Source organism: Geobacter anodireducens (assembly GCA_001628815.1).
GTDB lineage: Bacteria > Desulfobacterota > Desulfuromonadia > Geobacterales > Geobacteraceae > Geobacter > Geobacter anodireducens.
The window spans coordinates 519,044-576,714 of the sequence record CP014963.1; the positions used below are offsets into that span (position 1 = coordinate 519,044).

Here is a 57,671-nt window from a genome sequence, read left to right on the forward strand (position 1 = left end):
CCTGAACCTCCTGGGGATCAATACCTGCGGCCAGTTGGGAAGATTCCCTGTGGACATCCTGAAGCGGAAGTTCGGCGTCGTGGGAGAGAGGCTCCACTTCATGGGGCTCGGTGTTGACGAGTCGCCGGTTGTCCCGGCGGAGGATGCCGACGAGGTGAAATCGGTCGGGCACTCCATGACGTTGAGAGAAGACATTACCACCAGGGCCGACATCCTTCGTTTCTTGCTGCAGCTGTCGGAGATGGTCGGGCGGAGGGCGAGGCGCTACAGGGTTGCCGGCAAGACGATTCACCTCACGATTCGCTATGTGGACTTCACCACCTTCGGAAAGCAGGAGACCCTCTCCCGTCCCGTGAACCAGAGTGAGGATATCTACCGGGGAGCCATCCAGATCCTGGACTCCATCGAACTGGAACAACCAGTCCGCCTGCTCGGGGTGCGGCTGACGAACCTCTCCTACCGGCAGGATCAACTGCCCTTGTTTGAGGATGAGCGAAGGAAGGCGTTCATGGTGCATGCCATGGATGTTGTGAACGACCGGTTTGGCGACTTCACAGTGACGTTCGGCAGCTTGCTGGCGGGGAAAGAAAAGAAAGGCTCATTCGTTATCTCCCCGGCCTGGCGGCCGGATGGGATCAGAAATGTCGCCGTGAAGTAAGAAGGCCGAGAGCCGTTTAGCTCAAGTGATCGAATATCGTAATTTCAAGGGGAACATATTCCCACCTGGCCCAAGGAAACTTATGCAGTAGAGGTGATATTCTCCAAACACCCGGTGTCCATTCGCCGTTAATTGCGCGCCCCACGACCAACATTATTGGCCGGTCAATATAGTTGTCCGGAAACCGGGCGATGTTCCGTAAGGCTCGTTTGTCGAGCAAGCTCAGGTATGACGAAGCGGTGGGATGGGAATGCCAATCACCCAAGTATGTATGCATCCCCCCACTCTCATCAAAGATTCTACTGATCTCTTCCCGGTGAAAACTGTAATCCGGTCTAAACGTCCATTTCCGATGCTTGGCATTGGCGCCTGGTCCGACCATGGCGGTGACCACGACATGTTCATCATCCGCTGAACGATACCCAATCAAAAGCCCCCCTGTCTCCAGAGAGGCTTTGCACTCCGCTTCATGCTTAATCCGGTCAAGCACTTCCCGCAATATCCAAACTTGCTTCATCGGTTGCACAGCCCACATTTGGGATGCTTTTGGAGATGGAAACTCTGCCATTCAGGAAAAGTTGAGAACCCGTCTTTCCGCAGAGAGAGAATGCCTACATCGTGGACAATAGGAGGGTATCCCCCCTGCGATCCTTCGCAGAGTGTTGATACGGCCATTCTCACACCGGCGAGAGCAATTTCTTCAACATCAAATCCAGCGGCCCTAAAGGTTACATCTCCGCATCCAACCGGCTGCAGGCCATCACCATGAGGATCGTGTGGTGGCTGCGCGATCTGTCCATCCTGAAGAGCATGCAGGTAACAGAGATAGCATCCCCTTCCACTGCCCGGCCTAACCCTCACCACATTACCGCCCCACCCGCCGGTACGCGACGAGACGCTAACGTAAGGAACATTCCTGGCAATAGCAAGATCGTTGGCCAGCAAGTTGATTCCTTGTTCCGCCGTGGCATCGTAAACGAGATCGACCCCTTCGAGCAGTTTGTCAAGGCAGTCCCATTGATCATGATCGTTAGTGGAAGCTCCGATCGTGAGCATGCAGTCTTCTTTACTTCCGTGGGGGTAATGACCAGTCCCGATTCTTGTGAAAGGGTAATTATTGGAAATGTACCGTGCCAGTTCCCGGACTTTTCCCGCGCCCACGGCGGTCAAACCGAGAGGCCAACGGCATGTCGTTCCAGCGCTAACACTGTCCCCATCCAACAACCTCAGCTCTCCGACTCCGGCGCGTGCAAATGCCAGGGCGCTCGGTGCGCCGACGCAGCCAAGCCCGATGACCGCTACAGTTTTGCCACGCAGTGGATGTAGTTCCGGGATCCTCTCGAACAGGTCTTTTTCTCCGGCATAATCTGGCCTTATGACCCACCAAGATGGCTCCGGCGCCGTTCCTTTTTTTCGTTTTGTCTTACGATCACAATGATAGGCCAGAAACAGCCACCCGTCCCGCTTCCCACCGCCCGGGGCTTCCTCTGGAAAGCAGAAGCCATAAAGTCCACTTCTACTTGCGGCTATTTCATGATTAATGTGGGTTCTGACCTTAGGATCTAACGATATCAGCATGCCCGCCAGTTCGAGCACCGTCCTGCCTGACGGTGGGGCCTCAAGTCTTATCCACGGATATTTACACTCCTCATAATTCTGCGCCTCGACCCACTTGTGAACAGGCTCTGGAAGACTAATTCCATCGATGGATTTCTTGTTGTCATCCTCGATTCCGGTCACCCATGCGGCATAGGACTCTGACGGGGCGATGCTTTTATATCCGTTTGGAAGGACGATTCTTATACGGCCAGACTTGATTCCCATCGGCAGTCGCCATGAGCTGTCCATCACCACCATCTGACTTGATACTGCGGGATAATACACCGTAACCGGTTCTGCTTGGCTATCCTCTATTTCCAGGCGCGATTCACCATAATCGCGGACAGCTGCTTGTTCCCAATGTGGCAGCATCTCTCGTATATGTTCCGCCGCCGTCGCGTTAGGTAGCCAATGTTGTGTACCTCGTTGCAATAGACAGATTTCGCCCGCGCATGGATTGTAATGACGTAGTTCCGTACCCAGACCAGGGACTTGAAGGATGGGTCTGAAGTAAGGATAGAGGTCCGGGTAGATGATAGAAGCTTCTCTCTCCCCACCCAGGACCTCCAGACGGATGGTTATCACAGCTTTACCTGCAGAAAACCACTCCTCATTTTTTCGTGGCTGCATGCCGGCGGCCTCAAGCGCATGGATTTCGCGCTCCAGTTCCCCGGGATACCTGTCCCACCAAGCCATTATCCTACCTGCCTTCCGCCGCCGGGATTAGGAGGATTTGGAGGACGATGCCCCGGGTTAGCCGGCGGTGTCGCTGGAGTTGCCGGGGTGGCGGGTTGACCGGGACCATTGGGGTTTGCCGGCGTTGCAGGTGTGGCGGGGTTACCATGATTTTCCGAGTTCTTCTTGTCTTGTGACATTTTGCTCTCCCTTTTTGTTGTTATTTCTGATCCCTGGGGGGACAAGGATCATGGCCATGGCTGTCTGAATTCGAGATTTTCCCGTCGCGGTTGTGAATGATGAGCTCTGTCCCCTGGTTCTGGCTCATCACTCGCCCACGGTCAATCGCGTCCTGCTTCGTGTCGGTGTGAATCGACACTCTATCTGCCCCGTTCCGCTTCACGTCCCAACCTCCTTCCGGGTTGGGTACCACATGATGCTCTTTTCTTTCCATGTGAGTCTCCTTTTAGGCTTTTTTCATCTATGTGGTATATACGACAACATCAAATCCGAGTCAACATAAATTTAACTATTAGCTATACAAATATTTAACAGTTTGTTATACTGCTGACATCCCGACGGAAAAGAGGGTGGTGCGAAAAAACTTCCGCAACTCATCAAAAATATGTTAGAAAAGCAAATTTAGCCTTGGACTATCGGGGGGAGAATGATGACGATTGGCAAAAGAATAGCCGAAAAAAGGAAAGCCAAGAAAGCAACACAAGCCGCCTTAGCGGATGCTGTGGGGGTGACAACCGCATTTATCAGTCAAATCGAGGGCGGAAGCCGAAAACCATCATATGGACTAATGCTTAAAATCGCTCACGAGTTGGAAGTTTCAATCGAGTCTCTTTTTAGTGAAGAACTGAAGGGGACAGAAGACCCGTTAGACAAATTGGTTTTCTCTATAGTTCCCTTCTTGGACGCAGAAAAGAAGAGGAAAGTCATAGATTATATATTTCTTATCTCTGGCACAAAATATTACAAAGACCTTCCTTTACTGACATCTCCGATTGAGTATGCACAATTTATCATTCAAAACCATAAGATAAAGGATATCCCTGTTGATGTCTTTCAGATTGCTGAAAAACTTGGAGTGAACGTTGTCAGAGCTGAACTCGAAGACAGCGAGGGTATTCTATACAAGAATCCAGAGACCCCTCTTATTATATTAAGTCCAGATTGTAACCACCCAGAGAGGGAAAAATTCACAGTAGCTATACTTCTTGGCCATCTGGTAATGCCTTGGCACTTAAGACATACTTTCAAAAGATATAAGCACAAGAGATCTCTCGATCATGAAGATCAATTAGAAATAGAAGCGAGGCAATTTGCGGGGGAATTAACGCTACCTGGCCAGATAGTCAAGAAGGATTTCAAAAAGATAACCCCCTCTATCGAGATCTTTGAGGAATTCGCTAAGGGAAAATATAATTGCTCCATGACCGCTCTGGCACATAAGTACTCAGAATATTACGGCTCAAAAGCCGTTTATATTACCTCAGACAAGGCAGCGTTTACTAGAGTCTATGAAAAAGGTTTCCCTTACAAGCTTGTAGATAGCGTTAAGGAGGGCTCCCTTGCTTATTCGTTCATAGTCGATCCACCTATTTCAAAAGAAATAAGGAGTGGAATAGTTGACGGGAGCATTTGGTTCAAAGAGACACCCACGGGGATCAAGGTAATTGAAGAGTCTATGCTTGATCCAAAATTTGGGGTAACAGTTACTTTGTTGCAAGTTGCACACGCCTAACCAGGTAGTCTTATTGAGGTATTGCCCCAAAAGACTGCCCCGGCGGTGTGGCCATCGCAGGAAATTTTAATATTGTTGACTCATGTTCAACAATTTGTTATGTTCAATACAAATGAACAAACAAAATATTGAACATAATCCGGCAACCGAGAACGAAGCCGCCATCCTGCGGCAGGCGATGGAAGCGTTGAAGACGCTCGCTCCCCTGGAATACGATGCGGAGCCGGTTCGCGACTTTCGTGACCAGGGATACGACTACATTGTTCGGGCAAGGGTTTTCGGGAAGGAATTCGTTTGGTGCGTCGAGGTCAAGAACCGGCTTACCAAAGCGGCGGAGCTCCAGGCTCTGATCAACAAGGATAAGACGCAGCACCCATTCCTGCTGGCGACAGGGTATGTCCCCCCCGAGGCCGCGGCAAGACTGCACGACGGCGGCATCCAGTTCATCGACACGGTCGGTAACGCCTTCGTCAATCAGCCGCCCCTGTTGATCTTCGTGAAAGGCAACCGACCGGAAAAGGAAGTAACCCCAGTTCCCGCAGCTCGTCTCTTCAAAGGAGTCGGACTGAAGATCGCCTACCTCCTTTTGTGCCGCCCGGAACTGGTCGACAGGCCGTATCGCGATCTCGCCGAGATGACGGATGTCGCCTTGGGGACGGTGAACGGCACCATGACCGAACTGGTCCAGAAAGGCTTCATTCTCGACATGGGAAAAAAGGGGAAGAAGCTCCTGGACAGGAAGACGCTCTTCGAGCGCTGGATCGCGGCGTATCCCGACTACCTCAAGCCGAAGTTGTTGCTGGGGCGCTTCCGGGGTGACGGCGACTGGTGGAAGGATATCCAGTTGGACCCCGCCCTCGCCCAGTGGGGGGGAGAGGTTGCCGCGGCGAAACTGACCGGATACTTGAAGCCGGGCACGGTCACGCTGTATGCGGACAAGAACCGTCTGGCCGATCTGGTGATCGCCAACAGGCTGAAAAAGGACCCGCAGGCAACGTGGAGATTCTCGAACGGTTCTGGCCGCCGGGAAACGGCTTCGGTGAAGGCGATGCCGTGCATCCGATCCTCATTTACGCAGACCTGGCCGAGATAGGCGAACAACGAACCATGGAAACCGCAAGGATGATCTATGAACAACATCTCGATCGATATTTCGGGGAGGATTGACGCCGGGAGGATATCGGTTCTCGGGAATATCAAGGCAGTCGCCGAGGAGCTCGACATACATTTCTTCGTTGTAGGCGCTTTCGCCCGCGACGTGATCTTCGAGCATATCCACCGGATTCCCGCTCCACGAGTGACGGAAGACATAGATATTGGTGTCGAGGTCGCAAGCTGGGAGGAATTCCAGCGGTTGACCGGCGCCTGATCGACCGCGGACTTCTCACGGCGACGAAATCACCACACCGCTTCATTGCAAGCTCATTTGCCGCCGTTGTCGATATCGTACCCTATGGAGGGATTAGCGGAGAAACGAAACGGATCAGCTGGCCACCTGACCATGACATGATCATGAGCATGCTCGGGTTTGAAGAAGCGTATCAATCGGCATTGAAGGTGCGCCTCAGCAGCGATCCACCCTTGGAGATCCTCGTTCCTTCGGTACCGGCTCTGGCGCTTCTGAAGATCATCTCCTGGGCCGACGCATACCCGAGACGGGAACGCGATGCCCATGATCTTCTCTTCATCCTGGAGAACTACGACGCGACCGGTGTGGAGGCAAAACTGTACGAGTCCCACGTACCCCTGCTCACCGAGGAAGAATTCGACTCCCGGCTCGCTTCCGTTCGGCTGCTCGGGCGGGACATCGCGCAGTTGGGCAGTCCGGAGACGCTAAAGACGGTAGAGGAGATTCTGATCCGCGAAACCGACGAAGAGCAGGGTTTCAGGATGCTCTCCAATATGGTCAAGGGTGCCTCGTTCCAAGGGACCAAGTTCGAAGCCGCTCTGCAATTTCTGAAAAAGCTTCTGCAGGGAATTCAAGAGGAAAAGCCAAGGGAGTGAGCGGCCGTGTGCGGAAGATTTACAATCATACTGCCGCCGGAGGTTCTGGCGGAAATCTTCGGCCTTTCCGAGCTTCCCCGGATCGAAGCACGCTACAACATCGCTCCGACGCAAGAGGTAGTCGTAATTCGACAGAATGCCGAAGGTGCGCGGCAACTGGTTACGATGAAATGGGGATTGATTCCTTCGTGGGCGAAAGACCCCCATATCGGCAACAAGATGATCAACGCCCGATGCGAGTCGGTTCACGAAAAACCGGCCTTTCGTCAGGCGATCCGTACCCGCCGGTGCATTATACCGGCCAGCGGATTCTATGACTGGACACAAACCGACAAGAAGATACCTTTCTACGTGAGCATGGCCGACGGATCGCCGATGGCTTTCGCTGGGATATGGGATTCATGGAAAGCACCGGACGGATCACGGCTGGAATCCTTCACGATTCTCACCACCAATGCCAACAGCTTGATAGCCCCCATCCATGACAGGATGCCGGTCATCCTGCATCCAGCAGAATTCGATCTCTGGCTCGACCGCGACATCACCGAGCCCGAGAAACTCACGCGCCTCTACCATCCGTACCCTTCGGACCTTCTGAGGGCCTGGCCGGTCTCGTCGCTCGTCAATTCCCCCCGCAACGAAACGCCTGCCTGCATTGAGCAGACTGTTTCATGAAGACAGCAACCTCTACCGATACTGCCGTTGAACGGCTTGCCGGCTCTGTGGAACGGGTGACCTTCCACAGCGAGGAATCGGGCTTCTGCGTCCTGCGCGCCAAGGTCAAGGGACAAAGAGATCTGGTTACCGTCGTTGGCTCCGCGGCATCCATCACCCCCGGCGAGTTCATCGAGTGTATTGGCGTCTGGCACAACGACAGGACCCACGGTCTGCAATTCAAGGCCAGACAGTTGAAGGTTGTTCCTCCCAGCACCGTCGAGGGGATCGAGAAGTATCTCGGTTCCGGCATGGTCAAAGGGATCGGACCACATTTTGCCAAGGTACTGGTGAAAGCCTTCGGGGAAAACGTCTTCACCGTCATCGAGAACGACCCGGAGAAAATGCTTTCTCTCCCGGGCATCGGCAAGAAACGTGTGGAGAAGATAACCTCTGCCTGGGCCGAACAGAAAGTTATCCGGGAGATCATGGTGTTTCTCCAGTCGCACGGAGTAGGCACAGCCCGGGCTGTCCGCATCTACAAGACTTACGGCGATGAAGCAATCATCAAGGTTACCGAAAATCCTTACCGTTTAGCCTTGGACATCCACGGCATCGGTTTCAAGACCGCGGACGTCATTGCCGGCCGGCTTGGGATTGCCCCGGACTCTCTGATTCGTGCGCAAGCCGGCGTCCGCCATGTCTTGCAGGAAATCTCCAACGACGGACACTGCGCCGCCCCGGTGGAGACGTTGGTGGCGGAGTCGGGCAAATTGCTGCAAATTCCAGAGGCGATTCTGGAAGAGGCCATCCGCGAAGAGATCACTGCGGAGAACTTGGTCAAGGAGGAAATCGAAGGGCGCGAATGTCTGTTTCTGGCCCCGTTGCATCGGGCAGAGGTCGGGGTGGCGGCAAGCATCAAGAGAATCCTGGAGGGACGGCCTCGCTGGGGTGCAATCGACGCGGACAAGGCCATCCCGTGGGTGGAGGGAAAGACAGGCCTAACTCTTTCGGCTTCTCAAGGAGAGGCGGTGAGACTCGCCTTGTCCAGCAAAGCGGTGGTCATTACTGGTGGCCCAGGTGTCGGTAAGACTACGTTGGTCAACAGCATCCTCCAGATCGTCCGGGCGAAACAGATTAACGTTACCCTCTGTGCCCCCACGGGGCGGGCTGCGAAACGACTTTCCGAATCCACTGGCCTTGAGGCCAAGACCATTCACAGGCTGCTCGAGTTCGATCCAAAGTCGTTTGGATTCAAGCGAGGGCGGGACAACCCCCTTGAAACCGATCTGTTGGTAGTGGACGAATCCTCGATGGTGGACATCGTCTTGATGAACCGACTGCTTGCGGCTGTTCCCGATAAGGCAGCACTGATGATAGTCGGCGATGTAGACCAACTCCCCTCTGTGGGCCCTGGAGCGGTGCTTTCCGACATCATCGATTCCGGCAAAGTCCCAACCGTTCGGCTGACGGAAATTTTCCGGCAGGCGGCGACCTCCCGGATCATAGTCAACGCCCATCGCATTAATAAAGGCGAGATGCCCCTGAAGGCAGAGGGTGCTGAGTTGTCTGATTTCTATTTCATCCCGGCAAACACTCCGGAAGAAATCCACGAGAAACTGCTGCAAGTGGTCACGGAGCGCATCCCCAAGCGGTTCGGCATGCATCCGGTTAAGGACATACAGGTCCTCACCCCGATGAACCGCGGGGGCATCGGTGCCCGGTCTCTGAATGCAGAATTGCAGATGAAGCTAAACGAGAAGGGCGAGCCGAAAATCACTCGCTTCGGGACGACTTTCGCCCCCGGCGACAAGGTGATCCAGACTGTCAACAACTACGACAAGGAAGTTTTCAACGGCGATATTGGACAGATCATGGGGATCGACCAGGAGGAAGGCGCTCTGCAGGTTGACTACGACGGCAGAACCATCGAGTATGATTTCGGTGAGTTGGATGAGGTGTCACTTGCCTATGCGACCAGTATTCACAAGAGCCAGGGTTCCGAATACCCGGCGGTTGTGATCCCCTTGGCTATGCAGCACTATACCCTTTTGGAGCGGAACCTGATCTACACGGCCGTGACACGAGGGAAGAAGCTTGTAATCATTATTGGCCAACCTAAAGCCTTGGCAATGGCTGTGAAGAATAGGAAGTCCACGAGAAGAATGACGAAGTTGGCAGTTCGGCTTGCTGAATGACCGCATGCAGGACCGGTTGAGGTCATCAGGGAGCAGCACATCGCCGAGGCGATCCAGTACCGGAGTCTGGACAGGAAGACGTTTGACCGACCTTTGATGACCTTATTCATATTACTAGAGCGAAAAAATCACCACTTTTGTCCCTCATCAATCTAGTTCTCCCCTCTTGATTTTTCTTATCCCAGTTCTTATCTTTTTTTCGTTCAGCACTTATGGGGTGCTGTACTAATTTCACAACCTCGCAACATCATTCGAGGAAAGGAGACCAAGAGCATGAACCTTAGACCGCTTCACGACCGCATCATTGTCAAGAGACTCGAAGAAGAGAACAAGACCGCTGGCGGCATCTTCATTCCGGAGACAGCCAAGGAGAAGCCGCAGAAGGGGGAAATCATCGCCGTTGGAAAGGGCAAGAAGGCCGAGGATGGGAAGGTTACCCCTATTGATGTCAATGTGGGAGACAAGGTTCTTTTCGGCAAATATGCAGGCACCGAAATAAAGATCGAAGGCCAGGAATATCTCATCATGCGTGAAGACGACATCCTGGGTGTCATGGAGTAACGGCATCACTTGCACGTTGATGGCGATTCCTTATAGCGTTCGTGCCGGGAATTGTCCGCAAAACCATCGATAACAAATGGAGGATACGGAATCATGGCAGCAAAGCTCATCAAATTCGATCAGGAAGGAAGGAAAGCAATTCTCAAAGGTGTGAACACCCTTGCCGACGCAGTGAAAGTGACCTTGGGCCCGAAAGGACGCAACGTCGTCATCGAGAAATCGTTCGGTTCTCCTCTCATCACCAAGGACGGCGTCACTGTCGCCAAGGAAATCGAACTGAAGGATAAATTCGAAAACATGGGCGCCCAACTGGTAAAGGAAGTCGCCTCCAAGACCTCGGATGTGGCTGGTGACGGCACCACCACCGCGACGGTACTCGCACAGGCGATCTACCGGCAGGGCTCCAAGCTGGTCGCTGCCGGCCACAACCCGATGGAAATCAAGCGCGGCATCGACCAGGCAGTGGAGACTATCGTCGACGAGTTGAAGAGCATCTCCAAGCCAATCAAGGACCAAAAGGAAATCGCCCAGGTGGGGACTATTTCGGCCAACAATGACAAGACCATCGGCGACATCATCGCCGAGGCGATGGAGAAGGTCGGTAAGGAAGGTGTGATCACCGTCGAGGAAGCCAAAGCGATGGAGACCACCCTTGAGACCGTCGAAGGGATGCAGTTCGACCGCGGCTACCTTTCCCCCTACTTCGTCACCGATCCGGAGCGGATGGAAGCGAGTCTGGAAAACGCCCAGATCCTCATCCATGACAAGAAGATCACCGTCATGAAGGATCTCCTGCCGCTCCTCGAAAAGACCGCCAAGAGCGGCCGACCGCTCCTCATCATCGCCGAGGATATCGAAGGCGAAGCGCTGGCCACCCTCGTGGTCAACAAGCTGCGGGGCGTTCTCAACGTCTGTGCCGTCAAGGCCCCCGGCTTTGGGGACCGGCGGAAGGCCATGCTCGAAGACATTGCCATTCTTACCGGTGGCAACGTGATATCCGAGGAACTGGGCGTCAAACTGGAGCATGCTACGTTGGAGATGCTCGGTCAGGCAAAGAAAATTACCGTCGATAAGGACAACACAACCATCATCGACGGCGCCGGTTCCGAGGCCGACATCCAGGGACGGGTCAAGCAAATCCGGGCACAGATCGAGGAAACCAAGAGCGACTACGACCGGGAGAAACTTCAGGAGCGTCTTGCCAAGCTGGTGGGTGGCGTGGCCGTGATCAAGGTCGGCGCCGCAACCGAAGTCGAAATGAAAGAGAAAAAGGCGCGGGTTGAAGATGCCCTCCACGCCACCCGCGCTGCCGTCGACGAGGGGATCGTCCCCGGTGGTGGTGTTGCGTACATCAGGCTCTTGCATCTCTCGGCTCCCTCAACCTCGCTCCTGAGCAGCAGTTCGGGGTCAATATCATCAAAGAGGCCCTCGAGGCTCCGATACGCCAGATCGCTCAAAATGCCGGGGTTGACGGCTCCATCGTAGTGGACAAAGTGAGGAACGGCAAAGAAGCGTTCGGCTATGACGCCTCGAAAGACGAGTACGTCGACATGCTCAAGGCAGGCATCATTGACCCGACCAAGGTTTCCCGCTCCGCACTCCAGAACGCCGCGTCGGTCGCCGGCCTCATGCTGACTACCGAAGCGATGATTGCCGAAAAACCGAAAGAGGAAAAGCCGATGCCAGCCATGCCCGGCGGAATGGATGACATGATGTAAACCTTCAGAACGTCCTGACGTAATAAAGGGGATAGCGAATCGGCTGTCCCCTTGTTTTTGTGAGGAGAGTCAACTACGCGTTGAAAGACCGGACTTTACCGGTCCAAATTCATAAAGGAGGTCAACCATGCAACGAACTGCGGTACGCATGTTTTCTTCAGTTATGGTGGCAACGCTACTCGTATCAATCGGTTTCGGGATAACCTGGGCGAAGGAACTGGCCCCGGATTTTGTGGAGTTGGCCAAGAAGCTGAAACCGAGCGTTGTCAATATCAGTACCGCCAAAACGGTAAAGCCGCAAACGCAGTTTCGGCGTCCATTCAACACTCCCTTCGGCAATGACCCCTTCCAGGATTTTTTCGACCGTTTCTTCGACAACATGCAGCCTCGTCAGTACAAGCAGCGGAGTCTCGGTTCCGGATTCATTATTGATGGCGGTTACATCCTTACCAACAATCATGTGGTGAACGGCGCCGACGAGATCAAGATAAAGCTGGCCGACGGCCGTGAGTTCAAGGCCGAGGTCAAGGGGCTTGACGAAAAGCTGGATCTGGCGCTGCTCAAGACCGACGCCAAGGAAGAATTGCCGACAGCGAAAATGGGGGACAGCGACGCCATCGAAGTGGGCGAGTGGGTAATGGCCATCGGCAACCCCTTCGGGCTTGCCGAAACGGTGACCGCGGGCATCGTCAGCGCCAAGGGCCGGGTGATCGGCAGCGGCCCTTACGATGACTTCATCCAGACCGACGCTTCCATCAACCCCGGCAACTCTGGAGGGCCGCTGTTCAATGCCAAAGGGGAGGTAATCGGCATCAACACGGCGATCATTGCCGGCGGCCAGGGTATTGGTTTTGCCATTCCCATAAACATGGCCAAATCCATCATTCCACAACTGAGGGACAAGGGAAAAGTGACCCGCGGCTGGCTTGGAGTCTCCATCCAGCCGGTTACGCCTGATCTGGCGAAATCCTTCGGGCTGAGCAGCGAAAAGGGAGCTTTGGTGAGCGAAGTCCTGCCGGAAAGCCCGGCCGAAAAGGCGGAACTCAAGCCTGGTGACATCATTCTGGAGTTCGATGGAAAAGCAATCCATGAGATGAGCGAACTCCCAAGGGTAGTGGCTGCAACCGATGTAGGCAAGAAGGTCACGATCAAGATAGTACGTGACGGCAAGGAAGAGGAGGTTACTACTGTCATTGATCGTTTGAAGGATGGCGGTGGTGAGGAACGGGGTGAAGCTGCCCAGGATAAGCTGGGCCTCACCGTCAGGGAGTTGAACAAGGAGCTTGCCTCCAGATTTCAACTTAAGGATACAACCGGCGTGGTTGTGACCGAAGTGAAACCGGACGGATTGGCCCAGGAGGCGGGAATTGCCCAGGGAGACGTCATCAAGGAGATCGACGGGAAAAAGGTCACCAATCCGAAGAAATATGAAAAGGCCATAGCCGCCCACAAGAAAGGTCAAATTGTCCGATTTCTTCTGAAGCGGGGTGACAGTTCTCTCTTTGTCGCTGCCAAACTCGATTGATTGGAGGATAGAATGCTCAGAATCATCATTATCACCATGCTCTCCCTGCTCATCGCCAGCCCTTCATTTGCCGCCGAAAGACTCAAAAATGAGGAGGAAAATACCCTGTATGCCATAGGACTTTCGGTTGCACGGTCTCTGTCGGTGTTTGCCCTTTCTCCTGCCGAGCTGGACTATGTCAAACAAGGGATTTCGGATGCGGTCGAAGGAAAGAAACCAGCGGTGGACCTGGCAGCCTACACAGGGAAGGTTCAGGAACTCGCCCGTGCGCGCCGTAAGGCCCAGGGAGAGAAAGCTGCTGCCGCGGGGAAGGAGTTCCTTGAAAAGGCAGCCGGGGAAAAGGGTGCTGTAAAAACCGATTCCGGAATGGTCTACCTGCCGTTGAAGGACGGCAATGGAGTCAGTCCGGTAGCGACCGATACGGTCAAGGTCAATTACCGAGGGACTCTCATCGATGGAAGGGAGTTCGACAGTTCGTACAAGCGCGGCACTCCTGCCGAGTTCCGTCTGGACGGGGTCATAAAATGCTGGACCGAAGGTCTTCAAAAGATGAAGGAAGGTGGAACGGCCCGTTTCGTCTGCCCGGCCACGCTCGCCTACGGCGATGCCGGTGCTGGTGAACTCATTCTTCCGGGATCAACGCTCAATTTCGAGGTAGAACTCCTCGAAGTCAAGAAGAAGTAGGAACAGAGTCTGGCGAACGGCAAGAGATTAAGGCCGAACTCGGACGAATTCACCCTTCCAAACCGAGCATTTCACTGTTGGCGCCTCTATTTTTGGCATAGATAGAGGCACCTCGTAAATAAAGTCCACTGTGGCGCCACATGACGTCGCGCCGGATTCGGAAGTTCTGCGAGCCGGATGCAAGAGGGCATCGTTTGTTGGAAGTGGTGACAGAGAAGCTCGGCTTCTCCGCTCTGGCCTATTCCCATCATTGCAAGTATCGGGAGCCGCACCCATGAAAATCAGGCGTTCTCGTTCTCCAGTAGGAGCTGTTCAGCGGCGGGGAGATCTTCCTCAGCCACTTGCACTTGTAGCGGGCCGATTCCCTTTTCCGGCTCACAAGCCAGGGAATACTCGATCCCAGCCCTCTGCAGCATCTCCTCAATCCTGGCCAGATCGGCTGCGTCCTTAGGATCGTAGAACTTGACCATAGAGCCACCTCCTGTAAAATTCCTTGAGAGCTTTTCATTCAAACATATATCTAAAGTCGTGGGACGGTGCACTATGTGCCGTCCCACTCTTGAGGCATCTAACTGAATATCATCATGTTGCCGACAATAGCATTCAAGGTACCACTTGGACGCATGGCCTTGGCTGTTTTTACCTTGTCGGGGTGATAGTACCCTCCCATGTCAACGGGTTTTCCCTGGGCACCGAGCAGTTCCTCATTAATGAAGGATTCGTAATTTTCAAATTGCCGTGCTACGTTGGTAAAGCGGACCTGAAGCTCCCTGTCCTTGTTCTGTTCTGACAGTGCCTGTGCCCAGTACATGGCGAGGTAGAAATGGCTGCCGCGGTTGTCGATCTGCCCCACCTTGCGGGCAGGCGACTTGTTGGCGTCAAGGAACTTGGCGATGGCCTGATCGAGTGTCTCGGCGAGGACCAGGGCCTTGTCGTTCTTGAAGGTGGTGCCCAGATGTTCCAGGGATGCTGCAAGGGCCGAGAACTCTCCAAGGGAATCCCAACGCAGATAGCCTTCCTTGACAAACTGCTGAACATGCTTAGGGGCAGAACCTCCCGCGCCGGTCTCAAACAGACCGCCGCCCGCCAGCAGTGGCACGATGGAGAGCATCTTGGCGCTGGTCCCCAGCTCGAGGATAGGGAAGAGGTCGGTCAGGTAGTCCCGGAGAACGTTGCCGGTGACCGAGATGGTATCCAGCCCTCTGCGGATCCGCTCCAGCGAATAACGCATGGCCTCAACCGGAGGCAAGATCTTGATTTCAAGGCCGGTTGTGTCGTGATCTTTCAGGTATGTCTCTACCTTGGCAATAACCTGGAGGTCGTGGGCCCGGTTCCTGTCCAGCCAGAAGACGGCCGGAGCGCCGGTGGCCCGGGCGCGGTTTACGGCAAGCTTGACCCAATCCTGGATCGGGATATCCTTCACTCGGGACATGCGCCAGATATCGCCTTCCTCCACCTGGTGCTCCATCAGTATCCTGCCGTTGGCGTCCACCACGCGAACGATTCCGTCGTATGGGATTTCAAAGGTGGTCGGATGGGAGCCGTACTCTTCGGCCTTCTGAGCCATGAGGCCAACGTTGGGGACGGAGCCCATGGTAGCAGGATCGAAGGCGCCATGTTTCTTGCAGTCCTCGATTACCTCCTTGTAAATCGTGGCGTAGCATCGGTCCGGAATCATTGCCTTAGTATCATGGAGTTGACCGTCCGGCCCCCACATCTTGCCCCCGTCACGCACAACTACCGGCATGGAGGCGTCAACGATGACGTCGCTGGGCACATGCAGGTTGGTAATACCCTTGTCGGAATCAACCATGGCCAGCCTCGGGCGCTTGGTGTACTCTGACCGAATGTCGGCTTCGATCTCGGCACGCTTTGCTTCCGGCAGGGTCTGGATTTTTTTGTAGAGGTCGCCGAGCCCCATGTTGGGATTGACGCCAAGTTCCTTGAAGGTTGTAGCATGCTTCTCAAACACGTCTTTGAAAAAGATGGATACGGCATGACCGAATATGATCGGGTCGGAGACCTTCATCATGGTGGCCTTGAGGTGCAGGGAGAGGAGCAGATCCTGTCTTTTGGCATGCTCAATCTGTTCAGTAAAGAACTTGCGAAGCGCCTTTTTGCTCATGAAGGTGCCGTCAAGGATTTCGCCCTTCTCCGCCTTCAACTTGTCCTTCAGTACGGTGGTCTTGCCGTCCTTGCTAACCAACTCGATCCTGAACTCGAATGCGTCGTCGGCGGTTATGGACTTTTCGTTGCCATAAAAGTCGCCTCCGGCCATATGAGCAACATGTGCACTGGAATCAGGGCTCCAGTGTGCAAGTTTGTGCGGATTCTTCTTGGAAAAGTTCTTAACCGACAGCGGAGCTCGACGGTCGGAGTTACCCTCGCGCAGCACAGGGTTGACGGCGCTTCCCAGCACCTTGGCATACCTCTCCTTGATCTTCTTCTCGGCGTCTGTCTTGGGATCCTCGGGGTAATCGGGGACATTGTACCCTTGGTTCTGAAGTTCTTTTATGGCCTCTTTCAATTGAGGAACAGAAGCGCTGATATTGGGGAGCTTGATGATATTAGCTTCCGGGCTCTGGGTAAGCTCACCCAACTGGGCAAGATGATCGGGAATCCTTTGGGCTTCCATCAGGTTCTCGGGAAAATTGGCAATAATCCTGCCAGCAAGTGAGATATTCCTTGTTTCAACCTCCACGCCGGTCCCCTTGGTGAACGCCTGAACGATAGGGAGCAACGAGTATGTTGCCAGTGCGGGTGCTTCATCAATTTCCGTCCATATAATCTTGTGTGTCGCCATGTTGTCAGCCTCCTCTCTTGGGACTATTGGGGCAGTTCGCTAGACTTTTTCAATCCGAATATCATTCTTATTCAACGACTTCACGCTGTACAGGTATCTGTCGGCCAACTGCAGCAACTCGTCAATGCTGAACTGGAAGCTGTTGCATGCCACCGCCCCGATGCTGAAAGTTATCGGCCAATTGTTATCCTGCATCGCGCCAAGCAGCCTGGCTTGCAACTTTTTTAACGCCGACTCCGCCATAAAATGATCGGTTTCGGGTAGCAGCACGACAAACTCGTCGCCTCCGAACCTGGCTACGACATCGGTCTGCCGAAGACTTGATCTAATGATTTCAGCAACGGTCTTAAGCGCTTTATCCCCCTCCAGATGCCCATTGCGGTCATTTACCTGCTTGAAATTATCCAAATCGATAAATGCCAGAGAGAAAGGCCGGCGGTATCTTTTCGCCTCGTGTATTACCTGATCTGCCAACAGGAAAAAACTGTTCCTGTTGCTGACCCCGGTCAAGGAATCGTAAGAAGCCATGAACTCGGCCTGTAGATGACGTTCACGCAGTGCTGAAGTCAAAAGGCTGATAGTCAACAGGACAACAACTTCAAGCACCATATTGACATAGTGAATAGTCGTATTTTCGGCATTGAAATAATGAGATGACAAAACAATGCCAACTCCTGCGACCGCAGTTACCGCCAAACCCTGCAAGCGGCCAGCATACCAGGATGGCAGCAGAATCGCTAAAGCATAAGCCACTTCAAGAGAAAAATCGCCGGTAAAGTAACTCAAGAATGATATCAGGATTACAGCACCTAAAGCTGTCAGTAAAATTAGAATCTTGGTGTTTCGGCTATAGTTTTTCATAGCTCTTCAGATGACAGAGTTACGGCAACTTCCCGTTGGTCTCCGTTGCGGTTAATCATCAGATTCACAGCCTGACCGACCTGAAAGTCATCCAGTCTGGCCAATAATTTTGCTATCGAATCGACCTGTTTCCCTTGTACGGCGGTTATGATATCTCCTGGCGAGTACGAGCGATCCCGATTCACGGTAATCCCTTTAAGACCTGCCCTTGCAGCAGGCGAGTTGGGACGGACCTTGAGTATCGCTACTCCTTTGACCCCAAGCTCTGCTGTAATTATTTCATTAATATCCTGATCAATCTCAATGCCCAAAGATGGGCGTATATACTTGCCACGACCAATCAGTTGCGGAATGACCCGATTAACGGTATCAACCGGCACCGCAAAGCCGACCCCTGCGGACGCTCCCGATGGGCTGTAGATGGCCGTGTTGATGCCGATGAGCCGACCGGCGGAATCGAGCAGCGGCCCGCCGGAGTTGCCGGGATTGATGGCGGCGTCGGTCTGGATCAGATGTTCGATAACGCTGCCGGAGTCCCCTTTCAGGGAGCGGTCCAGGGCCGAGACGATACCGCTGGTCAGAGTCCAGTCGAGGCCGAACGGGTTGCCTATAGCAAAGACCTTTTGCCCCACTTTCAGGTTGTGCGAGGTGCCCAGCGGCAGCGAATGCCCTTTGAAGCCGGTGCCGATCTTAAGCACCGCCAGATCGTGTATGGGGCTGGCGCCGACCAAACTGGCCTTGTACTCCTTGCCGTCCGACAATCTGATCCGCGCTTCCGAAGCCCCTTCGATGACATGGTAATTGGTGACCACATGTCCCTTGTCATCCCAGATGAACCCGGATCCGGTACCACGGGGGATGGTGAAGATATTGCGGCTCCAGAAGTCCATGACCCGTTCCGATGTTGAAATATACACAACCGAATCGCGGGAGCGTTCGAACAGTTCTATGGTCGATTTTTCATCAGCGGCCAGATCGCCCCGGGCGGTTACCGCCCGCGGTGTTGCCGATTCTTTCTGGAACGCCCGGTCCGCCCACGACAGGGCATGCCAGGCGAACAGTACCGTGATGACCGCGATGGTCAGCCAGCGCAGGCGGCGCAGGAACGGGTCACTTGGCGAATACTGAGGCATGTGGTACTCCGATCATGCAACAGGTAAGGCTATCCTTCTTCTTGCCGGCCATGTTCCATGTTCCAGGCGTCCCGTTCCCGCATCAGCCAGTACACGCCCCCCAGAGCAACGAGTGCCAGAGCCAGTGCCGCGATCTTGGCCGCTTCAATGGTATGGATATCCAGGATAATGAATTTACGGGCCAAGGCAAGCATCGACACCAGAATGACGGTTTTAACCTGAATGATGTTCTGCTGCCGCTTGGTAACGACCAAAATGGAGTGCTTGAACTCCATCGCAATAAGCAGTGTCATGATCCCACCGAACACCGTCTGGAAGGTTTCATGTTTCAGCGGATCGAATGCCTTGCTCACCAGCAGGCTGAGAACATCTTCACCCAGCTTGTACAAGGCGACAACCACGATGAACGATATGAGCAGCACCAATATATTGGCGATCAGGTGCTCGAATAGGTTATATGGCTTTGCTTTCCTGAGCCCCTCAGTTGTTCTGTGTAACAATGATTGCAGCCTGTTTCGTTCGGTCAGCACATCCAGCCCCCACGTATTCTTCAGAATCTCCGTTCCAGCTCGTCAATACGGTCCAGCAGTTCCATCACCAGGGCCATGGCATCGAAGTTGAGGCGAAGATCCCGTTTCAGGCGCAGGGCCTTCCTGGCCCTGACTACGGCACTCCGATCGAATAGAGGCGTTGTCCCTGCCGACAGCGGCTCGATGAGACCGATCGAAAAGAGCCGCTTCGCCACCGAAAGGTTGCACTCGCACAGCCGGCTCAATTCATGGATGGTGATGCCCGGCACTGAGACCAGTTCATGCTTTCTGCTGATGATTATTTCATACTGTTGAGCGGCCATAACTGTCCCTCGGTCACGCACGCGGATCGAATCGCGATTCTTTTGCCAATTCCTCGAAGAGATGCCGTTCCCTCGCCGAGAGGTGTTTCGGCACCACAATACGCAGATTCACCAGCAGGTCTCCATGGCGGCCCCGGGCAACCGGCATCCCCTTGCCGCGTACCCGCAAAGCCTGGCCGCTCTGGGTACCGGCCGGCACAGTGAGATTGATCCGGCCATCAATAGTCGGCACCAGAACCTTGGCCCCCAGGGCTGCCTCCCAGGGGGTGATATCGACCGCCGTGGCCAGGTCATGGCCGTTCAGAGTGAAGCGGCTGTCGGGAAGGATACTGACACGCAGGAACAGGTCACCGGAATCCCCGCCGCCGCTACCGCTGCCGCCTTGCCCGGCAAGGCGGATCAGTGAGCCGTCAGTCACGCCGGGAGGAATGGTGACGTCATAGCTGCGCCTGGTCCTGGTCGGTCTGCCGCTGCTATCGGCCTCGACCTTCTCCAGTTCAATGCTTTTCCGGGCACCATGATAGGCATCGGCCAGCGTAATGGTTATGCTGGTCTCATGGTCACGGCCTCGCCGCCTCCTGGTGCCACCGCCCCGGAATTCAGCCTCTTCGCCAAAGCTCCACCTGCCACCAAACAGGTTCTGGAAGAAATCACTGAATTGGCCCGGGTCGGCATTGGAGAAGTGGAACTGGACATTGTCGCCGCCCTGATGCCCCTGATTGGCAAACTGCCCATCCCAGCCGCTGCCGAACTGATCGTACTTGGACCGTTTTTCCGGGTCGCCCAGTACCTCATAGGCTTCGTTGATCTGTTTAAATTTTTCCTCGGCGGTGCTTTCTTTGTTGATGTCGGGATGGTACTTGCGGGCCAGCTTGCGGTAGGCCCGCTGGACCTCTTCCTGGGTTGCCGTTTTGCTCACACCAAGGATGGCATAGTAATCCTGATACGTGGCCATTATTTTCTCTCTCGCCTGAAACCATCATTCTTTGTCATCTTCCGGCCAGCGACGCATACAATAGATGCATTGTTCAACATGGTGAGGGATCGTGTCCCGCAGGACTTCCTTCTGAAACTGTACGCCACAGCGCTTAGGTACAGGATAGCGATGCAGCTTATTGTCTTTGATGAAGTAATGCATGCCGTTTGCTCCTTTCTTGTGTGATGGTGTCATTCCTTACAGGGCTCGTGCTGCTCTGTGTTGCGGATAGAAACTGCCGTACATTCTGAAGGTTCCTGAGTCTCCTCCCCAGGACATCCTTTTGCTGCGGGTCATCAGTGGTTCTGTATTGGCTACGCAACTCGTTCATATACTCCTGAACTATCGAAACGGGGTTGACGCTCATACGCTTCATCTATCCTTCCTCCGTGTCTGCAAGAAAGAATAAGGGACTTTTCCCATAGAACCAGTGAGGGCCGCATCAAGCGGCCCTCAAGACATCCTTCCTGTTTCAGGATACCGGCACCCGGTTGCGGGCATGCCGTCCTTTCTCCGGTTTGGGTAGCCGGATGGTCAGGACCCCGTTCTTGGGTCCGCCGCGATTGACTTCTCACTGATTTCGCACGACACTTGACTTCCCAATCAGACTCCTCTTTCAGCCGACCTGAACGGCGATCCGCTTCGGCTTGGCGGCTTCGGCCTTCGGTATCCGCAGGGTCAGGATGCCGTTCATGTAGTCGGCTTTGGCCTTTTCGTGATCGAGGCTCTCGGGGATAGAAAACTGACGATAGTAGTTTGCCAGTTCAAATTCCCGATAGGACGAGGTTCCGGGCACCGTATGCTGTGCCGGTGCGCTGATGGTCAGAATGCCTTTTTCGACGTTGACATCGAGGGTTTCCTTTGTGGCGCCCGGGATGTCGGCGGTGAGGACCAGACCTTCCTCGTCCTCGATGATGTTCACTGCCGGGCGGATATAGCGTTCGTTGGAGCGGGTCTCTTCACGGGTCTGCACATTCCGTTCGTCGTTTCTTTCCGTAAGACTGTTGACTGCCATGATTGATTACCTCCTTTCCCCGAGAATCCAATGTTACGCCAATTTGATATCGATTTTTTTCGGTTTGGCATGTTCGGCCTTGGCCAAGGTGACCTGCATGATGCCGTCCTTGCACTGGGCCGTGATCTTGTCGGGATCGATGTCGACCGGCAGTTCAAGAGTGCGGGAGAATTTGCCGGAGCCGAGTTCAGAGCGATGAACTATCTGTCCTTCCTTCTCGACGAACGGCTTACGTTCCCCGCTGATAGTGACCGTGTTCCGTAGCACTGTCAGATCGACATCCTTCGGATCAACGCCGGGAACCAGGGCCTCGATATAGACATGCCCCTCATCCTCGCTGAAGTTGACCAGCGGGAAACGACGGCTTGTTACCGGCGAAAGGAATGTCGGTCCAAACGGCCGGTTAAAGCCGACGCCACGGAACGCTTCATCGATTTCCCTTCTCAGATTATCCAGTTCCTTGAAAACGTCCCAACTTGCCATGTGAAATACCTCCTTTCCAAATGAGTCTCTGATTCCGGGAACTCGCGTGTTCACGGACCGGTTTTGGCACATTGACCTGTGTCTATTTCAGGATTTGATGGGAATCCGTTTCGCCTCGGTTCTTGCTGATGCCTTTCGGGGGATGCTCACAGTCAGCACCCCCTTGTTGAACTTCGCCCCTATGTTGTCCTGATCGGCGTCTTCGGGAAGGGAAAGCGTCCGCTGGAACGAGCCGTAGGATCGTTCGACCCGGTAGAAGTCTTTCTCGTTCTCCTCTTTCTCCTGCCTCTTTTCGCCCCGGATTTTCAACGTGTCACCCTCAATCTCAAGCTGGATGTCATTTTCCTCCACACCCGGCAGTTCCACCGACAATGTATACTCCTTGTCGTTAGCGGCGATGTCCATGGTCGGCTTGAGCCATGCCGAGGGTGCCAGGGGCGCTAGAGAACGACCCAGCCCTCTTGAGGAGAAGGGAAAGTCGCGAAAAACGTCGTCGAAGAGCCGGTCGATCTCCCGATGCAATTGCAACAAAGGGCTCCCCTCGAAGCTGGGCGCCACAGACCGTGCTACCGGAAGCGACTTCCCTTCTTGCTCCTGTTCCTTCCTGAACCAGTTCCACGGTGCAAGTTTGTTGATGTCCATAATTCTTCCTCCTTTCTCGGGCTTAAGCCACTGATTGTATTCTCGTTATCAAATTTAATTACGTCATGGTCAATTTTCAAGGGGAGGAGAACGCTCATTTTGCAGCACAGCACCATGGTTGGGTTGTTCAATAAATTTGCTTGTTCAAGATTAGTGAATAGCCAGCTTTCATGAACAGCCTGGACCATCATTCCTCTTTCTCACAGACGCCTCAAGAAACTGCTCTATCTTATCCAAACTCTTCCGGAACGGCTTGTGCCGCCCACTCAACCAGTCTGAGAGCTGTTCCGGATCGCGCCCCATCGCTTCTCCCAACCGTTCAAGACTCATTCCTTGTACCCGCTTGTACCAGGCAAGCCGACCAAGGGTATCGTCCGTGCAGTCAAACGGAACATACCCTAGAAAATTAATGATTTTTGGGTTATATTGCAGTTCCGGTTCGACACCATGCTCCCAGTTCCAGATGGAGGATTCGGTGACTCCGATGATCTCGGCTACCTCTCTCTGGAGTAAGCTGAGATCCATCCGTTTTTTGCGAATGTGTTCGCCGATGGTGAGGGGATGTTCGGGGTAACCGGGAAGTGGTTGTTTTTGCATAGGAATAGCGATTGAGAAGGTATGGCGGCGGGAGAGCGAAAAGTAGGAAAAGGTGCACACACCCCTGCAAGTGCGGTCAGCGCGGCGAAAATTCAACTGGTTGCACCTGTACTCCCCGGGAGGTTCATCAATATCGTTCAAGGATTTCCGGTCCCCTTCTCGACCGGATCGACATCCACATCGAGGTGCCGGCAGTCAGGTATCGCGACCTGGCTGACCGGGCCGAGGGAGAGAGTTCAGCGGAGATCGTCACGAGGGTGGAGCGGGCGCGGGAGATTCAACTGGAGCGCTTCAAGGGGACCAAGGTCCATTGCAACGCCCACATGGCGCCGCGTCAGATCAGGAAGTTCTGCGAGCCGGACGCCGGCGGTCACCGGCTCCTTGAAGTGGTGACGGAAAAGCTCGGCTTCTCCGCCCGGGCTTACACGCGGATTCTTAAGGTGGCGAGAACAATCGCCGACCTAGAAGGGACGGAGTCGATCCGCGAGCAGCACATCGCCGAGGCGATCCAGTACAGGAGCTTGGATCGTAAGACGTTTTGATCTGCGCACGGGTCTGGAGCCCCTCATCTCTTTTCCGGGGCACGGAGGGTGGACATGATGGCTGTCATTCTTTTGAGCCAGATGATTCCCGTAAAAATTGACTTACATCAAAGAAATCCTTTTATTGCTGCACTAGAGTGGCGGTATAAGTGAGTGCTCACTTGCAAGATGGGGAAGGAAACGGCATGGCTGTAAGAAGGAGAGAGAGTACCGAGGTAAGGCAGCAGCAGATAACCGACGCAGCTTTGCAGGTTATCGGGAAAAAGGGAATAGCCGGTTCGACAACGGCGGAGATCGCTTCTGTGGTCGGTATTTCCGAAGGGAACCTTTACCGGCACTTCAAGGGTAAGGAAGATATCATCGGGTCGGTAATCGATAAGATCGGGAGGGACTTGGCGTCAATCCTCGAAGTCGCTGCAACTGTGGATGATCCGGTAAAAAAGCTGGAAGAAATCTTCAGGCGTCATCTCGCGTACATCGAAGAGCACGTCGGCATTCCCCGCACCATCTTTTCTGAAGAGGTCCTGGTGTTGAACGAGGGCCTCAGGACAAAGGTCAGGAACAATCTCATGAATTATTCCCATGGGATCCGCGCCATCATCGAAAGGGGGCAAGAGGCGGGTGCAATCAACAGGGAAATGGATGCGCATGCCGTTGCCAGCATGTTCATTGGCACGATCAATTTTACCGCCATACGATGGGTGATGAATAACTTTTCTCCAAAACTGACTGATGAGGCGGAAAGCCTCTGGGGGACCTTTGCAAAGCTCATAACCCACAGCACGTGAGATCATGTCAGAGTATTTTTTTTGCTCTATAGAAAGTGAGTGCTCACTTTTGCGGAGGGGTGCTGACTGTCCCTCGCCTTTGAAGGTTGTTCAGGGATGTTGTCGAGGAGATGCGCATGAAAAAGATGGCGATTTTGTTCTGGATGATTCTGCTGCCGGCAGGGGCTTTTGCCCAAGGCGGTGCTCCTTCCTATTCCCTTGTCCAGGTGATCGAATTCGCACTGAAGAATGAACCCAGGCTTATTGCTCTGGGCAAGGATGTGGAGGCGGCAAGCTACGGGATCAAGGCAGCAAAAGGAGAGCGGTGGCCAAAGATCGACCTGGGAGCGGGTGTGACCCGTTATCGCTATGCCGCCCCACTACGTCCCATTTCAGGCGCGCCAGTAGCAGGAGGTAGCGGTTTTCCCCCCTTTGACAAAGACGTTTACAACGCGGAAGTAACCCTGAAAATCCCCATCTACCGGGGCGGGCGTCTGGTGAAAAACGTAGAGATCGCCGAGATAAACAGATTGATAGCAGAACGGTCCTGGCACCAGGAGAGGCAGGAGTTGGTTTTCAATCTGACGAGTGTCTATTGCAAGATTCTGGAGCTGGAGGCTCTTCTCAATGCCCTCGGGCAGAATGTGCGGCAACTCGAAGAGCACCGGCGGGTCACTGAGCAGTTTGTCAAGGCAGGCACGGCGGCGCAGGTGGACCTCATGAAGACCGATGTGGAACTCGCCCATGCCCGCCAGCAGGTGCTGGCGACGCAGAACGCCATTGCCGCTGCCCAAGAGCTCATCCGGTCGCTCATGGGGGTGGACGAAACCTTCCCGCAATTCACCGTGACCGCCGACCTTCCGCCCGACAAGGAGTATCCGGGTGAAGACGAGGGGCTCAAGGCCGCCCTGCGGCAGCGTCCCGACTACCTTAAGGTGAAGGCGCGGACGGAGCTCTTCCAGGCACGGCTCGATCAGGTCAAGGGGAAACGCCTCCCCTCCGTGGATGTGGCGGGGGAATACGGGGAAAAGGGAGGGGACGCCTTCTCTTTCAAGGAGAACTGGAACATTGGCCTGCGGCTTTCCTATCCCCTCTTTGACGGCGGAATAACGCGGGCTGAGATCAACAGGGGCACTGTGGAGCTGGAACGGTCCAGCGAAGAGCTCCGCGCTGTGCGACTTCTGATCGTCCGGGAGGTCAAAGAGGCGTATCTCGCCGTAACCGATGCGGAGAAGAGGCTTTCCGTGGCCAAGGAGGCGATCTCCCTGGCAGAGGAGAACCTGCGGGTGGAGCAGTTGAAGTATGAAACCGGCGCCGGGACGACCAGTGACGTGATCGACGCCCAGACTGCGCTGCTGCGGGCCCAGACTGATCGCCACCAGGCCTCTTACGACCTCGTGACGGCAAAGGCAGCTCTGGACAAGGCGCTGGGAAGCGACATAAACGGGGAGGTGGCTTCACGATGAAGAGGAAAGCGATAATCCTTGGCCTGGTGGCCGTCATTGCGGGCATTACCGCATTTCTGACGCTCCGGGGGGAAAAGGACGATGCCGGCTCCCTGGTCAGCTCGGGGAATGTGGAGGTGACCGAGGTGGACCTCGGTTTCAAGGCCCCCGGCAGGGTGGAAAGGCTTCTGACCGACGAGGGAAGGAACGTGGCGGCAGGGGAGACAGTGGCAACCCTGGACCGCTCGGAACTTCTGCGCCAGATGGAAGCGCAACAGGCGGTAATCGACTCCACCAGCGCCAGGCTTCTTGAGCTCAGGCAAGGTTCCCGCCCCCAGGAAAAACGTGGGGCCCGGGCAATGACCGCCTCTGCCTCCGCCGACTTGGAAAAAGCGCAAAAGGACTTCGAGCGGGCCGAGATGCTCTTTGGAAACGGCGCCATCTCCGGCCAGCAGCGGGACGCCGCCAAGCGTGCCTTCGAGGTGGCCACGGCGCAGCACGACCATGCGCTGCAAAACGAGAGCTTGGTGAGGGAAGGGCCGCGCCTGGAGACGATACGGGGTGCAGAAGCCAGGTGCGGCAGGCCAAGGCGCAGCTCGCGGTCTATCGGGAGCAACTGGCGGACATGGAGCTGAAAACGCCGGTGAAAGGGGTTGTCCTCAGGAAAAACGTGGAGGGGGGCGAAACCGTTACCGCCGGGACCCCCATCTTCACCGTTGGCGACCTGGAGCATCCCTGGGTGAAGATCTACGTGAAGGAGGACAAGCTGGGGCTGGTCAAGCTTGGCCAGAAGGCGGAGGTGACGGTCGACACCTATCCGGGGAAGACGTTTGAGGGGGTGGTGACCTACATCTCTCCGGAGGCGGAGTTCACCCCGAAGAATGTGCAGACCCAGGAGGAGCGGGTAAAGCTCGTCTTCGGCATCAAGGTGAACGTGGACAACCCGAACCAGGAGTTGAAGCCGGGGATGCCCGCGGACGTGAGGATCAGGCTGAGGTAGAGGTTGAACAATGGATAACAGTGATGCCTTGGCCATAAAAACGGACGCACTCACCAGGACATTCGGTGAGACTACGGCGGTCGACGGCCTCTCCCTGGAGATCAAAAAGGGGGAGCTTTTCGGACTCGTCGGGCCTGATGGCGCCGGGAAAACGACTACCATGCGCCTCTTGACCGCGATCATGGAACCAACCTCCGGAAATGCATGGGTGGCGGGGCACTCGATCCTGAAGGAAGGGGAACGGATCAAGGAGCGGATCGGCTACATGTCCCAGCGCTTCGGCCTCTACGAAGACCTCACCGTCATGGAGAACATCGTCTTCTACGCCGATCTCTACGATGTGCCCCAGAAGGAGCGGCCCGCGCGGATCGAACGACTTCTGGGATTTTCCAACCTCACCCCCTTCAAGGGAGGCTCGCCGGGAAACTCTCCGGCGGGATGAAGCAGAAGCTGGGGCTCGCCTGCGCCCTCATCCATACCCCGGAAGTCCTCTTCCTCGACGAGCCGACCAACGGGGTCGATCCGGTCTCGCGCCGCGACTTCTGGCGGATTCTCTACGACCTACTCAAGGACGGGATCACCATCTTCGTCTCCACCGCCTACCTGGACGAGGCGGAGCGCTGTACGCGGGTCGGCCTCATGCACCGGGGGAGTATCCTCGTCGATGACGTCCCCGCCAGAATCAAGGGGTCACTCGGCATTCCCATGGTGGAGCTCTGGACCGCCGGGGCGCGGCAGGCGGAGGAGATCGTAAGGGGGGTCGACGGGGTGCGAAGCGTGAGCATCTACGGTGACAGGCTCCACGTCGCCCTGGAGCGGAGCGAAGTCGCGGGGCGGGTCCTTGGGAAGCTGAAGGGCGAAGGGATCGAGGTGCGGGAGCAGCGGGCAATCCTTCCTTCCCTGGAGGACGTCTTCATCGCCATGGTGGAGGGGAAATGAACGAAAGCGGCACCGCAGTGGCGTTCGAGGGGTTGACCCGTGTTTTCGGCGACTTTACCGCAGTGGACCGGATAAGCCTCAGCATCGCGAAGGGGGAAATCTTCGGCTTTCTGGGCCCCAACGGGGCAGGCAAGTCCACCACCATCAAGATGCTTTGCGGTCTTCTCGCCCCCTCCGCCGGGAAAGGGCGGGTTGGCGGCTTTGACATCATGACCGAGGCGGAGGAGATCAAGAAGACCATTGGCTACATGTCGCAAAAGTTTTCCCTTTACGAAGACCTCACCGTGGAGGAGAACATCAACTTCTTCAGCGGCATCTACCGTGTGCCGAGAGAGAAGAAGCAGGAGCGGAAGGAGTGGGTCCTGGAGATGGCGGGGATCGCCGATAAGCGGGGCGCCCTGACGCGGACCCTCTCCGGCGGGTTCAAGCAGAGGCTGGCGCTCGGCTGCGCCATCCTCCACGAGCCTTCCATCATCTTTCTCGACGAGCCGACTTCCGGGGTGGACCCCATCTCGCGCCGCAATTTCTGGCGGCTCATCTACACCATGGCACGGGAGGGGAAAACGATCTTCGTTACTACCCACTACATGGACGAGGCAGAGTACTGCGACCGGCTCGCCCTCATCTACCGCGGGAGGATCGTGGCCCAGGGGATGCCCGGCGAGCTGAAGCAGGAGTTCATGACGCGGGACGTTCTGGAGATAGAGGCCAGCCGGCTGGTTGAGGGGATGGAAACCCTTTACCGGCACGGGATTGAGACAGCCATCTTTGGCAGCGTCCTCCATGCCACCGTGGAGGATGCGGAGGAGGCAATCCCGCGGATTAAAGGGCTCCTCGAGGGGGCGGGGATACGGGTAGAACGGATCGAGCGGATCGTCCCGTCCCTGGAGGACGTTTTTGTCGCACTCATTGAGGTTTCCTGACATGAAACTATCCCGCGTCCGCGCAATCGCGAAAAAAGAGCTGATCCAGGTCCTGCGCGACCCATTGAGCCTTGCCATGGCGTTCCTCATGCCGGTGATCCTCCTCCTTATCTTCGGTTACGCCATCACCATGGACGTGAACAACCTGCGGACCGTAGTCTACGATATGGACAGAAGCAGCTTCAGCCGGGAGCTGGTTGCCCAGTTCCGTGAGTCCGGGTACTTCACGGTCATCGAAAGCGTGGAGCGGCACGGCGGGATCGACACCTCCCTCGATATGAGCCGGGGACAGGTGGCGCTCTGGATACCGGCGGACTTCTCCGAGAACCTGCGGCGGGGAAAGCGTGCTGAACTCCAGGCGGTCGTGGACGGGAGCGACTCCAACACCGCCACCATCGCCCTAGGCTACGTCGAAGCGGTGACGGAGCGTTTCAGCCAGCGGATCAAGGGGGGGCTCATTACCCCACCCATCGACACCCGGGTCAGGGTCTGGTACAACTCCGAGCTGAAGTCGCGGAACTACATCATCCCTGGTCTCATTGCCGTAATCATGGCTGTTATCGCGGCGCTTCTCACCTCCCTTACCATTGCCCGTGAGTGGGAGCGGGGAACCATGGAGCAACTCATTTCCACGCCGGTGAAGACCCCGGAGCTGATTGCCGGGAAGCTCGTCCCCTATTTCTTCATCGGTTTCATCGACGTAGCCCTCTCTGTGGCAATGGCGGTCTTTCTCTTTGGGGTCCCGCTGCGGGGAAGCCTCCTCCTCCTTGCCCTCATCTCCTCCATCTTCCTCTTCGGCGGCTTGAGTCTGGGGATCCTGATCTCGGTTGTCGCCCGCTCCCAACTCGTGGCGAGCCAGATCGCCATGGTGGTGACTTTTCTCCCCGCCTTTCTCCTCTCAGGGTTCATGTACGCCATCGCCAACATGCCGTTGCCGCTGCAGAACATGACAAGGGTCATCCCGGCCCGCTATTTCGTCTCGGTCCTGAAGGGGATATTCCTGAAGGGGAACACGCTCGGGCTGCTGGCGACGGAGACCCTCATCCTCACCCTGTTCGGCGTCGTGGTGTTTGCCCTGGCCAACCGAAAGTTCAAGAAAAGGATCGTCTGAGATGTTCGAACGGATCAAAGAGATGGTGATCAAGGAGTTCAGCCAAGTCTTCCGGGACCGGCGGATGAAGGCGATCATTTTCGTCACCCCCATCATGCAGCTCTTGGTGTTCGGTTACGCGGTTACCACCGACGTGAAGAACATCGCCACCGCCTACTATGACCTGGACCGCTCGTTCGAATCGCGTGAGCTTGCCCGCAGGCTGGAGGCGTCAGGGTACTTTACGATCACCTCCACCCCTGCCGCTGCCACAGAGATCCGGGAACTCCTCGACCGGGGAACGGTCCTCGCCGCCATCCAGGTGAACCGGGGGTTTGCCCGGGACCTCTCCCGGGGAATTCCCACCTCCGTGCAGGTGATCGTGGACGGGACCGACTCAAACACCGCCACTGTCGCCATGGACTACGCCAGCCGGGTCATTGCCGGGTACGGCAAGGAGAGGGGAAAGGAGGTCTTTCTCCACGGGGCCGTGAAGCCGGCGCGGGTCGATCTCCGCACCAGGGCCTGGTACAATCCGGACCTGCGGAGCAGGAACTACAACGTGCCGGGGGTCATCGCCATCATCATCATGCTTACCTGCTTGCTGCTGACCGCCATGGCGGTGGTGCGGGAGCGGGAGATCGGGACCATGGAACAGTTGATGGTTACGCCGTTGAGACCGGTGGAGCTGATACTTGGGAAGACCATTCCCTTTGCCATAATCAGCTTCTTCGACATGTTCCTGGTTACGCTGGTGGGGGTCTTCTGGTTCGATATCCCCATCAAGGGGGCGATTCCTCTCCTTGTCCTCTCCACGGCGATTTACCTCCTGTCGGTGCTGGGGGTGGGACTCTTCATCTCCACCATATCCAGAACCCAGCAGCAGGCGCTCATGGCCACCTTTCTCTTTTACATCCCGGCGGTTCTTCTCTCTGGCTTCATGTTCCCCATCGAGAACATGCCGACAGTTATCCAGTATGGAACCTACCTGAACCCGCTCCGCTATTTCCTCGTCATCATCCGCGGGATTTTTCTGAAGGGAAATGGGTTCAGTATTCTCTGGCCGCAGATGGCCCTCCTCCTCGCGCTGGGGATAGTAGTGATAACGACCAGTTCCCTGCGCTTCCGGAAGCGGCTCGGGTGAGCATTGCGATGAGGGCGCATAATGCGTCAGGCTCGCCGGAAGCTGAAGCCGGCGCAGGGGGAAACGGGCGCTGGAAGGCACCAGGCAGATCCTCTGGGACAGCAGTGAATCCGCTCCATTTCCCCGTGGAAATCTTGGCTGCGGAACACATCAGCCAGGCACACGCAGCATGATCTGGAATAACGTACCGAACTAAGCCGAACTAGAGCTCTGCCGCCTTCGGGAAAAGCAGGTCGAATACGGTGATCACCACGCCAGCCAGAAAGAAGACCCCCAGCACTAACGTTACCGCCATCCAGAGCCACATGTAGGACTGGGCGGTCATGTACCCCATGCCGAGAACCCGTTCCAGGTAGCTCTGCAGGACGCCGGCGATACCGAAGGTGAGCCCCATCAGCATCATGGCGCTGCACATGGTCCAGAACCCCAGCTTGGCGCGGGTCGGTTTGTAGATCTCGATTCCTTTCAGACGCGGCATGGCGTAGTAGAAAACCATGAGATTCAAAAGCGCGTAGGCGCCGAAGAAGGCCAGGTGGCCGTGGGAAACCGTCACTTGGGAGCCGTGGGTGTAGTAGTTGATCTGGGGCAGGGTATGGGCAAAGCCCCAGATGCCGGCCCCGATCAGGTGCAGAACCGCGCACCCCACGGCAATGGTCCAGGTATGGGGATTGACGATCTGCGTCTTGCGGTGGCGAACATGGTTCATGGTGTCGATGACCATGAGCAGGATCGGCAACGGTTCCAGGGCCGAGAAAATGCCGCCGACCCAGAGCCAGTATGTTGGTGCGCCGATCCAGTAGTAGTGGTGGCCGGTGCCGGCGATGCCGGTGAAGAGGAAGAGCCCGACCTCAATGTAAAGCCATTTTTCCACCACCTGGCGGTCCACTCCGGTGAGCCGCATCAGGACGAACGCCATGATGGCTCCGGTCACCAGCTCCCATGCCCCCTCGACCCAGAGATGGATCACCCACCACCAGTAGTACCAGTCGATCACCTCGTTGCTGTAAAAGGGGATGCCGAACAGGTAGAGCAGCGCCAGGAAGACAAGCCCGCCCAGGAGAGTACCCTGGATGGCGGTCCAGCGCCGGGCCAGGAACATGGTCATGCCGACGTTGAAAAGGAACACCAGTGCGCCGATGACCACGACTATGTCGAGAGGCCGGGGTATCTCCAGCAGCGGCCTCCCCTGGATCCAGCCAAAGGCGAAGCCGACCAGGGCGACCACACCGGTTGCCACCAGCGCCACTAACTGAAACCAGGCCAGCCCCGGCGACCAGATCTCGGAACCGGTTTCCTCCGGCACGATGTAGTAGGTACCCCCCATGAAGCCGAGCAGCATCCAGAGCACCAGGAGATTGGTGTGCATGGCCCTGGCAGTGGCAAAGGGGAAAACATCGACAATCGACTGCGGGATGGTGAAGACGTAGTTGGAAATGAGCCAGAGCCCCATGATCACTTGAAGGACAAAGAGGAGCAGGGCGATGGTGAAATACCAGTTGGCGATTCTCTGCGATTTGTACACCATGACGGCCTCCTCCTATTTCAGGTTACCCAGGAAATCCGCCAACTCTTCCAGTTCCCGATCGGAGAGATCGGTCTGCGGCGGCATTTTTGCGTCGGGGTTTACGCTTTTGGGGGCGCGGACATAGTGCTCGATCTGCTCCACCGTCAGTCTGCGGCCGATGGTATCCAGCGCCGGGCCGAATGTGCCGCCGGTCCCGTGCAGGGAATGGCAGTTCATGCACCCCCTGGTCTGAAAAACCGCTGCTCCGGGAGAGACCGTCGCACCGAGCGCCAGGCGCTGTTCACTGCGGGAGAGGTGCTGCTTGCTGTCCTGGGGGGGCCAGTCGCCATTGTCGATCTCACCGACCCAGGAAAAAAAGGCCACCAGGCTCTCGATCTCCTGGGCGGAAACATGCTGTTGGGGCATTTTCCGCACCGATCTGGCAAAGGCCTGCTCCGGGCTCCCGACCCGGTAGCGGATACCGTCCGCTCCGACCCTCTGCACAACCTTGGTCAGATCGGGCGCGTAGTAACCGCCGAAGCCAAGGATGGTGTGACAGTCGTTACAGTTGTACTTTTCAAAAACCCGCTTGCCCGCAATCACGTTTTCCGAGAGTTTGTCGGCATGGGACAGGGCGGCCACCTGGCGATGGGTGTCCACTGTCAGGCCGAGAAAAAGAATTGCCGATGAAAGTGTACCTACCAGGAATATCCAGAAGGCAGTCTTCTTTGTCATACCGAGCCTCTCCTTTAGCGGGCATGTTCCCTCATGTCGCATGATCGCGGGCCGCGTATCCCTCGGCATCCTGGCCTCTTTCTGCGCCAGCGCTGTCGATCATCGGCACGTCAAGGGTGTCTCAATGGGCTGCGACAAGCCGCGGGGATTGCAACAGGGCAACGCCGTGGTGGTGACGCCGTTTGCTCCTTTCTGCCCGATACCATCAAGGAGCAGCCTTTGCTCGTTGCCGTTGCCGTGCTTTTCCGGAGTCTCACGCCGTTTTTTTCAGGCAGGTAAGCCATGCTTGCAAGTGAGCGACCGCTTGCAAAGTCTATCAGAAACTTTCCGGCCCGCAATGTTCTGGTGCGTTCAAAGTTCATTCGCCATATTCGCTTGCGGCTATCTCTCTGTGCGTTGGTTTCCCAGCCGACTGTACCAGTCGTATCCTCGCCGTGGACGGCACCGCCGTCGATCTGTGCCGGGCAGCGAACAGGCCCCGGAAGATCTCTCCGAATGTATCCGGCGCCTCAGTCTTGATCGCAACGCACTCTGGTCTTAGGGCAATTCCGTCCTTCACCTTGATCGCTCCAATCATCTGGTGTGCGTAAAGCTACTCCATGAATCATTAATGACTTTTTAGCTTGACTAAAGAAATTCACTTGAGTAGAATCCGGTTCTACTTTTGGGTAGACGGTAAAGTGTTCAGTAGCGTTGATGTTATGGCAAATGGGGCAACAGCGCTGTTTCCTTAAGCTACAGACGTCGCTGTAAACAACAAAACAGAACGGAGGTAAGAAATGTCAGAGTACGGCACACTGCAGGACCGCGTACGTTGCAAGTCACTGCTCAACAAGGTCATGTCGGCCGAGGAAACCATCCAGTTCTTCAAGCCGGGCATGAACCTGGGCTGGTCCGGCTTCACCCCTGCCGGTTACCCCAAGGCAGTGCCCATCGCGCTGGCAGACCACGTTGAGAAGAACAACCTGCAGGGCAAGTGGAAGTTCAACCTCTTCATCGGTGCCTCCGTCGGGGCCGAAACCGAAGACCGCTGGGCCACCCTCGACATGATCGATCGCCGCTGGCCGTACCAGACCGGCAAGAACATCGCCGCCGGCATCAACGAAGGCCGCATCAGGATGGGTGACAAGCACCTTTCCCTCTTTGCCCAGGACCTGGCTACGGCTTCTACACCAAGGACAGTGAGTCCGGCAAGCTGGACCTCGCCATCATCGAAGTCTCCGCCATTACCGAGGACGGCGGCCTGGTTCCCACCACCTCCTGCGGCGTCATCCCCGAAATTCTCATGATCTGCGATCGGGTCATCATCGAGGTGAATACCGGCCAGCCCTCTTTCGAGGGGATGCACGACATCGTCGTCTGCAACCACCCGCCCAAGCGCCAGATTCTGGGCATCACCCATGCCGGCGAGCGGATCGGCACCACCTACGTGCCGTGCGACCCGAGCAAGATCATTGCCGTGGTCGAGTCCAAGTACCGTGACAAAGGGCGTGCCTTCTCCGAGCAGGATGACACTTCCGAGGCCATTGCCAACAACATCATCGACTTCTTCAGCCACGAAGTGAAGATGGGGCGTCTGCCCAAGAACCTCCTCCCGCTCCAGTCGGGCGTCGGCTCCATTGCCAACGCCGTCATCGGCGGGCTGGCAAAGGGCCCGTTCGCCAACCTGACCGTCTACACCGAGGTTCTCCAGGACACCATGCTCGACCTCTTCGACTCGGGCAAGCTGGACGCCGCTTCGTCCTGCTCCCTGTCCCTGTCCGAGGCCCCCGGCTTCCCCCGCTTCTTCGATAACTGGGAGAAGTACTTCGACAAGATCACCCTCCGGCCGCTCTCCATCTCCAACGCGCCGGAGCCGATCCGTCGCCTCGGGTGCATCGCCATGAACACCCCGGTCGAGATCGATATCTACGCCCACGCCAACTCCACGCTGGTCGGCGGCACCCGGATGATCAACGGCCTCGGCGGTTCCGGCGATTTCCTCCGCAACGGCTTCCTGAAGATCATGCACACCCCGTCGAGCCGTCCGTCCAAGACCGACCCGACCGGCATTTCCTGCGTGGTGCCGCATTGCTCCCACATCGACCACACCGAGCACGATCTGGACTGCGTGGTCACCGAGCAGGGTCTGGCCGATCTCCGTGGTCTGGCGCCGAAGGATCGCGCCAAGCGGATCATCGAGAAGTGCGCCCACCCGGACTACAAGCCGATTCTCAGCGAGTACCTGGAAATTGCCAGCGCCGATTGCCTCAAGCGCAAGGTGGGCCACGAGCCGCAACTGTGGGACCGCGCCTTCAAGATGCACCTCAATCTGGAGCGCAACGGCACCATGAAGATCAAGAACTGGGACGTGAAGATCGACCTCTGCGAGTAAGATCGTCAACCTGTACCAGGCATGAAAAAGCCCCGCCGAACTTCGGCGGGGCTTTTTTGTAGTTTTTTCGTAGCTGTCGCAAGCGGGGATGCGGGAATGGCATCCCCTGGCGAATCATGATGATCGACGGGGTTGTCCTGCTCCGTGCCGCCCCGTTGAGCTCCGATATTCCACAACCGGATCCTGTGTCCGTCTGCTCCCCCAGGATGTGCGATCCGACGATTTGCCGGTCCTGCCGGGCGCCGCGCCGGCGGAGCGGTTCGGGGAGCCCTTCCGGGCTGAACCGGTGCCCATTCCCGGCTTGCGGCCGGAACCCGCTGTTACGCGACGGAGCGGGCGCGATGGCTCCAACCCCGGGATGTGATGCTCCGGGAGCGTCTGGCCAATGTAGCGCTCTATGCGGGCCAGGTAGCTCACCTCGTTGAACGAGGCAAAGGAGATGGCGATTCCCGAGGCGCCCGCCCGGCCGGTGCGGCCGATGCGATGGACATAATCCTCGGCGAATTTCGGCAGATCGAAGTTGATGACATGGCTGATGCCGGTAACGTCCAGCCCCCGGGCCGCCACGTCGGTGGCCACGAGAAGCCTGATCCGTCCCTGCTTCATGGCGGTAATGGTCCGGTTGCGGGCATGTTGGGGCATATCGCCGTGAAGGGCTGCGGCCGAATGGCCCTGGGCCTGTAGTTCCAGGGCCAGATTTTCGGCGTCCCGCTTGGTTGCCGAAAAGATGATGGCCCTGTGCAGGTTTCCGTCGGTGACCAGGTGCCGCAGCAGCCGGTTTTTGTGATGCAGGTCGTCGGCCACGTGAAGGCGCTGCTCGATGTGCTCATGGGTCGTCTTGGTGCCGGCGATGTCGATCCGCTCCGGTTCACGCAGGAGCCGGCCGGCCAGTCTGGCCATGGCGCTGTCCATGGTTGCCGTGAACAGCAAGGTCTGGCGGCTGGCTGGTGATGCGGCGGCGATACGGTCCACGTCGTCGCTGAAGCCCATGTCGAGCATCCGGTCCGCTTCGTCGAGCACCAGCAGTTCGAGGCGGGAGAGGTCGAGGCTCCTCCGGTCGAGCAGGTCTACCAGCCGTCCCGGCGTGGCCACGATGAAATCAACCGGTGAAGAGAGAAGCCGGAGCTGCGTGCGGTAGGGCATGCCGCCGAGGATGGCGCCGCTCCGCACCCGCATGAACGCCCCGTACGTCCGCACCGCGTCGGTGACCTGTTGGGCCAGTTCACGGGTAGGGGTGAGCACGAGCACGCGAGGACCGCGCCCGGGTCCCTGGGGCGGAGAGCTCAGCCGCTGCAGGGCCGGCAGGACGAATGCAGCGGTCTTGCCGGTACCGGTCTGGGCGGTGGCGAGCAGGTCCGCGTTCTCCAGTGCCCGGGGGATGGCGGCAGCCTGGACCGGTGTCGGCTCTGTGTAACCGCAGGCGGCTACGGCTTTGAGAATGTGCGGGGCAAGTTTCAGTTCAGCAAAGGTCATGCAAGGATCCTTGTGGGTTCCGCCGGCCAGGGGCAAGCCGTTAACGGGCCGCACGGGTGCAACGCACCACGCCGCGCGAGCCGTCAGGGCCGCCGTAGCTGCCGTCGAAACGGGAAAAAGGTTGTGTGCGCGCCGCAGGGCAACCCGATGCCCTGAAACAGGGTCGGCAACAACACAGAACTGACTGGCATGAAACATCGTCGCCAACCATGTGTGCTGCCGCGCCGAAGAGCGTGCTGAAAGCAGAGGGGGTTAGTGATCGATGAAGCAAAGGGCGGGGGTGCTTCGAGGTATGCCGGAGGGCAGAATCCGCCTGAGCGTTGTTCAGTCAGCGGCAACTGTACGGGATACTGGCGGAAATGACAAGGATTTTTTGCAGACTTGCCCTGAACCCTTTACGATGGCGGCTTGGCGTGCCTCGGTGAGGCTCACGAACGTGCCTTGGGATGGGCCTTTCCCACGTGGTATATTTCTGGGTGGTGGAGAGCGAGGCATGTCCCAGCAATTCCTGAATGGCACGCAGATCGGCTCCTCCCTCCAGGAGGTGGGTGGCAAAGGTGTGGCGCAGGGTGTGGGGAGAGATCTTCCTCATGGCGGCGACTTTCAGGATATGCTTGTCTATCACCCGCCGGACGCTGCGGGCGGTAAGCCGGCCTCCCCGGGCATTGGTGAAAAGGGGTGCATCCAGGGCGGGGTGATTCCGGGCGGCCAGATATGCACTCAGGGCCAGCCGGGCATGGCTCCCGATCGGCACCACCCGTTCCTTGCCCCCCTTGCCGAGGACCCGGGCCGTGCCATCCGCCAGATCGATTCCCCCCACGTTGAGGCCGGTCAACTCTGAAACCCTGACGCCGCAGGAATAGAGGGTTTCCAGAATGGCCCGGTCGCGCAGGCTCAGGACGTCAGGTTCCCGGGGAGCCTCCACCAGGGCGGTCACTTCATCGATGTTCAGGTGGAACGGGATTTTTTTCTCGCACTTGGGGGTGCTGACCAGTTCTGCCGGGTTGCGGGGCAGGGCGCCGGTGCGGACGAGGTAGGCGAAAAACGCGCGCACTGCGGCCAGCTTGCGGCCGATGGAGCTCCTGGCGTGAGATCGGTGGAGCTGGGCGAGCCAACGCCGGACCAGCAGGTGGGTTATGGCCTCCGGCCCGGCCCCGGCGTCCAGCTCGCCCCGGACGAAGTCCCTGAACTGGGCGAGGTCGGACTCGTAGGCGGCACGGGTATGGGGCGAAACAGAGCGTTCGCTCTCCAGATAGCGGATAAAGGTGGCAATTTCCTTGTCCACGGTTGTCTCCTGGGGTGGCGTGCGGCCGGATCATCATATCAGATTCCGAGAACCATGCGAAGGCCGGTTGTGTATCGCCCTGAATCGGGGTATGCTTCCTCAGTTGTTCTGCCCGCTTGACCTGTGTCAAGGCGGGTGCGGCTGAAGGGCGATATTCTCGTGTAACTTATTTCAGGGAGGTACGAGCGGCGTGAAACGAGTGGTCATCATCGGGATGGGGTTTGGCGGCATCAGGGCGGCACGGACCCTGGCGCAAAAGGGGCTGGACGTGGTTCTCGTGGACCGGAACAACTACCACCTCTTTCAGCCGCTCCTCTACCAGGTGGCAACCGCCGGCCTCGAACAGGAGTCCATTGCCTACCCGGTGCGTGCCATGGCACGCGGCTGGACCGGTACGCGGTTTCAACTGGCCGAGGTGACTGGCGTCGACTTCGAGTCCCGCCTGGTCGCTACGGACAACGGCACCATACCCTACGACTATCTCGTGATCGGCACAGGAAGCGTCACTAACTATTTCGGGCTTAAATCGGTGGAGCAGTATGCCTTTGATCTGAAGGAGCTGGTGGATGCCGAGCGGCTGCGCAACCATATCCTCACGGCTTTCGAGCGGGCCGTGATTGAACCCGATCCGGCCAAGCGCCGGGCGCTCATGACATTCGTGATCGTGGGCGGCGGCCCCACCGGCGTCGAGTTTGCCGGCGCCCTCATCGAGTTGGTCCGGTACGTGCTGACCAAGGATTACCCGGAACTGAGCGTTCAGGCTGCCCGGGTCGTGCTCGTGGAGGCCTTTGACCGGCTTCTGGCAGCCATGCCGGCCGAGCTGCAGGGCTATACCCTGCAAAAGCTCCGGGGCATGGGGGTCGAGGTGCTGCTCAACGCCCGCGTGGTAGACGCGGGGCCTGAACGGGTAACCCTGCATGACGGTGCCGTCATCCCGGCCCATACCCTGTTCTGGTCCGCAGGGGTCAAGGCAGCCCCCCTGGCGGCGACCCTCGGCGTTGAACAGAAACCGGGCGGACGGATCGCGGTGGAGCCCGATCTGACGTTGCCCGGCCATCCCGATGTCTATGTGGTCGGGGATATGGCCTGGCTGGAGCAGGATGGCGCTCCCCTGCCCATGGTGGCTCCGGTGGCCATGCAGATGGGGATCCATGCCGGAAAGTCGATTCTGGCCCGTGAACAGGGGGCGCCTGCTCCTCCCTTCAGGTATCACGACAAGGGAAGCATGGCCACCATCGGCCGGAGCGCCGCCGTGGCCAGCGCTTTCGGCATGAATCTCCGCGGGTATGCGGCCTGGATAGCCTGGCTCCTGCTGCACCTCTACTATCTCATCGGCTTTCGCAACCGTATTGTGGTCATGCTCAACTGGATCTGGTACTACTGGTTCCATGAGCGCCAGGTGCGCCTCATCACGGAGCGTGAAACGCCGGGCAACGGATGCACACGGTAGCCGTCGAACGGGCCGTACGCTACGATCCCTCAGAGGTTGCCGAAGCCATGGGTCGGGCCCTCGCTCCCCTGGGAGGGATGGGGGCCTTTGTCCGACCCGGTGAGCGGGTTCTGATCAAACCGAACATGCTGGCTGCCAAGACACCCGAGCGGGCGGTAACTACCCACCCGGAGGCGTTGCGGGCCGTGATCTGGCTCGTCCGGGAGGCCGGCGGGATTCCGCTGGTGGGCGACTCTCCCGGTATCGGCGGCTTTCGGGCCGTGGCGGAGAAGAGCGGCATGGCCGCCGTGGCCCGGGAGGCCGGTGCCGAACTGGTCCCGTTTGACGATGCGGCTGCCGTTTCGGGCAGCGGGCTCTTCAGGCGCATGGATGTGGCGCGACCCTACCTGGAAGCCGACCGGCTCATCAACCTTCCCAAGCTCAAGACCCACGAAATGATGACCATGACCTGCGCCGTGAAGAATCTGTTCGGCGCCGTGGTCGGAACCGCCAAGGCGGGCTGGCACCTCAAAGCCGGCGCCGACCGGGAGCTGTTCGCCCGGCTTCTCCTGGAAATCTACCTTCTGAGACCGCCGGATCTGACCATAGTCGACGCCGTTGTGGCCATGGAGGGTGATGGTCCGGGCAGCGGCGACCCCAGGCCGATGGGGCTCATCCTGGCCGGAGCCAATGCCGTGGCGGTGGATGTGGTGGCCGCGGAACTGGCGGGCATCCCGAAGCAGCTCCTCTGGGTCGAGCGGGCCGCCGAACGGCTCGGTATCGATGGCTGGGACCGGTCCCGCATCACGACGGTCGGACTCTCGCCCGACGATGCCCGGGTGCCGGATTTTCGCCTGCCGCACCTGTCGGACGTCCAGTTCGGCCTCCCCGGTTTCCTCAAGAACCGGCTTCGCCATCATCTCACAGCGCGGCCGGTGCCGAACCCCGAAGGGTGCCGCCTGTGCGGGGCGTGCCTTGACGCCTGCCCTCCACGGGCCATCTCCGTGCGCGACGGCCGGCTCCATTTCGACTACCACGCCTGTATCCGGTGCTTCTGCTGCCGCGAACTCTGCCCCGACGGCTCCCTCGGGGTACGGGACGGAGTGCTGCTGAAACTGTTCAAGAAATTCAAGGAGTAAACTTTAATGGCTCCGCTCCTTGACGTTGCGGGGGGGCAGGATTATCATAACTATAACCTCGCGCACTGAGGAAATTTCTCTGAAAGGAGACCCCAGGCCATGTGGACCACGATCTATATGCTTCGTCCGGTTACCCGCTGCAAGGAGGGTTGCCGACGCCGGCCCGCCGCCTGATGGCGGCGGGCGTTACCATGAGCCCCCTGTCGTTTGCGGCAGGGGGCTTTTTCATGTCAACGGCTGGTGCGTTCTGCCGTTTTTGATATATAATCCCCGTGCCATCTTTCCCCCATGAGGTGAGAATGAAAAAAGCAGCCATCATCGCGGCGGTTGTCATCGCAGCCGTAGCGGGAATCTATTTCGCCTTCGGCAAACGTGAACCCGAACGGACCTACAAGACTGTTAAAGTGGAACGGGGCGATGTCGTTGCCACCGTCTCAGCCACGGGCAACCTGAGCGCAGTCACCACTGTTCAGGTCGGGACCCAGGTCTCCGGCACCATCTATCGCCTGCTCGTGGACTACAATACCCCCGTGAAAAAGGGACAGGTCATCGCCGAGATCGATCCGGCACTGTTTCGGGCCGACGTGGAGCAGGCAAGGGGCAACCTTCTGAGCGCTCAGGCGAATCTCTTGAAGGCCAGGGCCACTGCCGCCGATGCCAAGCGGACCATGGAGCGCAACCGGCAACTGGTCAAGGAGGGAGTCGTATCCCAGAGCGACTTCGACACCGCTGAAACCGGCGCCCAGGAGGCCGCCGCCGCCGTCAAGGCCGCTGAAGCCTCGGTCGTCCAAACCCGGGGCGCCCTGTCCCGGGCGGAAACCAACCTGAAGAACGCCACCATCCGGTCGCCGGTGGATGGTGTCGTCATATCCCGGGCCGTGGACGTGGGACAGACCGTGGCCGCCTCCTTCCAGACCCCGACCCTGTTCACCATCGCCCAGGATCTTACCCGGATGCAGATCGAGACCAGCGTGGACGAGGCCGATATCAGTCGCGTGCGGGTGGGGCAGCAGGTTACCTTCACCGTGGATGCCTATCCGGACGAGAAATTCAATGCCCGGGTGGCCCAGATCCGCAATGCCCCGGTCATCACCCAGAATGTGGTCACCTACGTGGTGGTCATCACCGTGGACAATCCCGAATTGAAGCTCAAGCCGGGCATGACTGCCAACGTGGCCGTTGAGGTGGGCAAAAAGGAAAAAGTGCTCAAAGTCCCCATGGCGGCACTGCGGTTCAAGCCCCGCGCGGACGGTGACGAGGGTGAACGCCGCGCCCCGTCCGGTCCGGCAAAGGCGAAGCGGGAGGCGGGACAGCAGGTCTTCATCCTGTCGCCGGAGAAGAAGCCGGTGCCGGTGAAGGTGCAGACCGGCCTCGGCAACGACAGCCATGTGGAGATCGTTTCCGGAGCCCTGAAGGAGGGCGACGAGGTGATCGTTCAGGAGACCACGCCCAGGGATAAACAGAAGAGCGGAGGCAGCGGCAGATCTCCCATGGGGATGCGGTTCTAGATGGGCGCGGTCGTCAGGCTCGATAACGTCGCCAAGGTCTACACCATGGGGGACCAGCGGGTGGAGGCCTGCGGGGCATATCCTTCTCGGTGGAGCAGGGGGAGTTCATCGCCATCATGGGGTCGTCCGGCAGCGGCAAGTCCACCTGCATGAACATGCTCGGCTGCCTGGACGTACCGACCTCCGGCACCTATCTGCTGGAGGGAGTGAACGTCGGCGAGCTTTCGCAGAATGAGCTGGCCGCCATCCGCAACCGCAAGCTCGGCTTCGTCTTCCAGGGGTTCAACCTCCTCCCTCGCACCACGGCACGGGAAAACGTCGAGCTTCCCCTGGTCTACGCAGGGGTCCACGCCGCGCAACGGCGCGAGCGTGCGCTGGCGGCCCTGGCCATGGTGGGGCTTGCCGAACGGGCGGGTCACTACAGCAATCAGCTTTCCGGCGGTCAGCAGCAGCGGGTTGCCATTGCCCGGGCACTGGTGAACGCCCCGGCCCTGCTCCTGGCAGACGAGCCCACCGGTAACCTGGACAGCGCCACCAGTGAAGAGATCATGCGGATTTTCGCGGAACTCCACGGCAAAGGAATCACCATCCTCATGGTCACCCACGAGCCCGACATCGCTGCGTGGGCGTCCCGCTCCATAACCTTCCGCGATGGCCGGATCATTGCCGATACCACCGTGTCCGCGCCGGGGGGGGGGCAGTCATGAACCTCCTCATGAGCCTCCGGATCTCGTTGCGGGCCCTGCTCGCCAACAAGATGCGCTCATTTCTCACCATGCTCGGCATCATCATCGGCATCGCGGCCGTCATCATCATCGTGGCCATCGGCAGCGGCGCCCAGAAGGTGGTGTCCGACGTCATCGCCAGCATCGGCAGCAACATCATTCTGGTAATCCCCGGCTCCACCACCAGCGGCGGGCTCCGTGTCGGCGCCGGTTCCGTGCCCTCCCTGACCCAGGACGATGCCCGCGCCATCAACACCGAACTCCCCTCGGTGCTGCGCGCTGCCCCAACGGTGCGGGGAACCGCTCAGGTGGTGGCCGGCAACATGAACTGGTCGACCATGATCATGGGGGTCACCCCGGAGTTCCTGCAGGTGCGTGAGTGGCAGGTGGTGTCGGGACGGGAGCTTTCCCCTTCAGACATCGAGGGGGCCTCGAAGAACTGTATCCTGGGGCAGACCGTGGCCGAGAATCTCTTCGGCTCCGAAGATCCCATCGGCAAAACCGTCCGGATCAAGCGGGTCCCCTTCATCGTGGTGGGGTTGCTGGACCGCAAGGGGCAGTCCCCCCAGGGAAGCGACCAGGACGACATCATCCTGCTGCCTCTGAGTACGGCCCAGCGCAAGATCCTCGGTTCCCAGTTTCCCAACACCGTGGGGGCAATCATGGTGCAGGCCAAGAGCCGGGAATTGATGGATCAGGCCGAAGAGGAACTGACAACGCTTCTCGACCAGCGCCACCGGATCGGGCCGGCAAAAGAGAGGGACTACACGGTGCGGAACCTGACCGAGATCCTGGCCGCCTCGGAGCAGTCCCAGAAGATGCTCACCATCCTCTTCGGGGCCGTGGCATCCATCTCGCTGATCGTGGGCGGCATCGGCATCATGAACATCATGCTGGTTTCAGTCACGGAGCGGACGCGGGAGATCGGCATCCGGATGGCCATCGGCGCCCGGCAGCGTGACATTCTCCTCCAGTTCCTGGCCGAGGCGGTGCTCCTGACTCTCCTGGGGGGACTCATCGGCATGGCCATTGGCATCGGGGGGGCCACCCTGATATCGCAGTTTTTCGGCTGGCCCACCATGGTTTCATCAAAGGCGATCCTGCTCGCCTTTGCCTTCTCCGGCGGGGTCGGGATATTTTTCGGCTTCTATCCGGCCCGCAAGGCGGCGGGACTCAATCCCATCGAGGCACTGCGCTATGAATGAACCGGGGTTCGCGCGCCATGGGGAGAGGCTGTGAGGACGCTGCTGGTGTTTCTGGCCGTGACCCTGCTGAACGGGGCGTTTCTCTACCCGCTGCTTTATCTGGGGCTGGGAAGGGGGGTGTCGTGGTGGCTGGTGGCCGCCATGGCCGCTGTCGGTGTGTTCTGCATGTACCTGCTGGTGCGCTATCGCAAAGGTTTGTGACCTGCCGCTACTGGAAACCGTCGTCCGAGGGGAGCGCCAGTTCGGCCAGGGGGTCCCGGGGGCCGGCATCGGTTCCGTCACCCTGGGCGGTGCCTGCCACGTGCTCTGCCACCCACCCATCGATCCGTTCCGCCACCAGCGCTTTCAACTGCTCCTCCATCCGGTCCCGCGCTTTCTGCGCATACCCGGGGATTTGACGGACCTCGTAGTGGACATGGGGGCCGGTTGAGCGCCCGGTGTTGCCCGACAGGGCGAGAACCGTGGCCGTGTCGACTTTTTGTCCTTCTTTGACGAGAAGTGTCGCATTGTGCCCGTACAGGGAAACATAGCCGTTGCCGTGGTCCACTGCGACCAGATTGCCGTACCCCTTGTAGAGTCCCGCATGGAGGACCGTGCCCTGCTCGGTGGGATAGACCGGGGTACCTTCGGGCACGGCGATGTCGACCCCGTGATGGTAGACCTGGCGGCCGCTGCCAAAGGGGTCGAGCCTCCAGCCGATACCGGAGGTGACGGTGCCGCGGTCCACGGGCAGGCGGCGAGCCGCTGCGGCAGGCGAACTTCCCAGGCCCACGGCCAGGGAAAGCGACAGGAGTGTAGAGAGAAAGCGACGGTTCACGGCGGTTTCTACCTGGTCAGCCCGACAATGATGAGGCTGACGGACAATGCGGCGAGGCCGAGCATGAAGGCCATGATCGGGCGGTCTTCCTTGATGGCGCCGCGGGCAAGCGTATGAAGGACGTCTTTGAACAGTGACATGGCAGCACATTCCGATTGCGTGAGACTGAACATAACGCAGCAACATATATGCCATGGGTATTGGGTCGAAATCAACCCCATCGCCACTTTTAACTTGTCATTTCAAGGCAGAATTGTCATAGTAACCATACTTTGAAGACGAGCGTCACGCTCGTCTTTTGTTTTTTACCGGTCCGCTCAGCGGCCGTACCCTTCAGTCAGGAGTCGCGTTTCATGCAGGAGAGAATCAGAAACATCGCCATCATCGCCCACGTTGACCACGGCAAGACCACCCTTGTGGATGCCATGCTCAAGCATGCCGGAGTGTTCCGGGAAAACGAAGCCATCACCGAGCGGGTGATGGACTCCAATGACCTGGAAAAGGAACGGGGCATCACCATTCTGGCAAAAAACCTGTCGGTACACCACGGCCGCTACAAGATCAACATCGTCGACACCCCGGGCCACGCCGACTTCGGCGGCGAAGTGGAGCGGGTGCTCAAGATGGTCGATTCGGTGCTGCTTCTGGTCGATGCCCTGGACGGCCCCATGCCCCAGACCCGGTTCGTGCTCAAGAAGTCCCTCGACCTTGGCCTGAAACCGATCGTGGTCATCAACAAGATCGACCGCCCCGGCTCACGCCCCGACGAGGTGGTGGACATGGTCTTCGACCTGTTCTGCGAACTGAACGCCACGGACGAGCAACTCGACTTTCCCATCGTCTATACCAGCGCCAAGCTCGGGTTCGCCAAGCTCGACCTCAATTCCGACTCCAGCAGCATGGAGCCCCTCTTCGCGGTGATCGAGAGCAACGTCCATCCGCCGGCCGGCGATGCGAAGGCCCCGTTCCAGCTCCTCGTGACCAATATCGACTACAACGACTACATCGGCCGGATCGCCACCGGCAGGATATTCAACGGCCGCGTGAAGGCCGGCGAGACCGTGGCGCTCGTGCGGCGCGACGGAAGCATCCAGCGGGGACGTATCACCAGGCTCCTGGGATACGAGGGGCTCAAGCAGGTGGAGATCCCCGAGGCATGCACCGGCGACATCGTCACCGTGGCCGGCTTTGACGACGTGGGCATCGGCGAGACCCTGGCCGCTGCAGACAATCCGGTGGCGCTTCCCTATCTGTCGATCGACGAGCCGACCATTTCAATGAACTTCATTGTCAATTCCTCTCCCTTTGCCGGCCGTGAGGGGAAGTTCGTCACCTCCCGCAACATCCGGGAGCGCCTTGACCGGGAGCTGCGCACCAACGTGTCGCTACGGGTGGAGGATACGGCCAACGCGGACACGTTCAAGGTTTCCGGCCGGGGCGAGCTTCACCTGTCCATCCTCATCGAGAACATGCGGCGCGAAGGATTCGAGATGGCGGTTTCCAAGCCGGAGGTCATCCTGCGAATGATCGACGGCACGAGGATGGAACCGATGGAGTACCTGGTGGTGGACGTCCCCTCCGAGTTCCAGGGTGCCATCATCGAGAAGATGGGGCCCCGCAAGGGGGAGATGACATCCCTGCAGCCCATGGGCGAAACGGTGCGGCTGGAGTTCATCGTGCCGGCCCGGGGGCTCATCGGCCTGCGGGGGGAACTCCTCACCGAGACGCGGGGCACAGCGGTCATGACCCACACCTTCCACGACTATGCCCCTTACAAGGGAGATATCCCGGGGCGCAAGAACGGTGTCCTCATTGCCATGGAACTCGGCGAAACCACCGCCTATGCCCTCGACGCTCTCCAGCCCCGGGGAATTCTCTTCATCGGTGCCGGTGTGGAAGTCTACGGGGGGATGATCATCGGCCAGCACGCCAAGGACAACGATCTGGACGTGAACCCCTGCAAAGGAAAGAAACTTACCAATGTCCGGGCCTCCGGTTCGGACGACGCAATCAAGCTCACCCCGCCGCGCATCCTCACCCTGGAGCAGGCCCTGGAGTTCATTGACGACGACGAACTGGTAGAAGTGACCCCCCAGTCCATCCGGCTCAGAAAGAAAGAACTCGATCCGAACAGACGGAAACGGAAGTGACAGGAGGCGTTTCACCGGTTCGCAAAGTTTCCCCGGCCGGAGTCGGGGGAACTTTGCTTGACTTTGCCGGGTGATTTTTCTACTTTCATCAGTGATATCCGACGGAAGGTGAGACCATGAACGTGTCCAGGCTCCGCCCCCTCTATCCCACCCTGCTCCTCCCGCTGCTCCTTGTGGCCGGCTGCGGGCTTTTCGCCTCATCTACGGCTCCGGTGAGCCGCAGCCCCGAGGCCATGGCCCGGGAGGCGGAGGAGTTTCAGAATTCCCGTCGATTCGAGGACGCCATAGCCCAGTGGCGCAAGGTGAAGGAAAGTTACATTTCTCCCGAACTGATCACCCTGGCCGAGATCAAGATCGCCGACGCCCAGTTCGACAGCGGCAACTACATCGAAGCTGCCGCATCCTACGAAGAGTTTCGCAAGCTTCATCCCAACCACGAGAAGTCGGCCTATGCCCTTTACCGCCAGGGGCTGAGCTATTTCAACCAGATCCATGGATTCGACACCGACCAGACCCCCGTGTCCAATACGGTCACCATTTTCGAGTCGTTTTTGCGCCTCTATCCCCAGTCCGAGTATGCGGAAGAGGTGCGCAACAAGCTTGAAGCGGCCCGCCAGAACCAGGTCCAGTACGAGATTTACGTGGGACAGTTCTATTACCGTACCGAAAAGTACACCTCCGCCATCAAGCGGCTGGAGGATGCCCTGAAGCGCTATCCCCGTTCTCCGCTCCACGACGAGACCCTCTACTACCTGGGCAAGGCCTATATCAAAGCCGGTGACAAAGCCGGCGGACGCGAGGCGTTCCAGCGGCTTTTCAGCGAGTTTCGCACAAGCAAGTACGTTGACGAGGCCCGCTCGTTCCTGGACAAGAACTTCTGACATGAGACGCCTTCCGGCGCTGCTGCTCCTGCTTTCACTTGCCGGCTGCGGCGGAGACCGGCGCGCCGTGGAAGAGGTCCTGCGGCTGCGGGATGAGGCGCTCAGCCGGGGAGACGTAACCCTCTACGCATCTCTTCTCTCGCCCGAGTACCGGCAGGCGCGGCCCGACCTGGAGCAGAACCTGCTGCACTCCGGTCCGATCGGGTACCGCTCACTGGACCGCCGCATCCGCCTGGATGGAACCACTGCCGAGGTCGCCGGACGCTACGTGATGAAGGCGAACGTCAAGGGGCGCGTCCTTGAGCTGACAGGACAGGAAACCATTGTTCTGCACCGGGAGAAGGACGGCTGGAAGATCGCCGGCGGGCTGTGAGCATTCCCCGCCTCGTTGGGCACCCATTCATGACCACCATCCTTGCCATAGCCGTTTTCGGCGCCATCGGCTGCGTCGCCCGCTATCTCCTGGCGGGCGGGGTCTACGCTCTGGCCGGCAGGGCGTTCCCCTGGGGGACGCTGGCGGTCAACGTCATGGGGTCATTCCTCATCGGCCTGATCATGGAAGCCGCTCTCCGGACCACCGTGATGTCCCAGGAACTACGCCTGGGGCTCACCATCGGTTTTCTCGGCGGATTCACCACCTTTTCGACCTTCAGCTATGAGACGTTCAAGCTCTTGGAAGATGGTGAGTTTTTCTCTGCTTCGCTTAATGTCCTTGCCAGCGTGGCCCTCTGCCTCGTCGGCACGTGGGCCGGTATCGTGGCGGCGCGGCAGTTGTAGGGAGGCGTCATGACGAGATTCATCGGTGAAAAGATACTCATGCGGATATTCATCGGCGAAGGGGACCGGTGGGGATCCAGCCCTCTCCATGAGGCGCTTCTGGAGCTGCTCAGGCGTGAGGGATGCGCCGGCGCCACGGTGCTGCGGGGGGTGGCCGGCTTCGGGGCATCAAGCGTCTGTCATACGGCCAGGCTTCTGGATCTTTCCGCCGACCTGCCCATGGTGGTGGAAGTGGTTGACGATCAGGAGCGGCTCGATGCTCTAATGCCGAAGATAGACGACATGATGACGGGCGGGATGATCACCCTGGAGAAGGCTACGGTGATCCGCTACACGCCGGCAGGAAAGGGGGCAGCCGCAACGCCATGAAGTCAGATCCGAAACGTCTTGCCGCCGAAATGGCGATCATTGTCGCCGTGGCCGCCATCATCGGCATAACCTGGAATTACCGGCTTCTGGCAGATGTCTTCCAGGGGCGCGCCGTGGGTGCGGGAACACCCGGCCCTCCCCCGGCGGCAACCGGCACAACGGCTCCCGTTCCTCTTCCTCTGGGTCTCATGCAGGTGAAAGAGCTCTTCGACCGCAACGAGGCACTCATCATCGACGCCAGGGACCGCGACTCTTACGGAGCCGGGCACATCAGGGACGCTGTCCTGCTCCCCCTTGGCGAGGCAGACCAGCTCATTCCGCCGCTGGCGGCCAACACCCCCAAGGACCGGTTTCTGATCGTCTACTGCAACGGATACGATTGCCACGACAGCCGCGCCTTGGGGGAAAAGCTCATCCGCGCGGGCTTTGCCCAGGTCTACGTCTTTGAGGGCGGTTTCCCCGAATGGCGGGACGCAGGCTATCCGGTTACCACGGGAGGTTCGTGATGGATGCGGTGAAACGTCACCTCACAGCCCTGCTGCGGGTTGCTCTCGGCGCGGTATTCCTCTATGCTGCGCTCATCAAGATAGCCAATCCTCCCGCCTTTGCCGGCAATGTGGCCGCCTACCAACTGCTTCCGTATGCCGGCAACTACCTGGTGGCAGCCATCCTGCCGTGGATTGAGGCCATCTGCGGCCTGCTGCTCGTGACGGGCTGGAGAGCCCGCAGCGCCGCAGCCCTCGTGGCGGCCATGAACATGCTGTTCATCGTCCTGCTCTTTTCCACCGTGGCTCGCGGGCTTGACATCGACTGCGGCTGTTTCCGCCAGGGAGGAGAGAAAACCACTGCCTGGACGGCCATTTTCCGTGACATCTTGTTGCTTGTTGCGGCTGTTTTCGTCTTTCGTAAAACAAAACAATGACTGTTCTCGTATTGCCGCATCCCGCACAGTGGTGTAGGATGCGAACGTTTCGTTAATAGCTGGAGACCCGCGTGCTGAACGAACTCATTCTTACCGCCGTCGCCTACCTAGTCGGATCGATTCCCACGGGACTGCTCCTGGCTCGTGCCTTCGGCGTCGACATCCGCGTCACCGGTAGCGGAAACATCGGCGCCACCAACGTCTACCGCACTCTCGGCCGCACCGTCGGCATTGCTACCCTGCTGGGCGACTGTCTCAAGGGGCTCGTGCCGGTTCTCGTGGCCGGAAAGCTCGGCTTAGCCGACCCCTGGGTGGCCGCCGTCGGTCTTGCTGCCTTTCTCGGCCATGTGTACACCGTCTTTCTCGGTTTCAAGGGAGGGAAGGGGGTCGCCACGGCCCTGGGGGTCTTTCTCGGCGTGTCACCCCTGTCCGTCCTGGGTGCGCTTGCCCTCTTCATCGGCATTGTCGCCTCAACCCGCTACATCTCGCTCGGCTCCATCACCGCCGCTGCTGCCATGCCCTTTCTTGTGGCCGCGGTGGAGCGGCGCCCCCTCCTTGTGGGGATGACGCTTATCATTGCGGCCATCGTCATCGTCAAGCACCGGGAGAACATCCGCCGGCTGCGCGAGGGAACCGAGAGCCGCTTCAAGGCATGAACGTACCCGTCAACCTCCGCGACAGGCGCCTCCAGGTTGTGGCGATCCTGCTCATCATCATTGTCCTTGTCCCCGTCGTCCGTTACGCGGTCTTCATTGCCGTGCCCGCCGGCAATGGGGAAAACGTCAGGATACTCTCCTTCGACAAGGGTGCCACCCCCCGGCGCATCGCCAGCGAGCTTGAGACGGCCGGACTGATCACCAGCGCCCGGCTGTTTGTTCTTCATGCCCGCCTGCGTGGAGAGGCCGAACGGCTCAAGGCCGGCGAATACCAGTTCTCCGATGCCATGAAACCTGCAGAAATCCTCCGCAAGTTGGTGGCCGGTGAGGTCTATGCCCGACCTTTTGCCGTACCCGAAGGGTATTCCATGTATCAGGTTGCGGAATTGCTGGAAGGAAAGCGGATGTTCTCACGGGAACGCTTTCTGGCCGCAGCCACTGATCCGTCGTTTCTGGCCGAACTCGGCATCCAGGGCAGCAGTGTGGAGGGGTACCTCTACCCGAGCACCTATGCCGTTACCCGGTCCATGGGCGAAAGGGACCTGATTCGGGTCATGGTGTCCCAGTTCGACAAGGTCTACGGGGCCGGGTTCGCTGAGGAGGCGCGCCGCCGGGGAATGTCACGACATCACGTGGTGACCCTTGCCTCCATGATTGAAAAGGAGGCGGTCTCTCCAGCGGAGCGCCCTCTGATCTCTTCGGTATTCCACAATCGTCTGGCCAAGGGCATGCGCCTCCAGAGCGACCCTACCGCTGTCTACGGCGTGCGGGCCTTTGGCGGGAACGTGACCCGTCAGGATATCCTGCGGAATACCTCGCACAATACCTACCGCATCGCCGGACTTCCGCCCGGCCCCATCGGCAATCCGGGGCGCGATTCCCTGGCTGCCGCCCTCAATCCGGCCGCCACCGGCTATCTCTATTTCGTGGCCCGCAAGGATGGCACGCACCATTTTTCTGCCACGCTGGAGGAGCACAACACAGCAGTCCGACGATACCTGAAAACCCCCGCCAAATAAAAAAAGCCCCGCCGTTAAGCGGGGCTTTCTGTTTCGGGTACGATTGTTACCCGGGATCAGGCTTTTTCCACCGTTACCGTTACCACGCCGCCGTCACGTGACAGAAGGGCGTTCACGTTCATGCTGCGGAAATGGCTGGGTGCGAAAAGCAGCCCCGGTTGAACGCGCGGCGTTATCTTCACCGCTCCTTGCACCTTCACCGTCCCGGCGCTGAGCCGCACCGTGCCTCCTTCGGCAATGCCGAGCTTCGCTGCGTCGTTCGGATGAATCTCGATATATCCTTCAGGGATGATTTCCAGATTGTTCTTTGACCACGTGGTGGTCGTTCCACTGTGGTAGAGGATGGTACCGACCAGAAGAGCCGTCGGTGATCCGGCAACCGCTTTGGCGGATACCGGCGCCAGGGCCAGGCCGCTAGGACGCACCTGAGCGGCAATGGTGCCGCCGGCCCGGCCCACTGATGCGTAGGCGGGCACGAGGGCCACAACTTCGTCGAGCACGGCTGCGGGCGAATGGACACGGCTCTCACCCGTCAGGCGATTGTACAGTTCGGTAAGGATGTCCCAGTCCTCACGAGCGTCGCCTGGCGGGGCCACAGCCTTGGCAAGGGGCTGTACCCTGCCGTCAATGGTCGTGAACGTTCCGTTCTTTTCAGCGGCCACGGATGAAGGGAAGACCACGTGGGCCAGTTTTGCGGCCTCGCCGGGGAATGGGTCCTGGACAATGAGGAGCTCCAGTTTTTCCAGGGCCTTGCGTATCCGCTCTCCTTCCGGAAACGATGCCACCGGGTCGCAGCCGAGGAGGTAGAGGGCTTTGACGCTTCCCTGTTCGATTCCTTCAATGATCTGCCAGAAGTCCTTGCCGGCAGCGGCTGGGAGTTTTTTCCCCCACGCCTTCTCGAAAGTGGCGGCGTCGGTCTGGTGGCCGGGGAAGTGGTCGGGAGCGACCCCCATGTCGAGGAGGCCGCGGATATTGGTTTTCTCATATACCGGGAAGAGCCCGCCGGCATCGCCTGTCGTGGCGCCAAGAACCAGCGCGAGGTTGACGAGGGCCTTCACCGCATCGGTATCCCCGCCGCGCATGAGTTCGGCGCCGAAGATGACGGCAACGCCTCTTTTACCGCCGACAAGCCGTGCCGCAGCGCGCAGATCCGCCTCGGTGACGCCGGCCGCCTCGGCGGCATCGGCAATCGAGACTCCTGCCAAGGCCGCGGTCAGGTCGGAGAGATTGCTGATGTTCGCGCTGCAGAACTCCTTGTTTTCCAGGCCTTCTTCGAGAACAGCCTTGGTCAGGGCATTGATGAGAAGAGTTTCGTTCCCCGGCCGGTACTTGAGGTGGCTGTTGGCGAACTTCTTGAGCTTGATGTCGCGCATGGCGGCAAGAACCAGCTTTGCATTGTTCTTCGTAGCAGCTTGATGACCCGGTACTCCATGCCGGTTGCCTCGGCGTTCAAATCGCAGCCGACAACGAGGACTGCGGCTGCCCGGTCAATGGCATCAATGGTGGTGCTGGCGCCGACAATACCGAGCATTTCCCGCAGAACCTTCTGTGTCGCGGCATAGCCGAGGCGCGCCTCCGAGTCGATATTACCGGTGCCGACCGCCGAACGCATGAGCTTCTGGAAGAGATAGTTTTCCTCGTTGGTGACCCGGGCAGAGCCCAACCCTGCGACGGCATCGGCACCATGGCTGGTCGCGATCTGCTTGAGCGCTGCGGCTGCGGTTCCCATGGCCGTGTTCCAGTCGGCTTTCTGACCTTTCACCATCGGCTCGACGAGGCGATCCGGGGAATTGATGTAGCTGTAGCCGAAGCGTCCGTTGATACAGAGATTGCCACTGTTGTAGGTGGAGTCATCACTGGTCACGCGTTCCACCCGGCCGTTGCGGCTGTGGTATTCGATCTGGCAGCCGGCGGCGCAGAGGGCGCATACGCTCGGCGTAACCGTGAAGGCCCAGGGCCGGCCCCGGAACTTGAACGGCTTGCTGATGAGGGTGCCGGTGGGGCAGGCGGCCACGCAGTTGCCGCAGAATTCACAGTTGAGGGGCTTGCCGTCCACCGTGTCGATAATGGTGGCCTCACCCCTGTTGACTACCCTGATGGCGTTGCAGCCGACAATTTCATGATCAACCTTGACGCATTTCTCGCAAAGGATGCAACGGTTAGGGTCGCTCTCGATGAGGGGCCAGTCGTAGCGGATCTTGTGGCGCTCGAGCACGGCGCCGTATTCCTGCTTTGCGGCGCCGAGGCCGTAGCAGGCGTTCTGGAGATCGCATTCACCGCCCGCGTCACAGACGGGGCAGTCAAGGGGATGGTTCACCAGCATCAGTTCCATGATCTTCTGGCGGATCCTCGAAAGCTTCTCCGACTGGGTCGTTACCTTGATCCCGTCCTTGACCGGCGTGTTACAGGCCGTCATGGGCCGGTCGACCCCTTCGATCTCAACCGCGCAGACGCGGCAGGCACCGGTAGGCGACACCTTCTTGAGCCAGCAGAGGGTCGGTATCGTGATCCCGAGGAGCGCCGCCGCATCAAGGATCGTGGTCTCCTTCGCTACTGTGATGTCCTTCCCGTCGATTGTAAGACTGACCATATCCGTTTCACCCCTGGATAAGAGGCTCCCGGCCGGGAACGCACCGACGCCCGGGATCGTTGCCGATACCCGGGCCGCCGTGGCCCCGGCCGTGGGCCGAAGTGGCATGCTGAATGTGATGGACTAAATGGCGGCCATGGCGACCCGGTAGCACCGGAGGCAGCGTTCTGCCTCCTCCACTGCCTGGGTATCGACAAAGCCGAGTTCCACTTCCTGATAGTTGCCCTTGCTCGCCCGCTCCTTGCCATGGACCTCGGCCTGGTGGGCCCGCTCCCGGGAGTCGAGCCAGGGAACCTGTTCGTTCTTGTCGTAGACCGGCATGTTCGTGAGGATGTCCTCCATGAGTTCGTCCTCGGTAAGGTATGCCTTTCCTTCTTCGAGCCATCGCTGGATCACCCGCGCGGCACGGTGTGCATTGCCGATGCAGGCCACGACGGTCAGGGGGCCGATTTCGGCATCGCCGCCCGCGAAAACACCCTCAAGATCAGTGATGAGAATCCGTGCAAGGGGGTTGCCCATGCCGTCTTTCAGGTCCTTGCCCGCCGCATCCTTGAGGGGAACGTGCTTGGTGACGACGGTGTTCCACTTGGTGATGTCGATCCCCAGGTTGTCGGGGATGAAGGAAAGATCGGGATCCTGGCCAATGGCCGGGATGACGGTGTCACACTCAACCACGAACTCGCTGCCGGGAACCGGCTCGGGCCGACGCCTCCCCGAGGCGTCAGGCTCGCCGAGGGCCATCCGGACGCATTCCACGCCGGTCACCTGCTCGTTTCCATCCACAAGTACCCGCGTGGGGAGAACCTGGAACTCGAACCGCACCCCTTCCTCGTCGGCGCCGTCCACTTCCCACACGTCGGCCGGCATCTCCTTGCGCGAACGGCGGTAAAGAAGCGTGGACTCTTCCGCTCCTTCCCGGAGAGCAACCCGTACGCAGTCGATGGCGGTGTTGCCGCCGCCAACCACGACCACCTTTTTCCCCATGCCGGTGGGGCGTCCCATGTAGCTTCCCGGAGAAAGTCAATGCCGCCCTTCAGGAAACCCTTGTAGCCCTTGTCTTCCCCCTCGACGCCCATGGGCTTGGAGCGGTGGGCACCCGGTGCCAGAAAGACTGCGTCGAACTTTTGCTTGAGCTCTTCCAGGGAGAAGTCCTTGCCGATCCGGGTGTCATAGACGATATCCACACCCATGGAGGCAATGATGTCGATATCCCGCTGGAGCAAGTGCCGCGGTTGGCGGTAGGGGGGGATGCCGACGGCGATCATGCCGCCGCCGTACCCCTCGGGCAGGGCCTCGTAGATGGTGCAGGGATATCCTTCAAGGGCCAGGTAGTAGGCGCAGGCAAGACCTGCCGGACCGGCCCCGACAATGGCGACGTTCTTGTTCTTGCGCGGCTTGGGCTGCATGGGGGGAGCTGCGTTGTGCATCCACTCGTAGTCGGAGGCGGAACGCTTGAGCACCATGATGTTGACCGAGTCGTCCACGTTCTTGCGGCGGCAGTGGGTCTCGCAGGGGTGGGGGCACACCCTGCCGCAGACCGACGGCAGCGGCATGTTGTCGCGGATGATATCAAGCGATTCATCGAACCGGTATTCCTTGATTGCCTCGATGTAGGCGGGAATGTCGATATGGGCCGGACAGCGGTCCATGCAGGGGGCGGTGTACTTGTCGATGAACCGGTGCACGTTGGCGGGCTTTCGGATGCCGGTGATATAGGCGAGGAAATCCTCCCGGAAGTGCTTTACGGCATCGAGAACAGGGATGGTTGAGCTTTGGCAGAGGGTGCACTTGCAGTTGGTGAGCAGGTCCGCCAGATCGTCGACGGTGTCGAGGTCTGCCTCCGTGGCCCGTCCCTCGATGATGGCCGCCAAAACATCGGCAAGGACCTTGGTCCCCTTCTTCCCGGGGGTGCACTTACCGCAACAGTACTGGGTCTGCACGCGCTTCATATATTCGGCCGCCATGGCCGGCACGTCAACCTTCAGATCGTAAAGGATGATCCCGTCCCACCCCATGAACGCGGCAATCTGCCGCTCGCCATCGAGAGTGGTCGGAAGGCGGAAGCTCACGTCCTGGGCTTCTCCCCCCTTGCGGTTGTCGACGATTGTTCTTCCCCAACTGGAAAAAACCACCTGTGCCACGTACGCCTCCGTTCAGACCTTCGCAGAGATGGTCAGCGATACTTAACTTTTTGAATTTACAAAACAAATAATGGTTTGCAAAGTGTATACAGTATGCACTATCTAACACAACATCCTTTGATAAATCAAGGGAAAAAATAATTAAAAAGCTGTTTCCGGGCGGGATTGTCATTTGCTATAGTTTGGGCCGCCTGGGGCGTCGGGGCACCGGGGGAGGACCGTTGCGGCAGCACAGGGCCCGGCAATGCCGGGCCGGGAAGGGAGGGACTGTATGTATCGGGAGGCGTTTGCATCGCTGTTTGAAATTAATATGGGCGTAACGGCTGGAGAACGGATTCTTGTTTTCAGTGACAGGGTAAGATCCGACGAGGAACTCTCGGCCGACGAGGCCGCCCGCCGGCAGAATCTTCTGTTTGTGGCGGAAGAGGCTGGCCGTTATGCCGATGCCTCGTACGGCAATGCCTGTTTTGCCTCGTTTCCCGCAACTGCCGCGTCCGGGGCCGAACCGCCCGAAGTCCTCTGGCGTGCCGCCTTTGGCGATGCGGCGGTAAATGCCCTGGCCGCAGGGGGGCTACTTGCGCGCCTGCTGGCAAAGGAGGCGACCCTGGAGGATCTGGAGCGGGCTCGCCGGATCGTGTTGTTCAGCCGTGATGCCGCCGCGCAGGTGGTGGTCGCTCTCTCCAACAATTCCACGAGTCATACCCGGTTCCGTCATCTGGTCAATGCGGTT

At 58.4% G+C, this 57,671-nt stretch carries 50 protein-coding genes and 9 pseudogenes (2 of these 59 running past the window's edge); 37 read left to right on the forward strand and 22 right to left on the reverse strand.

Annotated elements, in window-relative coordinates:
* Nucleotides 1-658: the 3' portion of a DNA polymerase IV gene (locus A2G06_02445; GenBank protein ID ANA39431.1), read on the forward strand. The gene continues 572 nt to the left of window position 1, outside the view; 658 of the gene's 1,230 nt are visible here — the last part of the coding sequence; its start codon lies off the left edge, out of view; its stop codon occupies nucleotides 656-658.
* A gap of 16 nt (nucleotides 659-674) precedes the next feature.
* Here A2G06_02445 and A2G06_02450 read toward each other — a convergent pair whose 3' ends face one another.
* Nucleotides 675-1,193, reverse strand: a complete 519-nt coding sequence (locus tag A2G06_02450) for a hypothetical protein (protein ANA39432.1) — start codon at nucleotides 1,191-1,193, stop codon at nucleotides 675-677.
* Nucleotides 1,194-1,423: 230 nt separating this feature from the next.
* Here A2G06_02450 and A2G06_02455 point away from each other — a divergent pair, with 230 nt between their 5' ends.
* The gene (locus A2G06_02455) at nucleotides 1,424-1,984 is read left to right on the forward strand and encodes a hypothetical protein (GenBank protein ANA39433.1); all 561 of its coding nucleotides are present in this window, start codon (nucleotides 1,424-1,426) and stop codon (nucleotides 1,982-1,984) included.
* A 1,168-nt stretch (nucleotides 1,985-3,152) separates the two neighbouring features.
* Here A2G06_02455 and A2G06_02460 read toward each other — a convergent pair.
* Complete coding sequence (locus tag A2G06_02460; GenBank protein ID ANA39434.1) at nucleotides 3,153-3,386, reverse strand: hypothetical protein; 234 nt, start codon at nucleotides 3,384-3,386, stop codon at nucleotides 3,153-3,155.
* Nucleotides 3,387-3,602: 216 nt separating this feature from the next.
* On the opposite strand from A2G06_02460, the gene A2G06_02465 reads away from it, so the two are divergent.
* The 10 genes and pseudogenes from A2G06_02465 to A2G06_02510 all read left to right on the forward strand — a co-directional run bounded on the left by A2G06_02465 (nucleotide 3,603) and on the right by A2G06_02510 (nucleotide 14,029).
* A complete protein-coding gene (locus tag A2G06_02465) occupies nucleotides 3,603-4,685 on the forward strand; it encodes a hypothetical protein (protein ANA39435.1) in 1,083 nt (360 codons plus the stop codon).
* Between the two features lie 112 nt (nucleotides 4,686-4,797).
* A pseudogene (locus A2G06_02470) lies at nucleotides 4,798-5,852 on the forward strand (hypothetical protein).
* Nucleotides 5,815-6,054 (forward strand): hypothetical protein, encoded by a 240-nt coding sequence (locus tag A2G06_02475; protein ANA39436.1) that lies wholly within the window; start codon nucleotides 5,815-5,817, stop codon nucleotides 6,052-6,054. The pseudogene A2G06_02470 and the gene A2G06_02475 overlap by 38 nt, the downstream one beginning before the upstream one ends.
* A gap of 137 nt (nucleotides 6,055-6,191) precedes the next feature.
* A complete protein-coding gene (locus tag A2G06_02480) occupies nucleotides 6,192-6,689 on the forward strand; it encodes a hypothetical protein (GenBank protein ID ANA39437.1) in 498 nt (165 codons plus the stop codon).
* 6 nt (nucleotides 6,690-6,695) lie between these two features.
* Nucleotides 6,696-7,364: a hypothetical protein gene (locus A2G06_02485; GenBank protein ID ANA39438.1), complete on the forward strand. Its 669-nt coding sequence runs from the start codon at nucleotides 6,696-6,698 to the stop codon at nucleotides 7,362-7,364.
* Nucleotides 7,361-9,541, forward strand: coding sequence for a recombinase RecD (locus A2G06_02490; protein ID ANA39439.1), 2,181 nt, complete (start codon nucleotides 7,361-7,363; stop codon nucleotides 9,539-9,541). The genes A2G06_02485 and A2G06_02490 overlap by 4 nt, the downstream gene beginning before the upstream one ends.
* A gap of 273 nt (nucleotides 9,542-9,814) precedes the next feature.
* A complete protein-coding gene (locus A2G06_02495) occupies nucleotides 9,815-10,102 on the forward strand; it encodes a co-chaperone GroES (protein ID ANA39440.1) in 288 nt (95 codons plus the stop codon).
* A gap of 93 nt (nucleotides 10,103-10,195) precedes the next feature.
* Nucleotides 10,196-11,820 (forward strand): annotated as a pseudogene (gene groEL / locus A2G06_02500) (molecular chaperone GroEL).
* 127 nt (nucleotides 11,821-11,947) lie between these two features.
* Entirely contained in the window at nucleotides 11,948-13,345 is a 1,398-nt protein-coding gene (locus A2G06_02505) for a peptidase (GenBank protein ANA39441.1), read from the forward strand.
* Nucleotides 13,346-13,357: 12 nt separating this feature from the next.
* Nucleotides 13,358-14,029 (forward strand): peptidylprolyl isomerase, encoded by a 672-nt coding sequence (locus A2G06_02510; protein ANA39442.1) that lies wholly within the window; start codon nucleotides 13,358-13,360, stop codon nucleotides 14,027-14,029.
* 281 nt (nucleotides 14,030-14,310) lie between these two features.
* On the opposite strand, the gene A2G06_02515 is transcribed toward A2G06_02510, so the two are convergent.
* From A2G06_02515 to A2G06_02570, 12 genes are all read right to left on the reverse strand, one after another.
* A complete protein-coding gene (locus tag A2G06_02515; protein ANA39443.1) occupies nucleotides 14,311-14,499 on the reverse strand; it encodes a hypothetical protein in 189 nt (62 codons plus the stop codon).
* A 98-nt stretch (nucleotides 14,500-14,597) separates the two neighbouring features.
* Nucleotides 14,598-16,832 carry an isocitrate dehydrogenase gene (locus tag A2G06_02520; GenBank protein ANA39444.1) on the reverse strand — a complete coding sequence of 745 codons (2,235 nt, stop codon included), beginning with the start codon at nucleotides 16,830-16,832 and terminating at the stop codon, nucleotides 14,598-14,600.
* A gap of 39 nt (nucleotides 16,833-16,871) precedes the next feature.
* Entirely contained in the window at nucleotides 16,872-17,693 is an 822-nt protein-coding gene (locus A2G06_02525; protein ANA39445.1) for a hypothetical protein, read from the reverse strand.
* Nucleotides 17,690-18,826 (reverse strand): 2-alkenal reductase, encoded by a 1,137-nt coding sequence (locus A2G06_02530; protein ANA39446.1) that lies wholly within the window; start codon nucleotides 18,824-18,826, stop codon nucleotides 17,690-17,692. The genes A2G06_02525 and A2G06_02530 overlap by 4 nt, the downstream gene beginning before the upstream one ends.
* 29 nt (nucleotides 18,827-18,855) lie before the next feature.
* The gene (locus A2G06_02535; protein ID ANA41573.1) at nucleotides 18,856-19,326 is read right to left on the reverse strand and encodes a hypothetical protein; all 471 of its coding nucleotides are present in this window, start codon (nucleotides 19,324-19,326) and stop codon (nucleotides 18,856-18,858) included.
* A 50-nt stretch (nucleotides 19,327-19,376) separates the two neighbouring features.
* Entirely contained in the window at nucleotides 19,377-19,679 is a 303-nt protein-coding gene (locus tag A2G06_02540; protein ID ANA39447.1) for a hypothetical protein, read from the reverse strand.
* A 13-nt stretch (nucleotides 19,680-19,692) separates the two neighbouring features.
* Nucleotides 19,693-20,634, reverse strand: coding sequence for a molecular chaperone DnaJ (locus A2G06_02545; GenBank protein ID ANA39448.1), 942 nt, complete (start codon nucleotides 20,632-20,634; stop codon nucleotides 19,693-19,695).
* A 24-nt stretch (nucleotides 20,635-20,658) separates the two neighbouring features.
* Nucleotides 20,659-20,817, reverse strand: coding sequence for a hypothetical protein (locus A2G06_02550; GenBank protein ANA39449.1), 159 nt, complete (start codon nucleotides 20,815-20,817; stop codon nucleotides 20,659-20,661).
* A gap of 454 nt (nucleotides 20,818-21,271) precedes the next feature.
* Complete coding sequence (locus A2G06_02555; GenBank protein ANA39450.1) at nucleotides 21,272-21,670, reverse strand: molecular chaperone; 399 nt, start codon at nucleotides 21,668-21,670, stop codon at nucleotides 21,272-21,274.
* A gap of 33 nt (nucleotides 21,671-21,703) precedes the next feature.
* Nucleotides 21,704-22,153, reverse strand: a complete 450-nt coding sequence (locus A2G06_02560) for a molecular chaperone (protein ANA39451.1) — start codon at nucleotides 22,151-22,153, stop codon at nucleotides 21,704-21,706.
* 87 nt (nucleotides 22,154-22,240) lie between these two features.
* Complete coding sequence (locus A2G06_02565) at nucleotides 22,241-22,795, reverse strand: heat-shock protein Hsp20 (GenBank protein ID ANA39452.1); 555 nt, start codon at nucleotides 22,793-22,795, stop codon at nucleotides 22,241-22,243.
* Nucleotides 22,796-22,963: 168 nt separating this feature from the next.
* Nucleotides 22,964-23,452, reverse strand: coding sequence for a transcriptional regulator (locus A2G06_02570; GenBank protein ANA41574.1), 489 nt, complete (start codon nucleotides 23,450-23,452; stop codon nucleotides 22,964-22,966).
* On the opposite strand from A2G06_02570, the gene A2G06_02575 reads away from it, so the two are divergent.
* The 8 genes and pseudogenes from A2G06_02575 (at nucleotide 23,404) to A2G06_02610 (ending at nucleotide 31,242) form a co-directional block, all read left to right on the forward strand.
* Complete coding sequence (locus A2G06_02575) at nucleotides 23,404-23,934, forward strand: magnesium chelatase (protein ANA39453.1); 531 nt, start codon at nucleotides 23,404-23,406, stop codon at nucleotides 23,932-23,934. The genes A2G06_02570 and A2G06_02575 overlap by 49 nt on opposite strands.
* A 185-nt stretch (nucleotides 23,935-24,119) precedes the next feature.
* On the forward strand, nucleotides 24,120-24,722 hold the full coding sequence (locus A2G06_02580) for a TetR family transcriptional regulator (GenBank protein ID ANA39454.1): 603 nt from the start codon (nucleotides 24,120-24,122) through the stop codon (nucleotides 24,720-24,722).
* 116 nt (nucleotides 24,723-24,838) lie between these two features.
* A complete protein-coding gene (locus tag A2G06_02585) occupies nucleotides 24,839-26,167 on the forward strand; it encodes a transporter (GenBank protein ID ANA39455.1) in 1,329 nt (442 codons plus the stop codon).
* A pseudogene (locus tag A2G06_02590) lies at nucleotides 26,164-27,146 on the forward strand (ABC transporter substrate-binding protein). The gene A2G06_02585 and the pseudogene A2G06_02590 overlap by 4 nt, the downstream one beginning before the upstream one ends.
* Nucleotides 27,147-27,156: 10 nt before the next feature.
* A pseudogene (locus A2G06_02595) lies at nucleotides 27,157-28,085 on the forward strand (multidrug ABC transporter ATP-binding protein).
* On the forward strand, nucleotides 28,082-29,008 hold the full coding sequence (locus tag A2G06_02600; protein ID ANA39456.1) for a multidrug ABC transporter ATP-binding protein: 927 nt from the start codon (nucleotides 28,082-28,084) through the stop codon (nucleotides 29,006-29,008). Before A2G06_02595 ends, A2G06_02600 begins: the two are co-directional and overlap by 4 nt.
* A 1-nt stretch (nucleotide 29,009) precedes the next feature.
* Nucleotides 29,010-30,119 carry a hypothetical protein gene (locus A2G06_02605; protein ANA39457.1) on the forward strand — a complete coding sequence of 370 codons (1,110 nt, stop codon included), beginning with the start codon at nucleotides 29,010-29,012 and terminating at the stop codon, nucleotides 30,117-30,119.
* Between the two features lies 1 nt (nucleotide 30,120).
* Nucleotides 30,121-31,242, forward strand: a complete 1,122-nt coding sequence (locus tag A2G06_02610) for an ABC transporter permease (protein ANA39458.1) — start codon at nucleotides 30,121-30,123, stop codon at nucleotides 31,240-31,242.
* A gap of 202 nt (nucleotides 31,243-31,444) precedes the next feature.
* Here the strand turns inward: A2G06_02610 and A2G06_02615 are convergent, their stop codons facing one another.
* From A2G06_02615 to A2G06_02625, 3 genes are all read right to left on the reverse strand, one after another.
* Nucleotides 31,445-32,767, reverse strand: coding sequence for a nitric-oxide reductase (locus A2G06_02615; GenBank protein ID ANA39459.1), 1,323 nt, complete (start codon nucleotides 32,765-32,767; stop codon nucleotides 31,445-31,447).
* Nucleotides 32,768-32,779: 12 nt separating this feature from the next.
* Nucleotides 32,780-33,481, reverse strand: coding sequence for a hypothetical protein (locus A2G06_02620; GenBank protein ID ANA39460.1), 702 nt, complete (start codon nucleotides 33,479-33,481; stop codon nucleotides 32,780-32,782).
* Nucleotides 33,482-33,839: 358 nt separating this feature from the next.
* Nucleotides 33,840-34,058 carry a hypothetical protein gene (locus A2G06_02625; protein ANA39461.1) on the reverse strand — a complete coding sequence of 73 codons (219 nt, stop codon included), beginning with the start codon at nucleotides 34,056-34,058 and terminating at the stop codon, nucleotides 33,840-33,842.
* A 202-nt stretch (nucleotides 34,059-34,260) separates the two neighbouring features.
* On the opposite strand from A2G06_02625, the pseudogene A2G06_02630 reads away from it, so the two are divergent.
* Nucleotides 34,261-35,855 (forward strand): annotated as a pseudogene (locus A2G06_02630) (acetyl-CoA hydrolase).
* A 114-nt stretch (nucleotides 35,856-35,969) separates the two neighbouring features.
* On the opposite strand, the gene A2G06_02635 reads toward A2G06_02630, so the two are convergent.
* On the reverse strand, nucleotides 35,970-37,328 hold the full coding sequence (locus A2G06_02635; GenBank protein ANA39462.1) for an RNA helicase: 1,359 nt from the start codon (nucleotides 37,326-37,328) through the stop codon (nucleotides 35,970-35,972).
* A gap of 428 nt (nucleotides 37,329-37,756) precedes the next feature.
* Nucleotides 37,757-38,613: pseudogene (locus A2G06_02640) on the reverse strand (tyrosine recombinase XerC).
* 190 nt (nucleotides 38,614-38,803) lie between these two features.
* Between A2G06_02640 and A2G06_02645 the strand changes: the two are divergent.
* The 6 genes and pseudogenes from A2G06_02645 to A2G06_02670 all read left to right on the forward strand — a co-directional run bounded on the left by A2G06_02645 (nucleotide 38,804) and on the right by A2G06_02670 (nucleotide 44,820).
* Entirely contained in the window at nucleotides 38,804-40,063 is a 1,260-nt protein-coding gene (locus A2G06_02645; protein ID ANA39463.1) for a pyridine nucleotide-disulfide oxidoreductase, read from the forward strand.
* Nucleotides 40,051-41,181 carry a (4Fe-4S)-binding protein gene (locus A2G06_02650; GenBank protein ID ANA39464.1) on the forward strand — a complete coding sequence of 377 codons (1,131 nt, stop codon included), beginning with the start codon at nucleotides 40,051-40,053 and terminating at the stop codon, nucleotides 41,179-41,181. The genes A2G06_02645 and A2G06_02650 overlap by 13 nt, the downstream gene beginning before the upstream one ends.
* A 299-nt stretch (nucleotides 41,182-41,480) precedes the next feature.
* Complete coding sequence (locus A2G06_02655) at nucleotides 41,481-42,689, forward strand: efflux transporter periplasmic adaptor subunit (protein ID ANA39465.1); 1,209 nt, start codon at nucleotides 41,481-41,483, stop codon at nucleotides 42,687-42,689.
* Nucleotides 42,690-43,396 (forward strand): annotated as a pseudogene (locus A2G06_02660) (macrolide ABC transporter ATP-binding protein).
* The gene (locus A2G06_02665; protein ANA39466.1) at nucleotides 43,393-44,619 is read left to right on the forward strand and encodes a multidrug ABC transporter substrate-binding protein; all 1,227 of its coding nucleotides are present in this window, start codon (nucleotides 43,393-43,395) and stop codon (nucleotides 44,617-44,619) included. Before A2G06_02660 ends, A2G06_02665 begins: the two are co-directional and overlap by 4 nt.
* A gap of 30 nt (nucleotides 44,620-44,649) precedes the next feature.
* Complete coding sequence (locus tag A2G06_02670) at nucleotides 44,650-44,820, forward strand: hypothetical protein (protein ID ANA39467.1); 171 nt, start codon at nucleotides 44,650-44,652, stop codon at nucleotides 44,818-44,820.
* 7 nt (nucleotides 44,821-44,827) lie between these two features.
* Here A2G06_02670 and A2G06_02675 read toward each other — a convergent pair whose 3' ends face one another.
* A complete protein-coding gene (locus A2G06_02675; protein ANA39468.1) occupies nucleotides 44,828-45,436 on the reverse strand; it encodes a peptidase M23 in 609 nt (202 codons plus the stop codon).
* 353 nt (nucleotides 45,437-45,789) lie between these two features.
* On the opposite strand from A2G06_02675, the gene A2G06_02680 reads away from it, so the two are divergent.
* From A2G06_02680 to A2G06_02720, 9 genes are all read left to right on the forward strand, one after another.
* Nucleotides 45,790-47,586: a GTP-binding protein TypA gene (locus tag A2G06_02680; protein ID ANA39469.1), complete on the forward strand. Its 1,797-nt coding sequence runs from the start codon at nucleotides 45,790-45,792 to the stop codon at nucleotides 47,584-47,586.
* 116 nt (nucleotides 47,587-47,702) lie between these two features.
* The gene (locus A2G06_02685) at nucleotides 47,703-48,467 is read left to right on the forward strand and encodes a hypothetical protein (GenBank protein ID ANA39470.1); all 765 of its coding nucleotides are present in this window, start codon (nucleotides 47,703-47,705) and stop codon (nucleotides 48,465-48,467) included.
* 1 nt (nucleotide 48,468) lies between these two features.
* On the forward strand, nucleotides 48,469-48,840 hold the full coding sequence (locus A2G06_02690; GenBank protein ID ANA39471.1) for a hypothetical protein: 372 nt from the start codon (nucleotides 48,469-48,471) through the stop codon (nucleotides 48,838-48,840).
* Between the two features lie 29 nt (nucleotides 48,841-48,869).
* Complete coding sequence (locus A2G06_02695) at nucleotides 48,870-49,244, forward strand: camphor resistance protein CrcB (GenBank protein ID ANA41575.1); 375 nt, start codon at nucleotides 48,870-48,872, stop codon at nucleotides 49,242-49,244.
* Between the two features lie 9 nt (nucleotides 49,245-49,253).
* Nucleotides 49,254-49,613 carry a hypothetical protein gene (locus A2G06_02700; GenBank protein ANA39472.1) on the forward strand — a complete coding sequence of 120 codons (360 nt, stop codon included), beginning with the start codon at nucleotides 49,254-49,256 and terminating at the stop codon, nucleotides 49,611-49,613.
* Nucleotides 49,610-50,119 (forward strand): sulfurtransferase, encoded by a 510-nt coding sequence (locus A2G06_02705; GenBank protein ID ANA39473.1) that lies wholly within the window; start codon nucleotides 49,610-49,612, stop codon nucleotides 50,117-50,119. Before A2G06_02700 ends, A2G06_02705 begins: the two co-directional genes overlap by 4 nt.
* A complete protein-coding gene (locus tag A2G06_02710; GenBank protein ID ANA39474.1) occupies nucleotides 50,119-50,535 on the forward strand; it encodes a DoxX family protein in 417 nt (138 codons plus the stop codon). The genes A2G06_02705 and A2G06_02710 overlap by 1 nt, the downstream gene beginning before the upstream one ends.
* Before the next feature lie 71 nt (nucleotides 50,536-50,606).
* The gene (locus A2G06_02715; GenBank protein ANA39475.1) at nucleotides 50,607-51,191 is read left to right on the forward strand and encodes an acyl-phosphate glycerol 3-phosphate acyltransferase; all 585 of its coding nucleotides are present in this window, start codon (nucleotides 50,607-50,609) and stop codon (nucleotides 51,189-51,191) included.
* Nucleotides 51,188-52,210: an aminodeoxychorismate lyase gene (locus A2G06_02720; protein ANA39476.1), complete on the forward strand. Its 1,023-nt coding sequence runs from the start codon at nucleotides 51,188-51,190 to the stop codon at nucleotides 52,208-52,210. Before A2G06_02715 ends, A2G06_02720 begins: the two co-directional genes overlap by 4 nt.
* Nucleotides 52,211-52,266: 56 nt before the next feature.
* Here A2G06_02720 and A2G06_02725 read toward each other — a convergent pair.
* Both A2G06_02725 and A2G06_02730 read right to left on the reverse strand, forming a co-directional pair.
* Nucleotides 52,267-54,800: pseudogene (locus tag A2G06_02725) on the reverse strand (NADH-quinone oxidoreductase subunit G).
* A gap of 123 nt (nucleotides 54,801-54,923) precedes the next feature.
* Nucleotides 54,924-56,941, reverse strand: a pseudogene (locus A2G06_02730) (dihydropyrimidine dehydrogenase subunit A).
* A 271-nt stretch (nucleotides 56,942-57,212) separates the two neighbouring features.
* Between A2G06_02730 and A2G06_02735 the strand changes: the two are divergent.
* Nucleotides 57,213-57,671 carry the start of a peptidase gene (locus A2G06_02735; GenBank protein ID ANA39477.1) on the forward strand. It continues 666 nt past the right edge of the window, so only the first 459 of its 1,125 coding nucleotides appear in the window; the start codon lies at nucleotides 57,213-57,215; its stop codon lies beyond the right edge, outside the window.

Coding starts and splice junctions, on each gene's coding strand:
- A2G06_02465 (ANA39435.1), top strand. CDS start 3,603: ATGACGATTGGCAAAAGAATAGCCGAAAAAAGGAAAGCCAAGAAAGCA.
- A2G06_02720 (ANA39476.1), top strand. CDS start 51,188: ATGAACGTACCCGTCAACCTCCGCGACAGGCGCCTCCAGGTTGTGGCG.
- A2G06_02475 (ANA39436.1), top strand. CDS start 5,815: ATGAACAACATCTCGATCGATATTTCGGGGAGGATTGACGCCGGGAGG.
- A2G06_02625 (ANA39461.1), bottom strand. CDS start 34,058: ATGATTGGAGCGATCAAGGTGAAGGACGGAATTGCCCTAAGACCAGAG.
- A2G06_02530 (ANA39446.1), bottom strand. CDS start 18,826: ATGCCTCAGTATTCGCCAAGTGACCCGTTCCTGCGCCGCCTGCGCTGG.
- A2G06_02450 (ANA39432.1), bottom strand. CDS start 1,193: ATGTGGGCTGTGCAACCGATGAAGCAAGTTTGGATATTGCGGGAAGTG.
- A2G06_02620 (ANA39460.1), bottom strand. CDS start 33,481: ATGACAAAGAAGACTGCCTTCTGGATATTCCTGGTAGGTACACTTTCA.
- A2G06_02695 (ANA41575.1), top strand. CDS start 48,870: ATGACCACCATCCTTGCCATAGCCGTTTTCGGCGCCATCGGCTGCGTC.
- A2G06_02560 (ANA39451.1), bottom strand. CDS start 22,153: ATGGCAAGTTGGGACGTTTTCAAGGAACTGGATAATCTGAGAAGGGAA.
- A2G06_02555 (ANA39450.1), bottom strand. CDS start 21,670: ATGGCAGTCAACAGTCTTACGGAAAGAAACGACGAACGGAATGTGCAG.
- A2G06_02635 (ANA39462.1), bottom strand. CDS start 37,328: ATGACCTTTGCTGAACTGAAACTTGCCCCGCACATTCTCAAAGCCGTA.
- A2G06_02520 (ANA39444.1), bottom strand. CDS start 16,832: ATGGCGACACACAAGATTATATGGACGGAAATTGATGAAGCACCCGCA.
- A2G06_02510 (ANA39442.1), top strand. CDS start 13,358: ATGCTCAGAATCATCATTATCACCATGCTCTCCCTGCTCATCGCCAGC.
- A2G06_02455 (ANA39433.1), top strand. CDS start 1,424: ATGAGGATCGTGTGGTGGCTGCGCGATCTGTCCATCCTGAAGAGCATG.
- A2G06_02490 (ANA39439.1), top strand. CDS start 7,361: ATGAAGACAGCAACCTCTACCGATACTGCCGTTGAACGGCTTGCCGGC.
- A2G06_02655 (ANA39465.1), top strand. CDS start 41,481: ATGAAAAAAGCAGCCATCATCGCGGCGGTTGTCATCGCAGCCGTAGCG.
- A2G06_02710 (ANA39474.1), top strand. CDS start 50,119: ATGGATGCGGTGAAACGTCACCTCACAGCCCTGCTGCGGGTTGCTCTC.
- A2G06_02600 (ANA39456.1), top strand. CDS start 28,082: ATGAACGAAAGCGGCACCGCAGTGGCGTTCGAGGGGTTGACCCGTGTT.
- A2G06_02540 (ANA39447.1), bottom strand. CDS start 19,679: ATGGCCGCTCAACAGTATGAAATAATCATCAGCAGAAAGCATGAACTG.
- A2G06_02495 (ANA39440.1), top strand. CDS start 9,815: ATGAACCTTAGACCGCTTCACGACCGCATCATTGTCAAGAGACTCGAA.
- A2G06_02685 (ANA39470.1), top strand. CDS start 47,703: ATGAACGTGTCCAGGCTCCGCCCCCTCTATCCCACCCTGCTCCTCCCG.
- A2G06_02650 (ANA39464.1), top strand. CDS start 40,051: ATGCACACGGTAGCCGTCGAACGGGCCGTACGCTACGATCCCTCAGAG.
- A2G06_02525 (ANA39445.1), bottom strand. CDS start 17,693: ATGAAAAACTATAGCCGAAACACCAAGATTCTAATTTTACTGACAGCT.
- A2G06_02605 (ANA39457.1), top strand. CDS start 29,010: ATGAAACTATCCCGCGTCCGCGCAATCGCGAAAAAAGAGCTGATCCAG.
- A2G06_02665 (ANA39466.1), top strand. CDS start 43,393: ATGAACCTCCTCATGAGCCTCCGGATCTCGTTGCGGGCCCTGCTCGCC.
- A2G06_02460 (ANA39434.1), bottom strand. CDS start 3,386: ATGGAAAGAAAAGAGCATCATGTGGTACCCAACCCGGAAGGAGGTTGG.
- A2G06_02480 (ANA39437.1), top strand. CDS start 6,192: ATGATCATGAGCATGCTCGGGTTTGAAGAAGCGTATCAATCGGCATTG.
- A2G06_02580 (ANA39454.1), top strand. CDS start 24,120: ATGGCTGTAAGAAGGAGAGAGAGTACCGAGGTAAGGCAGCAGCAGATA.
- A2G06_02690 (ANA39471.1), top strand. CDS start 48,469: ATGAGACGCCTTCCGGCGCTGCTGCTCCTGCTTTCACTTGCCGGCTGC.
- A2G06_02505 (ANA39441.1), top strand. CDS start 11,948: ATGCAACGAACTGCGGTACGCATGTTTTCTTCAGTTATGGTGGCAACG.
- A2G06_02615 (ANA39459.1), bottom strand. CDS start 32,767: ATGGTGTACAAATCGCAGAGAATCGCCAACTGGTATTTCACCATCGCC.
- A2G06_02545 (ANA39448.1), bottom strand. CDS start 20,634: ATGGCCACGTATCAGGATTACTATGCCATCCTTGGTGTGAGCAAAACG.
- A2G06_02565 (ANA39452.1), bottom strand. CDS start 22,795: ATGGACATCAACAAACTTGCACCGTGGAACTGGTTCAGGAAGGAACAG.
- A2G06_02700 (ANA39472.1), top strand. CDS start 49,254: ATGACGAGATTCATCGGTGAAAAGATACTCATGCGGATATTCATCGGC.
- A2G06_02585 (ANA39455.1), top strand. CDS start 24,839: ATGAAAAAGATGGCGATTTTGTTCTGGATGATTCTGCTGCCGGCAGGG.
- A2G06_02610 (ANA39458.1), top strand. CDS start 30,121: ATGTTCGAACGGATCAAAGAGATGGTGATCAAGGAGTTCAGCCAAGTC.
- A2G06_02550 (ANA39449.1), bottom strand. CDS start 20,817: ATGCATTACTTCATCAAAGACAATAAGCTGCATCGCTATCCTGTACCT.
- A2G06_02680 (ANA39469.1), top strand. CDS start 45,790: ATGCAGGAGAGAATCAGAAACATCGCCATCATCGCCCACGTTGACCAC.
- A2G06_02515 (ANA39443.1), bottom strand. CDS start 14,499: ATGGTCAAGTTCTACGATCCTAAGGACGCAGCCGATCTGGCCAGGATT.
- A2G06_02705 (ANA39473.1), top strand. CDS start 49,610: ATGAAGTCAGATCCGAAACGTCTTGCCGCCGAAATGGCGATCATTGTC.